This is a genomic window from Chryseobacterium sp. Mn2064 (assembly GCF_049319685.1).
GTDB lineage: Bacteria > Bacteroidota > Bacteroidia > Flavobacteriales > Weeksellaceae > Chryseobacterium.
In genome coordinates this window covers 576714-634384 of the sequence record NZ_JBMOUE010000001.1, presented here as the reverse complement: position 1 = coordinate 634384, position 57671 = coordinate 576714, and the positions used below count along the sequence as shown (strand labels likewise).

Genomic DNA, 57671 nt, shown 5'->3' with positions numbered 1-57671 from the left:
AGATCTTCCTCAAGACCTGTAAAAATTAAGATTTTTATATTGGGATTGATAGCTTTCATTTGTGGCAGAATATGCAGACTGTTCCCTTCCGGAAAGTGAGCATCCATCACGGCCATTTCTATTCCTTTAGACTCCACCAGTTCTATAGCCTGCTGCAGTGAGGAAGTTTGATAAATTTTAGCATTTGGAGCAATATCATTGATGACGATCTCCATTCCCTGTCGCACAATACTGTGATCATCCGCTAAAAGAAATATAATTTCTTTATTTTCAATTGGTATTTCCATTATTATTAATATTTAAATTGATCCTGAATGTTATTTTGGTTCCTTTGTGAAGTTTACTTTCAATCGATATTTCTCCATTGAAAAGTTCTACGATTTCTTTCACCAGATTCAATCCCAGCCCTGCTCCCAGATTATCCACTTCATCAGATACAATCCCCTGATAGTAAGGGTCAAAGATTTTAGCAAGGTCAGATTCTGAGATTCCTACCCCGGTATCGGCTACGGTCGTAATAAGTGATATGGTATTTTTATCAATAGATTCTGTTACCAGCGTGAGATCAATTTGTCCGTTTTCTGTAAACTTATTGGCATTTCCAAGGATATTCATAAAGATCTGATTGATTCTGATATTATCCGAAAACACGTTCATCTCTTCAGGAATCCTGTCTGTAATCACAAACTTATTATTTCTCGTCTCCAGATAAGGAGTGATTACTTTTACAATGGAGCCAATTTCATTTTTAAGATTGAACTCACTTTGTATCAATTTCTTTTCAGCATCCTGATTCTTAGTATATTCCAGAATCTGGTTAGACTGAAGCAATAATGTGCTGTTAGTAAATTTTATTGATTTAAGATAATCTTTTATGGTTTCATCCTCTGTAGATCTGTAGATCTTGTCAATAAAGATATTGATGATCTTAAGCGGCGATCTCAGATCATGGCTCAGCATTCCTAAAATTCTGTTTTTGAAGTTGAGATTCTTTTTGATCTCTCCATTCGCTTCATTCAGTTTATGTTCATAAATAAAGGCCATTCTGGTAAAATACATAATCAGAATAGAGACAATGAACATTAGAACCATTAATCCCAGTACAAGATACGTTCGGATTTTATTATTGTCTGAACTTTGCTGGTTGTATTCTTTTTCAAGCTCAGATTTAAAGTCTTTGATGGCGCTTTCATACACTTCTATCAAACTATTACTGTATACCAGAAGTTTACTGAAATTACTATAAAACTGAAGATTATCTTTTTGTTTCTGAGCCGCGTACATCTGTACTTTCTTTACTTCTGCTGCATAATGTTTATCCATAGATTTGATGGTGTTATCCATTTTAGTTTTCACCTGGGAAATATCTATGGTCTTATTATTCGTTAAGGTAATCACCGTACTTTCTTTCTGAACATCCACTTTTCCTGTAACGGCATCTTTCAATCGACCGAAAAACCCTTTTTTCTTCACCGTATCTGCATACTTATGAGTTTCTATCTTGATATCATCAAAATCATTTTTATATTTTGCTGGCTCGTATTCTTTGTCCTGTTCTTTTGTCGGCGGGTTCAGGGAAGACTGGTACACTGAATCTATCAGTTTCTTCAGTTTTGTTGTCTGTTCTGTATCTTTTACGTGTTGAGAAAGGTTCTTTTTCAGTCTTGGGCTTGTATTCTCATAATCATTGATCTTATCAAAATTAATCTTGAGCTTCGTAAGAGACTGAAAATATGCCTGAAGATCTTTATCATCCTGGCTTACCATATACTTCTGAAGATGTTCCTGTGCATCCAGAAAATCTTTTCTCGAGTTATCGGTCAGCTTTCCAAGCGCACGGCTGTCTTCCAGTTGGTTTTTGATAAACTGAAGCTTCTTCCCGTTGACAAATTCGTTATAAAAAAAGATGGCAATAATTACCTGTATCAATAAAATACATATGATGAGTGAGTAATGGACAACCTTCCTCAATCTAAAATTTAAGAATTTATTTTTCATATTTATTCGTCATCTAATTTAATTTCCTGATAATCTTAGCTTTACCTGTTATTAGTTTTCAATAATATATTGTTATTATCAAAAATATAACAACACGTATATATTATACAATTTACAAAGTTAAAGTAAATTTTTGCTTCTTTATAATACTAATTATCAGGTAAAATCAAAGAAATTCAAGACTACTTTATATCAAAATGCTTTTACCGTTTACAAATTCCTTCCTGTCTATGTAAATCTTCAGGATTGAATGCAAAAATCGGGGTTCAACAAAATACTTGAGACTTTCTTTAATATTCATTATCAGAAGCTTTATCCCGCTATCCACTCATACTCCTCACGCCAGTTGTTTCCACCGCGAAAGCCCTGCTGTTTCCAGCCTATGTTGCGGGGTAACCGTTTCTATCGGGGCTAAGATAACTACCAATCAATATCTACAAAAATTGCTTTCAACAGCATATTTTAATTTAAATAATAAACCAATCACTTTTAATTTTAAGAATTTATCAACCATATTCAGTATTTATACTCAAAACAACAATTGGTAATTTACACTATACAATACCTCCCGCCTTCTTTGTTACTTTGAAATGCTGAGTAAGCAGACTTTACCATTCTGCTGTAATACGATCTATACGTACCGTCAGAAATCTATCGGATATAAAAGAACCTAATGACCAACCCAAAATCCGGTTCCGATATAACCATGAAAACTAATACTACATAACACATGATTACAGAAAACTACGACGTAATTGTCATTGGCGGAGGGGCAATAGGCCTGGCTACAGCCTACCATCTGGGTAAAAAAAATGCAAAAACTCTGGTATTGGAGCAGTTTACCTTCCTGAACCAATCTGGAAGTTCCGCAGGCGTATCCCGACAATTCAGGATTCCTTATCCTGATGAGTACATGGTGAAAATGGCTTTGGAAGCAATACCCTATTGGGATGAACTGCAAAAAGAGACCGATGTTCAGCTTCTGGATAAAGTAGGAACTCTTTGGTTCGGAGATCCCGAAGTACGATCTACCGAAGGCAATATTGCGGATGCTGAAAAATCTCTGAAAGCACTAGGTATTCCCTACTCTACACTTACTTCAAAAGAAATTGAAGAACAGTTTCATTTCAGAAATTTACCGGATAATTATACGGGATTATTTCAGCCAGGTGGAGCCAGTATCAATTTTAAAGCAACGATAGAAACTCTTTTAAATCTTTGTCAGAAAGATGATACCATACAGCTGGAAGAAAATTCGCCCGTACTTAAGATCACCCCAAAAGGCAAACTCTTCGAAATTACAACCCCTCACGGAACTTATATTACAAAGAAACTGGCTATTATCCCGGGACCTTACATCAATAGTGTGATCAACTTACTCGATTTCAAAATTGAAGCTACTTACTGGAATATGGCTTCGGCTTATTTCAGAAAAACAGATCCCAATATACAATATCCTACATGGTTCGTATTCCAGAACCGTATAGAGCAGAACGGAAATCAGTTTTACGGATTCCCTTCTGTAGATTGGGATCATCCTGAATATATTCGTGTGGCTCCGGATTTCGTCATTACTCCTTTGGAAGAACCCAACGACAGAACCTTTATTCCCAATCCGCAGGAACTGCAGTATACTTCAGACTGGATAAATGATCATATGACAGGCCTGAATACTCAACCGGAATATACATCCACATGTCTGATTGCCCTGAGCACCATTCAGGATAAAGAGCTGTTAATTGATTTTGCACCTCCATATGTTCCCAACCATAAAAACATTGTGGTATATGCCACCGGATGGGCCGCCAAATTCACTCCTTTTTTAGGAAAAATAATGTCTGACCTCGTATTAGACGGAAAAACAGACTTTGACATCAGCCCTTTCAAATTAGGACACAAATATTTCTTAGCACTATAAAAAATTTAAAACCATGAATAAAAATACACCTCTGGATTCGGGAATGCATCCTGATCTAAAAGTAGAAGTAGCCATTATCGGAGCCGGAACTTCCGGATTATACTCCGCTTACCGTCTGGTAGCAGATAAAAAGTTTAAAGCTCATGAAGTTCAAATTTTTGATATGAGCAATAAACTGGGTGGTAGACTGGAATCTGTGATCATGCCGGGAATGAATTTCTGGGGAGAACTTGGAGGAATGCGCTATCTTACTTCTCAGGAAATTGTTACGACATTAATAGAAGGCTATCCATTATCTGAAAAAGATCTCAGCAAAAGAACACCGGTTCTGAAAGGTAAAATGACTCCTATTCCGTTTCATATGGGTAAGGAAGATAAATTGTTGATGTATATCAGAAAGGAACGCTTCAAACAGAATGCCTGGGAGGTAGAACAGAAACAAAACAAAAAACTGAAAACACGCTACTATCTGAATCATGATGATGAAGGATTCAGTTCTGATCAGTTATTCAACAAAATTATTTACAATGTATTAATGGCAGATCCATGGGTTGCTAAAACCTATAAGAAAAAGATCATTGCAGGACATCATGCTTATGATTTTAAATTTAAGCTGGACAGCAGAGACTGGGATGCCATAAAGCCAAGGCTTGTTTACCACTTTCCGGGATCTCCTTACGACCAGCGTAAAGTAAATGATATCGGTTTCTGGAACCTCATAAAAGATCAGGTTTCACAGGAAGGATATGAATTTCTTGCCAACGCAGGCGGATATTATTCCAACACCATCAACTGGAATTCTGCTGAAGCATTTCCTTATATGGTAGGCGATTTTTCGGCAAATACGACCTATAAAACCATTGAAGAAGGTTATGACAGCATCGCCTATGCAGTAGCCAATACATATATGGCCAATAAGGGCGCAAAAATATGGTCCGAAAACAAGCTGCTTACCTTTAGCAAAGAGCATCCGTTTAAACAAACCCATCGATATGAACTGGTTTTTCTGAACCTGAAAACGAATAAAGAATGGAAAGTCTACGCCAATTCTCTTGTGCTGGCAATGCCTAGAAAATCTTTGGAACTGCTGGATCAGAACAACTTCTTTTTCAATGTGAATAAACATGCCAAATTGAATGAAAACATCCGTTCTATCATTATGGAGCCTGCTTTTAAAATCCTGATGGGTTTTGAACGTCCTTGGTGGCATGATCTTGATATAAAGTCAGGACATTCGATTACGGATCTTCCCATGAGACAATGTTACTATTTCGGGACTGATCCTAAGACCAACAACTCGATGCTTTTGGGAAGTTACGGTGATATGGAAACGGAAACGTTCTGGAAAGCACTTTCCGACGACAAAGTTCTGTTCAAAGTAAAAGCCGCTAAATCGGCCTCATTGAAAGAACTTCATCAGCTGGATGACGTACAGGCAACACAACTGATGGTTGGTGAACTTATGAATCAACTTCATGAGCTTCATGGCAAGGATGTAAAAATTCCGGAACCTTATGTTACTTACTTTAAAGACTGGACAGACGATCCTTACGGCGCAGGATATCACGCCTGGAAGGCAGGATTTTCTGTGAAAGATATAATGCCTTACATGAGAAAACCGGTTGCTGACGAAAAAATACACATCATTGGAGAGGCGTATTCCGATCAGCAAGGCTGGGTAGAAGGAGCCTTCTGTGAAGCCGAAAAAATGCTGCAGGAACATTTTGACCTACACCGCCCTGACTGGCTAAGTCCAGATTATTATTTAGGATGGTAAGTATATCATAAAAAAGTGTTTACCCTTACTCCGGAGCTATCCGGAGTTTTTTGTTTTGTACACCCATTCAATATAAAGGAATAAAGCGTATCACCTTTGTTCATATTTTGGGTTCATTAAAAGATCTGTGCATTTATTGTAATTACCATAATATTCTCTTTTCATATCGCCATCATTAGTATTTTCTATTTTTCGTAAGAAGTCTTGCCATTATATTTTGCTAACTTGTCTCTTTAAAAAAGAAGAAACAAAACCTTGTACAGATCAACCGATTGAATTGAAAAATAGACATTCAAAACAGTCGGGATATTATTCTAAAAAGGTTTAACAGCAAAACAGCTTCATCATCTTATGACCAATAAAGATTTTAATTCTCAGCGAGGTTTTACATTCAGTAAACATATCCCGGAAGAATTATCGAATTTTGACAGGGTCTTTGATATCTTCAAAGATCTGCTCACCCATACGTCCGGTGATATTGAAGAAGCCTTCGAATGGCTCGATATGCTAGACAAGGAATATGAAATTTTCACCGATGAATATACGCTTCAGGATTTTGAGGAAGACTTAAAAAAACGGGGCTACATCAAAGAAGAAGAACCGGAAGATGGCAATTCAGGGCCGGGAAAAGGTAAAAATATATTAACGCCTAAACTGGAAGCAGCCTTACGGGAATATGCTTTAGACCAGATTTTCGGAAACCTTAAAAAAAGTGGCACAGGAAGTCACCGTACAACAAAAACAGGAATTGGTGACGAACGGGACGGAGAAAACCGATCTTATCAATATGGCGACGATCTTTCTGCCGTCAATATGACTGAAAGTCTAAAAAATGCACAGATCAACAACGGAATTTCAAACCTGCACCTTACAGAAGATGACCTTATTGTAGAAGAAACCAAACATAAGGCTCAGATGAGTACCGTATTGATGATTGACATCAGCCATTCCATGATCTTATATGGCGAAGACCGTATCACTCCTGCCAAAAAAGTAGCAATGGCCCTCGTAGAGCTTATTAAAAGGAAATATCCTAAAGATTCCATCGATATTATTGTCTTTGGAAACGAGGCATGGCCCATCAAAATAAAAGATCTTCCCTATTTAAAGGTAGGTCCTTATCATACCAATACGGTGGCGGGATTGGAGCTTGCTATGGATATTCTGCGCAGAAAAAGAAATACCAACAAACAGATCTTTATGATCACTGATGGTAAACCTAGCTGTATTCAGCTTCCTACGGGAGAATTTTATACCAATAGTTACGGACTGGATGAAATGATTGTCAACCAATGTCTCAACAGAGCAGCCCAGGCCCGAAAACTGAAAATTCCTATTACAACCTTCATGATTGCACAGGATCCTTATCTGCGTCAGTTTGTGGAAGCATTTACCGCTCAAAATAAAGGAAAAGCTTTCCTGACCGGCTTATCAGGCTTAGGACAGATGATTTTTGAAGATTATGAAAAAAACAGAATAAAGAGAATTTAATACAACATCTGAAATAAGATCGATCTTACAGACGTTACTTTTAAAACATCTCACCAAATAATTATTTTTACTTAGAAGAAAATGAAAAACGATATTACATTCAAAGAATTAAAAGACTCCGGTTATACCCATAAAACGATCAATGAAGAAATCCAGGCCAATTTAATCTCAAGAATTAAAGATAAAAAGCCTGTATTCGAAGGACTTTGGGGATATGAAGACACTGTAATTCCGCAGCTGAAAAAAGCAATACTCGCCGGACACCATATCAACCTTCTTGGTTTAAGAGGTCAGGCCAAAACCAGAATCGCCCGAAGCATGGTAGATCTTCTTGATGAATATATGCCTATTGTAAAAGGCTCCGAAATCAACGACAGTCCCTTCCACCCTATTTCAAAATATGCTAAAGATCTTATTGAAGAATTGGGCGACAACACTCCTATTTCATGGGTACACCGTTCCAGCCGATTTTTTGAGAAACTGGCGACTCCAGATGTAAACGTTGCCGATCTTATCGGAGATATAGACCCTATCAAAGCTGCAACTTTAAAACTTCCTTATTCTGACGAGCGCGTCCTTCATTACGGAATGATTCCCCGCGCCAACCGATCTATTTTTGTTTTGAATGAACTCCCTGATTTACAGGCTAGAATTCAGGTTTCCCTGTTTAATATTTTGCAGGAAGGTGATGTTCAGATCCGTGGATTTCAATTGAGAATGCCGCTGGATATTCAATTTGTATTTACAGCCAATCCGGAAGACTATACCAACAGAGGAAGCATCGTAACGCCACTAAAAGACAGAATTGGCTCTCAGATTTTCACCCATTATCCAAAAACCATTGCCCTGGCCCGCCAAATTACGGAACAGGAAGCAATCATCTCTGCAGAAGATAAGTCACAGATACAAATTTCTGATTTGGCAAGAAATCTTTTGGAAGAAGTTGCCTTTGCAGCCCGCGACAGTGAGTATGTAGATGCTAAAAGCGGAGTAAGTGCCCGTTTAACCATCAGTGCGATGGAAAACCTGGTAGCTGCGGCAAAACTAAGATTAATAGAATCCGGTGTTGAGAAAACGACAGTACGTTTGCTGGATTTTATGTCTATTATTCCATCTATCACAGGGAAAATTGAACTGGTATATGAAGGGGAGCAGGAAGGAGCCGATTATGTAGCCAAAATACTGATCGACAAAGCTGTGATGAGACAGTTTGAAAGTCTTTTCCCACGCATTCCCAAACTGGAAAAAGAAGATATCAAAACACCATATACCGATCTTATCAGATGGTTTAATAAAAATCATCTTGAACTTAATTATAATGATTCGGATGAGGAATTTTATGCAAAACTCAACAAGATAACACCTTTGGTAACAGTTGTAGAAGAAAATGCTTCAGATCTGAGCACTGAAGACAAAAATTTCTGTAAAGAACTCGTATTGTGGGCACTGACAATAAGCAGTAAAATCGATAAGTCTGAAAATCAGTCTGCATTCACTTTTGATTCTGCAGGAATCGGACAGTTTTTGCGCAATTAAAAAGGATTTGTAGTAAAAAATAAAAGAGTCAGCTTCATTTTGAAGCTGACTCTTTTTATAGGGATTGCTCTATTTCCACTCGAGTTCAATCGTTTTAACTAATTCCTCATTATGAAAGCCTATGTCTTCATATTCAAAATCAAATGTTAACGAAATCTCTACGGTTAACGTTTCGTTATCCAACTGTAAAAACTTTAACCGGGTAAGATCTGCAGGATTGTGGCAGCTTCTCAGGTAAATAGAACCATCAACGTAGCCTTCCTCGGGATTTACAGGAAATTCAACCGTTTTTCCTACATAACTTATCGGGGGCTCTGCCAAATGAATAAAATCCAGTCGAACAGATGTCTTTACAACCTCGCCATCCAAGATAAAACTCGATACAGGAATATCTATCGTATACGAGCTTTCTTCCTGCAACCACAAACTTCCCTTCTGGAATTCAAGCTTTTCTACTGAGAAATCTTCCGTTAAATCTATTAAGTCAGATAAGTTGATTTCCTCATCCTGATCATTTGAATAAAAATTCGCTACACCTGTATAACTTTCACCGTTTTCAAACTTACTGATGATTTCTTCTGTCATAGGAGTAATGGCCTGCCCTCCATATCTCCATAAGATTTCCATCATTCTGTAGTCATTAGAATAGGAACACCACTCCATCGCAGTTTTACCCTGCTCTAAAGGCGTATTAGGATCAAATCCTTCTTTTAAAGCATTTTCAACGTCTTCATAATGGCAAAATAAAAGGAGGTCTGAAAATTTTTGTGCATTCATATTGATGTATTGAATCTGTTTAAACTTAGTTACAAAAGATTTTTAAACACTGAAGCTGCGTTGAAAATTAAAGACTTTGATCTTATCTGAACTTAATTGTGCAGTAGCTTATTATACTTTCTAAAGTGTACTAAAGTGTTAAAGAAATAAAAACTTCTTTATAATTGTTTTCTGATCAGTTAAAATGGTAAGGATAGCCGATTTCATCCAGATCGGCTTCAAGCTTTTTCCAGTCTTCAATGTCTTCTACCATTGACAGTACCATTTGTTTGGTTAAAATCTGTCCATTATAAATCTCAGTGACAGTCTTCAAAGGTATACCACTTTCTTTGTAACTTTCTTCAAAATATTCTGTGGCCCAATTAACGTAGGTTTGTGGATTTCCGTCAAAAATATTCAGCATTTCTCCGGAATTGTCATCAAAACTTCCAATTTCTCCTACTTTCCAATTTCCAGCTTCCGTGCTCCAAAGGCAAAAAGTTGTTCCTATTGACTGTACTGGTTCACCAAACATAAATTCATGGAATATGGGTGGCAAATCTCTGGTAAGCTTCTGTTTGTCTTGCTGTTTATACTCACGGGCAAAACCATTGATTGCACAACCTTCGTCTCTGAAAAGAATCAACATCTGATCTCCGGAACCGTTTCTCATCTCAAAAACCTCTTCATGATCTGCCCATTTTCTGTCATAAGAATAATAACGGTATTCCCATTCCTGAGAGAGAATGGCATCCAATACTGAAACCGATTTACAAATAGTCTGTAATCTTTTTCTATCTGGTAATTTGCTAAAATCTTTTGTTGAAATCATTGATATTGCAGTTTTAGATTTTTGAGTTTTCGTGTTTACTTTTCTGGGATTCTTCTTGTTCTGACCAAATAAGCTTATTGCCATCAGCGAAAATAAAATCGTAGTAAATATTCTTTTTTTCATATTTATGGAAACAATTATTGTGGCAAATTTTAAGATTTTTTAAACTTTATCATCTTCTTTACAATTAAAAAGAGAATTGCCAAAAATAATATAAGGATCACAACGACAGGAAGGTTTAAGGAATATTCTGAATTTGTAGTTACAAAAATAAAGTCAGTTTCCTTTTCTGGTACAAATTTTCCCTCACTTGTATCATTAGCAAAAGTTCCGGCAGATTTACTCACCATTGAATATTGCTGTCTATATAAAAGGTAAGCCATGGTAGCAATACATAAAGATAATACTACATAAAGCGATGTTCTTTTTGCCATATTTTTAATTGATGAATTCAGGTTTAGTTTTTCAATATATTTTTGAAATTTAAATTACAAAAAGCAATTATAATAAAATATTCTAAAAATGAATACAGGAAAAATCCCATAATATCAAAGTAGTATTCAATTATGGCTAAAATAGATCAGATTCTCAAGAGAATATTTGCTGTTAATAGATATTCTCTGATTTTTCATCAATAAAAAAAGTATAGAAGGCAAGCTTAAAAAACAAGACTTATCAAACATAAAGATATTAATTAAAAATATTTTTAAAATAATTCCAATTTGATTGATAAAAAATTACTAATTTCGGATAAAACTAAACGTAAATTTATTATGAAAAATTTAAAGAAAATCGAAAGACAGGAGATGAAGGCCATTAATGGCGGCATCAACTGTACAGGAGGTCAATTATGTCTAATCAGTGGAAAATGGGTATGCATGCCCTACGACGGATGCGGTGGCGGAAACCAACCTTAAGTTTTAATTTTAATCCAAATATTTTATTATGAAAAATTCTACAAAAATTTCAAGAGACCAACTGAAGACAATCAACGGTGGAGCAATAGGTTGCTCAGAAGCCTGCTGCCCTCCTCCGGGAATAAAAAGATGCCCATGGGTAATCTGTATTATAGCCTGTCCTGTAACAAGTTAAGATGAGTATTCATTGATACTCTATTGAAGATAGTATGAAAACCTGATATATTAGAAAACAAAAAAGCCTTAAGATCTTTGATTTTAAGGCTTTTCTTTGAAGATTAATTGCTATATGTATCCTCCTTCTCTTCATTTAGGTTGCGCGTATTAATCTGTTTTTTTAATTTTAATCCCTGATAATAACCTATATAAAAATACATTCAGTATTTAATCTAACCATGAAAAATGAGTACTATGATACTTTAAACCTTAAGTCTGACGAAAAGGTTTTAGAAATTTATAGAGATCGAAACCGATATGTTCAAGAAGCCCAAGAAGCATTAATTGAGATATTGAAAAACAGAAATCTGTATGAGCAAGCTATAGAGGAAGAAGAATCAGAATATATTGAGCAGGAAGAATTAGAACAGGAAACTATTCAGGATTTTGAAAGGAATCTGTTTGGAAAATATTTTTCAAATATTGAGTTTGCCCAAAATAGTTTAAACAAAGGTGAATATTTTAGCGCAGATTTTTCTGTTATACAGAAAAGATTTGTTCTCAGTAGAATTGCCATAGTTATAGGAATGCTTGCAGCGATAAGCTTTTTCATGTTTTTAATCACTCGGGAATACGAAAGCGATCTGATATTATTCTGGGCCATTCCATCCCTACTTTTATCTCTATTATTGATTGTTGGAATCAAGGGGCAAAAATCTACAAAATCTTCTCTTAGACTGGTGAGAAAAAACAATCTCGACATTGATCTGACCATACAGATGAAGGACAATCAAATTACCGTTAATTATCCTTTCAAATATGAATATTACTGGACTTACCGACAAAATGTTAAGCCCAGAATCAGGCAGGTAGAACTATTTATTTTTATCTATGAGCGTGATGAAATGATTATTTCTTTAAACGAAACATTAGACGCTTCTAAAACGCCACCGCCTCATTGGGATTTTATTTCGGATGAAAAAATGGTAACAAAGTCCAAATTCTCGTTTACAAATTATGCTTTTAAAAGTCCCAATTTGTATAAACTACAAAAAATATTAGACGGTATAAAAGAGCAATCATAAAAATAAATACATCTTATTGATTATAAACAATTTGACACTAAAAACTATCTTAATGCTCTTCAAAAAAAAGGATTTAAAGAAATTATAACTTTTATAAATATAACGATTTGATTATTTTAGGATCTAAGATACTTTTCTTAGGGAGAACCAGAGACCATGCATGTCCGTTCGAGATCCAGGATATGGATTGATACTGAGGAAAGTTGATAAAACTGCAAATAATAGCGCCTTCCTGATGTTCTATATCTTCAATTTCATACAGGTGAAAAGGTGTCATAAGACCCGTTTTGAGGACTTTTGATAAAGCTTCTTTAATAGTCCATAAAATAGTAAGGCTTGTATGTCCATCGGAACAAATCCTGGAAAGCTTATTTTTTTCACCATCTGTAATAATTCCTTTGATGGTTTCCGCCTGTTCTGTATTCACTGCTTCAACGTCTACTCCCATTGGGTGCCCTTCCTGAAATACAACCGCGATGGCCATTTCTGTGGTATGGGAAATGCTCAATTGTATATTTCCGGCTCCGGCCAAATAAAGAACAGGCTGCTGAAATACTCCAGCACCTACTCTTGCTTCTGTTACCACGATATCATTCATAAATGTTTTTAATGCCATTTTAGCGGCATATCTACCCAACAAATAACTGTGCTGCACTTTTGGAAATTTCAATGTATCAAAAAATTCCAATTCTTTTTCGTGAAGAAATGACTGTCTGATTTCTCTTAATTGATCCAGAGAATTCCGTACTGCTGCTATAGCCGCAGGATGTAAACCATCAGCTCTCTGCAAGAATAATTTTTCAACCACAATTGTATTTTGTAAGGATAAATTCATAGCATTAAGGTCATCATCAATGAAGATATAAAAGTAATAATATTATTTGAAAGAAAAGGGATCTGGCTTATTCTTCCGCATTCTGAAATCGGTAAAAGCATCTCTTCTGTTCAACAGAAAATAGATATTGTTATGCAATAAAAAGCCTAATTCTTTCCCCGGTGTTTCTCCAAAAGAATGCCCTGGCCAAATTAAAGTCTGCTGAGGCAAATACTGCTTGATAAACTGTACAGAGTCATAAAGGGAATTGATTCCACTTTGATCACAGATTCCTACTCCTTCGATAAAAATGGTATCTCCGGTAAAGCAATGTCCATCAATCAGATAACAGACGCTTCCTTTGGTATGCCCTGGTGTCAGTAAAGCTGTTACGCTAACATTTCCTACCCTCACCTCCTGCAGATGTTGAATTGCAATAAGATTTGGACATTTAAAATCATAGTGCCGGATCTCGATGGCTGACATATACACCGGAACTCCGTAATATTCTGCAAAAGTTTCGGCAAGGTCTGTATGATCGTGGTGGGAATGCGTCAATAAAACCCCTGTTAATACAATATGGTTGTTTTTTAAAAAATGGCTGATGAGCTCATAATCCCAAGCCGGATCAATCAATATTCCGGAATGGTCATCATGAATCAGGTAACATTGATTTTTAATGCTCTGCCCTGAAACACGGAAAACTTCTACTTTCATCTGTTTATATTTTTTTTTTTTAACAGTCAAATGGAACCTCCATAATCACTTCCTTGTGCGTCAAAAAATTTTTGACATAGGTGTTTCATACTACTGTGTTTTTTATTCTGTCCTGTAATTTTTCTAACTGGCTCATTTCTCTTCTGTAAGGGCTCATAATCGTAAATGTTTCAGAGTGACTATCAGGCTTCAGATTGTATTTGACAAATGCTGAACTGGTTCCCGAAGGTCCCATATCTATATAAAGACAGGGACCTTTGGCTTCCAGAAGATCAATTATTTTCGTAAAATTAGTGTATCGGCTTACTGCCTGCCAGAAATAATCATCGGCAAGATCATTGATTTCTTTTGCTTCAAAACCTGATATCAATCCATCAACAGGAGCTTTCAAAGCGGTTGAGGAGCTGATGTACTGATCAAAATCTGCTTTTGCGGCCTTCATTAAGGGAGTATGAAAAGGAACGTTGACGGGTAAGCGAAAGAAATTAATTCCTTGCCCTGTCAATTCATTTTCAAATGCTTCTAAATGAGAAGTTATTCCTGACAAAGTAAAGTGTCCGTTAAAATTATGTGACGCGAGAAATAACTGATGTTTCCCATAAAGACTTTTCAACTTTTGTTCTTCGGCAAATACGACTAGCATTCCCCCTTCAATATCAGCACGAGATATTGATTTAGCTTGTTCTATGGCTGCTTCCACTGCTGTAGCAGCATCCCATACTCCACCGGCCACCCCGGCAGCAAATTCTCCCAGGCTGTTCCCCGATATAAAGTGTGGCCGAATTCCCATCTCCAAAACCGTTTCATACAGAGCAATCTCAACGGCAACAATCGCAGGATGGGTGATGAGCAATTCATCAAAAAATTCTTCTTCGCTGCTATACAACTCATCAATCAAAGAATAGTTCAGTTGCTTTTTTATCATTTGAGACAACGTTTCGAGACAGCTTTTAAATGTTGGATGCTGCTCATACAAATCCCGTCCCATTCCACGATAATGACTTCCCTGACCGGAAAATAAGAATACAATATTTTTAGATTTGCTTTCTGTCATTTAATTATTTACCATTAATGCTGTGTTTTCTAATAATTTTGCGGCACCTACCATGATATTGAGTCCAATTTCATCCACATGGCGATTTTTCCAGCTTTCCATCGGAGTTCCTTTCACCCATTGATTGAACGCTCCCAATGCAGAACCTGTATGGATCTGGAAATTGGCTTTGTTCTCAATATTACCTTCAAAAGCCAGCTTATTGGTGTAACCAAAATACCAGCGGAAGACCAATGCCATTTTAGTTTTGGGATTCTGTTCTGCTTTGGTAATCTCAGCTTCTGCTCCTACATTTTTGCAATACTCTCTGACTTCGTTCCAAATTTCGGCAATGCTTTTTTCGAAATAGGTTTTCTCCAGTTGTATGATTGTTTTTTCAGGAATTTCTTCTAGACTGTTGTATTGATTGTATAAAGCATACAGTTTATTGGCTCTTGCGGCAAATAAAACCCCTCTTCTGAGTACCTGTACCTTAGCTCCTATCTCAAACATATCTCCTGCAGGCGCATAATCGGTATCCTGTACATTAATATCCTGTAAAAGATCTTTTACTGCATCGCTGGTTCCTGCCTCTACTGTACACTGATTAACTGATCCCGTCACGATAAAGTCAGCACCCATGATATAGGCGCATGTTGCCGCCTGAGGGGTTCCAATTCCGCCTGCCAATCCAACACGGATTTCTTTCTCATAAGCATATTCTGCCATAATATCGGTTCTTAAACGCTGAATAGAAGGCAATAGAACCATGGCAATCCCACGATCGGTATGTCCGCCTGAATCTGCTTCCACACAGATATCGTAGCTCATTGGCACTTTTTTGGAAAGGGCTGCCTGTTCTGCTGTGATAAGGTTTTCTTCTAATAAATTTCTTACGATTTTATCGGGAGCAGGACGCATAAAAACTTCCGCCACTTCCGGTCTGGAAACTTTAGCAATAATATTATGCCTGCATATTACTTCACCGTTGGGGCCTTTCTGCAAACCTTTTAATCTGTAATATACCAAAGCGGGCATCATCTGCATATAGGCTGACGCTTCAATATTTGTTACTCCGTAAAGAAGTAAAAGTTCAACAGCTTTCATTTCCGAAGCCGGATCATTTAAATTATGCAGGAAATTGACTCCGTAAGGCTCTCCATTCGTTAGTTCTTCCTGAATTTTGATAATATTCTTTTCAATGTCTGCTAACGGCATTCCTCCGGTTCCCAAAAAGCCCATGAATCCTGCTTTTGCCAAACGTACTACCAGCTGTGGTGAGGCGATTCCTCTGTACATAGATCCTGCGGCATATGCATATTTAAGGCCATAATCTTTGCGGAATTCGTGGCTTCCCAGTTTGGTAGAAAGACATTCTTTTTTTGAAGCTTCCCCGTTTACTTTACCATTCACAGAACCGTTAACATGAGGTTTTGCGGTTTCGGTTATTATCGGTTCTTCGTGGATCAGCGGAGTGCAGGTATCTTTAATTTCATTCACCATTTTAGTCAAAATAACGCTTCCTGTTTCTTCATATTCGGTAACACCTTTCCCCATAAGCGTTCTGATCGTGTCTGTCCATTGTACAGAACTTTCTATCTGCCTGGCCAAAAGATCGATGATTTGTCCTTCAGGATAGGGCTTTGCAGTCACATTTGCAATCACAGGAGTCTGTAAGGCTGAGAAGCTGAAGTTTTGAAGAAAATCCTTAAATTCTGTCGCAGCCGGTTTCATATATCTTGAATGGAAAGGAGCGCTTACAAAAAGCGGGAATATTTTGATTTTACGTTCTTCAAATTCCTGTACAATTTTATCAATCGAATGTTGAGGCCCGGCAATGACAATCTGCGTTGGCGTATTGATGTTGGCAATATCTATATCTCCGTATCCTCCTTCTGACAACAATTTTTGTATGGCCTCCACTTTAAGCCCCAATACAGCAGCCATTCCTCCTCCGGATGCCGCCGCCATTAATGCACCTCTCTTCTGAACCAGTCTTAATCCCGTTTCAAAACTGAATGCTTCTGCTGCAAGCAAGGCATTATATTCACCTAAGCTGTGGCCGATGAAGAAATCCGGTTTGTCTCCTGAGTGGTTTACATAATGGGTAAATGCATTTACCGTATACAGCGCAGGCTGTGTGAATTGTGTTTTGCCTAACTGGCGTTCCGGATCTTTGATGCATAATTCTTCAAGGTCGTACCCTAAAATTTCTGATGCTAAGATTGTTTCTTTTCTGAACTGATCGAAAAGTCCTTTTCCCATTCCTTTATATTGGGATCCCTGGCCTGGGAACATTACTGCTTTCATATTGTTTATAGTGTGTTTAGTTTGTATTAAAGGGTTTGTTCTATATTTTCCTCTGTATTCATTTGGGTTAACCATTCTGTACAATAAGGGGTATTGACAATGGTAAAGTGATTGGCCTCTGTAGGAATGATCTGTACTTCGCTGAAGTATTGATCCCAACCTGCTGCGGACCCTGCATCGCCCCAGTTTTCTCCTGAAAGCTGCGTATTGTCTGCTTCTACAAAAATCAGGGTATGATCCAGCTTTTCTTTCATACGGTATTCTGCCGAAACTGAAGCACGGAATACTTCCCACATTCTGGCGACTGTTTTAGCAGGAAGTGTATTAACAGTATCGCAGATAAACTGCATATAGTGCTCTTCCGGAAGCTGCTGAACAAGATTTTCCACTGCGTCGTCATTCAGCCATGGCTGGCTGAATTGGATCAGTGATCTGAAATAAGTGCTCAGCTTTTCAGTTTCTCCTAAAGAATTGAAAGACGAAAGCGGATCTGTGAAGCAATCAAGGAAAATCACTTTTTCGATCTCCACAGCTGATTCTTTTGCCTGTTTTATCATTTCATAGATTACGATTCCCCCATAACTGTGTGCCAGTAAGGTGATTCCCCCTATGGCTCCTGTTTCTGTGATCTGTTTCAGGTTATAGGCTGCCATATCTTCGATACTGGTATTCGGAGCTTCGTCTGCAGCAATTCCTTTCATCTGCAATCCGTATACGGCTCCTTCTCCCGGCACGTTACCAGCCAGAGTAAAGTAGCCTTCTGTAGATCCCAATGCTCCAGGAATGATAAAAGTAGCGTCTTCCAAACTGCCTTCTCTCAAGGTTAAAACAGATTCTTCACCGGATTCCTCATTACCGCTGATCAGCGTTTTGATGCCTGCAATGGTGGGATTTTTCATGATATGAATCAATTGGATATCTTTATTAAATACGGTATTGATCTTATGGGCCAGCTGAATCATCGTCAGAGAGTTTCCGCCCACCTCAAAGAAATCATCATAGATTCCTACTCTATTCAGTTTTAACAGTTGAATCCATATTTCTGCAAGGCTGTGTTCTGTTTCATCGGATGGTGCTGTAAATTCTCTTTCAATCATATCATTGGGATCTACACCTGGCAGTGCTTTTCGATCAACTTTACCATTGGAAGACAATGGAATTTTATCAATCTCAATGAATATGGAAGGGACCATATATTCTGGTAAATGTACTCTGAGGTGCTTCTGAAGTTCTTCTTTATCAAACACATCATTAGCTACCACGTAGGCAACCAGTCTTTTATTTCTGTTATCATCTTCTACAGTCAGTACAAGTCCCTGTTTTACGAGTGGAGATAACTGCAAAATAGTTTCCACTTCTCCCAATTCTACTCTGAACCCATTGATCTTCACCTGCCCGTCCTGTCTTCCAAGAAATACGATAAATCCGTCAGGATGCTGGGAGCCGATGTCTCCGGTACGATACAACTGTTTCTGCATTCCGGGATGTTTGATGAAACTGGCAGCGGTTTTTTCAGGGTCCTGATGGTACCCTTTAGCCACGCCAATTCCTCCAATGTAGATGTCTCCGGGAACATTTACAGGGCAAGGAGAAAGATGGGCATCCAAGACATACATTTCCTGATTGCCTAAAGGATATCCATAAGGAATGCTCTTCCATGAAGGATCTATTTCACCGATTGGATAATGAATGGACCATATAGATCCTTCTGTTGCACCTCCAAGACTGATTACGCTGCTGTCAGGGTTTATCTTTTTGATTCTTTCCGGTACATCCAAAGGAATCCAGTCTCCGCTCATCCAGTACATTCTTAAGCTGGCAAGATGCATTTCTGAAGTTTCTTCCTGTCTTTCTATCAACAGATTGACAATCTGAGGTACTGAGTTCCAGACAGTCACCTGCTCTTCTTTAACGTAGCGAAGCCAGATATCCGGATTCAACCCTTCTGTTTCAAGAGGTAAAATAAGTGTTGCTCCACAAGCAAATGTTCCAAAAATATCGTAAACGGAAAGGTCGAAATTGAGGTCGGATATTCCAAATACTTTATCATCTGAGGTAATGCCGAATCTCGAATTCATATCATACAGGGTATTAACAGCCCCTCGGTGATCAATCATTACTCCTTTTGGCTTTCCGGTGGAACCTGAAGTAAAAATAATATATGCCAATTCTGTATCCGGAACTTTTACGGTTTCGAATTCTATTGGTTTGTCTGCAAATGTGCTTTCTTCCAAAAGGATAATTTTAACATCTTCAGAACAGTTTACTTTTTCGGTATAATCCGGCTGTACCAGAACGATCGTGGATTCGGTTTGTTTAATCAACTCATTCATCCTGTTTTCTGGCAAGCTGCCTTTAACAGGAATATAGTGTCCTCCTGCTTTTAGAATTCCCAGAACTCCCCAAACCTGCTCCAGACTTTTATGGGAAACCATTGCTATAGGAGCATTTGCCTGAAGACCAGATTGTACAAGAGCTCCTGCCAAACGATTGGCCATTTCATTCAGTTCTGCATAGGTAATTCGTCTTCCGTCGTGTACTACTGCAATCTGATCAGGGGTTTTAAGAACCTGTTCTTCGAAAAGGTCGGCTAATGTTTTATGTTGCGGATATTCAACAGCCGTATCATTTCTTTCGTGCAGGAAATAGTTGATTTCTTCTTTAGATAATACTTCATAAGCGCTTATCTTCTTTGCTGTATCTTCCATAACGCCATTCATTAATTCCATCAAATATCCCATATGCTGGCGAATGATCCCGGGACTGAATACGTCCTGATCATATTTCAGGCTTACAATGATTTCTTTTCTGAGATCCTGGATTTCCAATGAATAAACATGAGCCGTTTCCTGATATACTTCATCATAGATCTCAGCTCCCGATCCACCTCCTGCTAATATTTCATCAAAAATATTCTGATAAATAAATGATACTTTGAATGGTGTTTCTCTGTTTCCGGAACGGTCTAGGTTCAGATCTGATAATAATTTAGGCAAAGGATATGCTGCATGAGACATCCCATTGATCATTCCTTCCTGAATATGTTTTACCAACTCTGCAAAGCTCTGATCTCCTGACACTCTGCTTCGTAATATCATCATATTGACATAGTAACCGATACTGTTTTCGTATTCTTTTTTAGGACGGCCTGCGGTTGGCATCAAAATTAAAAGATCTTCTTCTGTGGTCAGCTTATGAAGCAACATTGCATACATTCCTGAGAATAATACAGAAAGATTTACTTTCAGTTTTCGGCCTAACTCTTTTAACTGCTCTACTTTCTCCTGACCGATTTTTATTCTTTCAATACCAATCGTGGTTGTTTTGGTACTGTTCTGTTTGTAAAGATCATAGGGTAAATTCAGGATTGGTAAGGTTCCGGAAAGATTATTTTTCCAGTAAGCCAGACTTTTTTCGCCCTGTTTGCTGAAAATATAATTCTTTTCCCATTCTACATAGCTGAAATAGGCCAAATCTGCTTCTTTAGCGGATACTTTTTCTCCGTTGGAAAGCCTGTGGTATTTTTCAAACAGAGAGGTTATAAACACGGAACTCGACATTCCATCAAAAATAATATGATGAAATACCAACAGAATATAATTTTTACCGGCACTAATATCTCTTCTGATATATAATCTTACGGGCAATTCGGTTTCCAGGTTAAACGGTATTCTTACCAGACTCCAGGAAACATCATTGATAATTTGATTTTCAGCAAGTTCCTGATCATCTATTTGAATCTGAACTGTAGTATTGATCTGATTATAAACTTCCCCTGTTATTTCATCGGTATGAAAACTGGATTTAAGAACCGGATATTCATCAAGCGTCAGCTGAAATGCCTGCTTAACGATATCATGATCAATCGTTCCCGGAATGATAAATGATACCGGAACATTGTAATTCACATTTTCAGGTTCCAGCTGCTGTATGAACCAAAGTCCTTTTTGGCCTTCTGAAAGCGGATATCTCGGAGATGTTTCTTCCTGAATTTCTTCCAACTTATTGGTATGGATATCCGATACTACTACCGTCAGGTGAACTGCTGCAATTTTCGAAGGATATTCTTCAAGAAGGAAATCTGCAAGATCATTGATGGTAGGATAATTATAGAAAACGGCTGGTGTAAGATCTGTATCGTAGAAATCATTCAGTTCATTGGAGTACTTGATCAGTAAAATAGAGTCAAAACCATAATCGCTCAGTTTTTCGTCTCTTTCGATGTCACTTTCTGATAATTTCAACAGCTGTGCTGTGATTTCCAATAATTTTGAAGCCACTTTATCCTGTAATTCAGCATTTTTAGGTATAGAGAGTTCCTGTACAGGTTTTTGTTTCAGGACCAACCTGTTCAGGAATTGAGATCGTATTTTATCTACCTTTCCGTAGGTTACAATTCCCTGTGTATAGCTGCTTCCCAATAGCTGATCGAAAATATTGATTCCCACTGCATTCGGTAAAGGAGACAATCCGTATTGTTTGTCTAAATATTCCTGACTTGTCTTATCCATTACCATTCCGCCTTCTTTCCAGAATGGCCAATTGATGCTGATGGTTTTTCCCTGTCGTTTTCCTTTACTGCGTTCAGTTTCTCTATAAACCGCGTAATTATCTAAATATACGTTGGCTGATGAATAGTCTGCCTGACCCGCATTTCCTGTGATCGCTGCCAGTCCTGAAAACAGAACCATAAAATCAAGGGCTTCATCTTTGGTAGCTTCATCAATATTCTTAACGCCATTTACTTTAGATGCAAAAACAGACTCTACTTCTTCAGGAATTTTATTGATGATCAAACTGTCTTGAGTAACTCCTGCACTATGGATAATTCCATCTATTCTATCGTGCTTTTCTTTGATCTGATCCACCAAATGAATCACTTCTTCTTTGCTGTTTACATCACAACTGAAATACGCTCCGTGCGTAAGACTTTTAATGAAAGTTTCTTTTTCCTGATCCAATTTTCCACGACCTGTTAAAATCACTTTCGTTTGTGGCACTTTGTTGATGTGGGTAGCGAATAATCTTCCTACTCCTCCGGCTCCGCCTACGATGAGATATACTCCGCCTTCTTTAATTTTTAACCCGTCATTATCGGAGATGGTGATCTCGTTCAGCTTTTTCACTTTTCTAAGCCCGGATTCGTAGCGAACCTCTGTATCTACGGTGGAAATTTCTCTCTGTAAGATTGAAGTAAGTTCTGGTGCATCTTTTACAGAAAGTCGATCTACGCTAATGATCTTCCCTGTGATTCCCTGATTTTCAAGACTGGCTGTTTTCAGTAGTCCTGAGATAAGACCATAATCAAGATAATCTGCGATACAGCAAACGATCAATATATGAGAGGCATTCTTCTCTGCCATTCTTTTTTTAATCACCGACATTACATCAATCAGATAATCTTCGGCAATCTGCCCGTCAATTGTTGTGGTTTCAATTCCCAACTCGGTTTTAAGATTCTCCGCTAATTGTGCCGGACTGTCTACCAATAAGACAATTGGAATCGCTTCATTTTCCTGTCCTGCAAGGTTTTCTGCTTCACATTCTTCCCAGTTTGTGGTAAATATGCAGGCATCCGTTGCAGTATCTGACGATTCTGTTTTCTCAGTTCCATCTACCGGAAGGGTAACAAAATCATGAAAACTCATCAATACTTTCCCATGATCATCCAGAATATCCACATCATAGGTAATCACAGTTCCATTTCCCTGGTTGGTTTTGCTTTTTCGGGCATAGCTCCAGATGCTTAAAGGTAATTCTTCATAGAATACTACTTCTTTAACGCTGAAAGGAAGCTGAGTAACCGGTTTTTTATCGATAAAGCCCATTCCCATACAGGTTTGTAATGCGCTGTCCAAAAGTCCAGGAGAAACGCTGAATCCTTCCAACTTTGGTAATGTGATCTTCGATAATGCTTCTGAAGATGAGTAATACATTTGCTCAATTCCCATGAAGCTGTCTCCGTAGTCCAGTCCCATCTGTCTGAAAATATCATAACAGGTCGTTCGATCCACATTTTCTGATAGATTGTTTTGAATCATTTTCAGTTCAAATGAATTATTCACCGGTAATGATTGCGTTGAGATACGTCCCTGACTGTGAATCTGTTCTTGTCCATTTATTGAATAAATCTCATAGCTAAGATCATCATGGATTCTTTTTAGACGGATATGCACTTCTTCAGATTTTCCATTGATCCTTACCGGACTCATCCAGGCTATATTTTTAAGAGTAGTTACCTGCTCAGACAGAAGTTCTTCACCAGCCAATCTAGCCATTTCAAGATAAGCTACTCCCGGTAATATAATCTGGTTTTGGATTGTATGATCTTTTAAAAATTCTTCATTTCCGGTAAAAGTACTGGAGAACTGGAACGATTTAACCGTTGAGGTATTGCGATGGATCAGCGAATGCAAAAAGCTCGTTTGTTTGCGGGCAGCAACCGTTTTTACCTCCGGAATCCAATAACTCTGACGAGCAAAAGCATAAGAAGGAAGGCTTATTTTATTCGGACGTTGCTTTGGATATAACAAATCCCAGCTGATAGCTACCCCTTTGGTCCATAACATGGCTAAAGATTTTATTTCACCATGAGCAATGGCATAGTCGATATAAGCTTTTCCAGCTCCTCCTTCCAGTAAAAAGTCGGCTTTATTCTTTTTGATATTTCCGGTCATCAGATGTTCTGTATTCCCTTTCAGGAAATCGTTCAGCTGAAGCATAAGATCATTCTGATCTGTTGGAAGTATGGCAAGACGTTCTTCCATAGGCTCTCTTCCGATTTGTAATGTATAGGCAACATCACGCATATTGGCTCCCGGATTTCTTTCTAACCATGATACCAGATTCTCAACCTGACTTTTTAATCTTTCTGTATTTTTTGCAGAAATAACGATCAGTACAGGTTCTGTGGAAAGTATTTTTACATTGTTTTCCTGATATTCTTCAATCACCATGTGTACATTTGTTCCACTAAAGCCAAAACTGCTGATAGCGGCTCTTCTTGGTGCATTATTTTCCGTCTTCCAGTCACTTAAAGTACTTCCTACATGGAAAGGGCTGTTGGCGAGATCAATTAAAGGGTTGCATTCCTCGAAGTTCAAAGTAGGTACCAATTGCTTATGTTTTAAAGAAAGCATAATCTTCAAAACGCCTGCTATTCCTGCGGCAACCAGTGTGTGTCCAATATTAGTTTTAACGCTCCCGATTCTGCAATACTGTGTTTTCTCTGTATATTTTCTGAATGCATTGGTAAGGGCATCCATTTCAATAGGGTCACCCAGACTGGTTCCTGTACCGTGTGCTTCTACGTAGCTGATGGTTTCAGGATTGATATTGAATTTTTGATAGACTTCTTTTTCAAGCTCCTGCTGTGCAAGAACACTTGGTGCTGTAATCCCGTTGGATGCTCCATCTTGATTGGTTAAGCTTCCTTTAATCACTCCATAAATCTGGTCCCCATCGCGTTCTGCATCGGCAAGACGTTTCATGATCACGACTCCAACCCCTTCACCTGGCACGAATCCGTCTGCTTTTTTATCAAAGGTATGACACTGCCCAGTGGAAGACATCATCCCTGCTCTACTGGCCAAAGAATAAAAGCCAGGTGTGGTCATGATATTGATTCCTCCCGCAATAATAAGGTCAGTTTCTCCTTTTTGTAAGCTGCTGCATCCCATATCCATCGCCAGAAGAGAACTTGAGCATGCTGTATCTACAGAAACGGCAGGTCCTTTAAGATCTAAGAAGTAGGAAATTCTTGCGGCTAATATCGCACTGGAATTTCCCCACATTACTGAAGCTTCTTCACATTCTCTGATGTTATAGTCACTTGGAGCAACTCCGGCATAAACGCCACATTTGCTTCCTTTTAAATTTTTCGGATTGATGGCTGCATCTTCAATGGCTTTCCAGCAGTGCTCAAGGAACAGACGCTGTTGTGGATCCATCATTTCGGCCTCGTTCCCTGATATTTTAAAGAATACGGGATCAAATTTATCGATATCCAACAGGAAACTACCCGTCCATTTTGCATTATCATTGTTCGTGTATCCTTTCCATCTGTCTGCCGGAACATCCCCAATCAGGCTTTTTCCGTCTTTCAGTACTTCCCAGAATGCATCCAGATTGTTAGCTGCTCCAAACTGCCCACTCATTCCGATGATGGCAATATCATTTTCATAGCGGTATTCCGGCTCCGGAGCTTTAGCTGCAGGGGTAAATCTTGTTTTCACAGGAGAAGTTGCCGTTTCAGGAAAATCATCCAATACAGGAGCTTCTGCAGAGACTTCAACCTGTAATGCTTCGCTGTGGTTCTGCATCAAATGTTCTGCGAGTTGCTGAACCGTTCCATAGCTGAAAATATCGGTGGATTTCAAATCTACTTTCAGTTTTTCATTGATGTTTTTGATGAGCTCCATGCTGAGAATGGAATCAAAGCCGTAATCCATAAACTGGCATTCTATATCAAAGTCGCCTGGTGGAAGTTTAATTAAATCTGCAGCTATTTTGGTAAGCTGGCTGATCAGGCTATTATTATCTATTGTTTTTTTCATAACAGGCATTTTCTGTTTGGGTGCCGTTGTATTTTGTTGATTAACTGGTGAAATGGTCTTGATTTCGGTTTGTTTTTCTGATTGTTTTAATCCGGAAATAATCTTTCCATTGCTGGTAGCACATATGATCTGTTGTGACAGATATTCTCCTTCAGGATAACTTACAGGCTTCTGATATCCTGTCTCTTTCAGAACATGCTGCCAGCTTTCTGATGACAGTCCCGGACTTCCTTTTAATCGAATTCCGCCGTCTTCGTAAAGCCACCATCCGTCTAATAATCCGAAGGTTAATGTGGTAAATATTTCTGTGCGTGCTATTTCATTCATGATCAGCAATCCATCCTTCTTTAATAGAGCTTTGATATTAGTAAGGGTTACCGCCATGTTTTTAGTGGCATGCACTACATTGGCACCAATCACAATATCATACGTTCCTGTTTCTATCTGTTGGCCGGAAGGGTCTGTTTCTATATTCAAAATTGCGGTTTCCAGATAGGGTGCCATTGTTTTATATTGCTGCTCTGCATAATGAAGGAAGCTGTGTGACAGGTCTGTGTACAGATAGAAAAGGTGTTCTTTATAAGGCTCGAGTGCTTTAAAGACAAACTGACTGGTTCCTCCGGTTCCTGCACCTACTTCTAATATTCTGATCTTTTCACCCGGTTTCAGAGAAGGAATACTGGCAATGACACTATTTTTGATAACCCCGGTCAACAGGTCATTAAAGTAATCTGATTGGGCATTTCCTTTGTAAATTCCGCTTACATAATCCATACTTCCTCCCGGAAACATCACTGAAGTGGCCTGCAGTTTTCCTGTAATGATTTCTGTAAAAGATTCCAGGCAGATCTGAAGCAGTGTTCCATGAGGGCGGTATTCCTGTTGCTGAATCACAAGTTCACTCATTTGCTGTTCAAAATCAAACTTAGAAAGTTCTTCTTTCATTTCAGCAGTTACCAGAATCTGAGCGTCTTTTATACTTATATATCCTTGTGATTCCAATATATCAATCAGAACAAAAAATAGCTGTTCGTACTTATCGTTAATGGAAAGCTGAGATCTTAAACTTCTGATCGTTTGTCCAGTAGTCTGCTTGTCTTCAAGCCCCAGTTGAAGTAATACTTTTAATATTCCTTTACAGCAAAGCATTTCAAATATCTGTTCCTCTTCTTCTGCATTGGGATACATAAGTGCATCTGCGCTTTCCCATTGCAATACTGAACTGAATTCAACTTGTGAACTCTCCTTGTCATGGCGCATAGTAGGCATCGCTGCGGCTGTTGCTACAGAGAGCTTCAAAGCCACTATCTGTTGTTCATCACTGTTTAATGCATTTTCCAGCAGGAGCATCCCTTCTTCGGTCTCAATACTTTCGATACCCGCCTGCTTCATTTTTTCTTTATAACCATCTGCTGACACAATACCGATCTCTCCCCAATATCCCCAATTAATGATTTTAACAGGAATGTTCAACAAATGGTTTACACTAAGGGCGTAACTATCTTTAAAAGAACATCCTGCCGCATAATTAGCCTGTCCCGGAGCATGAACCAACGATTGTGCTGAAGAATAGAAGCAGATAAAATCTAGAGGCTCATTTCTGAATGCCTGTACCAAATTCTGACTAGACAGAGACTTAGGCATGAATGCTTTTTTAAAATCATCCTCGGTCATGTTTTTAAGCAACATATCATGCAGTACAATTGCGGAATGGAAAATACCATTGATCTCGCCGTGATTTTCTTTAATTGCTCTGTAGATTTTCTCAACCTGGTCTGAATCTGTAGCATCACATTGGTAGTATTCAGGTTTTTGTCCGAATTTTGCAATTTCTTCCTGTGCCAGTACAATTACTTCATCTACGGCTCTTCTTCCCAACCAGATGATCTGCGCCTGATAATTCTTCACCAGGTATTCTGTAGTTGCTTTTCCTAATCCACCGGCTCCTCCTAATAATACATAAGTACCTCCTTTTCTAAATGTTGAAGTTTTTACCTCAGGTAATGCAACAGGGTATAAGTATTGTCTGTAGTAATGGCCATTTCTCAAAGCCGTAACTGCATTTTCTTTATTATCGAGACTTACTGCGAATAGATCTTCCCATTTAATTCCGGTAGGATTTTCTACAGAAGATAGATCCAGATCAATCCTATTAACCGACCATTGAGGTTGTTCTTTTACCAAAGCTCCTGTCATCCCTATAATGCCACTTCCTGCTGAGGTTACTTTATGGTTGGATAAAACCTTTTGCGTATTGGAAGTGAAGACTGTAAGTTTCAGATCCTGGGATTCGGTTTCTAATAATTGTTTTATGCTTGCAAATACGGCTAATTCTCTTGAAGAATGATTATCTTTTAATGGATTATCATCTTCTTTAGCTAACCCTTGCAGCAGATAAACAGCTTCCGTACCGTCTGGAATGATATCTAAAGTTTTTGTGATATCTACTTCTGCTCCATGGTTCATCAGCCATTTTCCAAGTTCTTCACTGAATAAAAGTTCTGAATCTCCAGTAACAAGAATGTGTTTTCCCTGAATTGCAGCTGATGTTTCCGATTGAGTAATCACTCTCTCCCATATTGGTTTATGAGCAATGGATGAAGTGTTACCTGAAGTATTATGAGGTGTCACCTGAGGAGACAAAATCAAATCTCTGAAATGCAGTAAAACAATTCCTTCATCATCCATAATATCCATCTGGCAGCAGAAAGTTCCGTTCTGCTTTTTATCGAACGTTGCCCGGCACCAGATCATTGAAGGTAATGTTCCAAAAATGGTTATTTCCGAGGCATCTGAAGGCTGATAAAGGGATTTTTCTCCTTGGGTCAGCAGCCAGCCTGTACCGGTTTGTACAATATTGTCCAATACGCCCGGGGAAAGGATAAACTCATCAGTAACCGGCAGTACAATTCTAGCCAGTGCGCCATTTTTATCAAAATACAGTTGTTCCACTCCCTGAAAATCAACCTCATAGCATTTCCCTGCTTTGGCAAACAGACTGTAAAGTGTTTCTTTTTCAAGGGAATACTGATATTGCTGAATCAGATTTTCAATATTTTTCCGATCATGCGGTTGCTGAAATTCTGTATTCAGTACTCCCTGACCGTTTAGCTGTGGTTTATTTTCTTTATGTTTTGTGTAAATCTCATAAGCGATTTCATTTCCAGCATTAAAAAGACTGATCTGAACGTTCGCAGGAACTCCGTTTACTCTGATCGGATCTACCCATGATACATTTTTCAGTTGGGTAATGCGTTGGCGTAAACTTCTTTCTCCAGCTTCTCTTGCAAGCTCCAGTAAGGCAGATGCAGGTAATTCTTTATAATTGGTGATCTCACATTTCGTTAAGAAATCCTCTTTTCCCGTGTAGGTACTGATAAATTTCTGCTCATTCAGGTCAGAATCGTTGCTGTGCAATAGCGGATGAAGATTGCTCTGTCCATTTTGAATGATCTCACTGTCTTTTATCGGGATCCAGTAGCGGTCTTTCATAAATGGATAGGACGGCAAACTGATTCTTGAAGGTAATCCTTTCGTATAAAGGGATTCCCAGTTTGTTACCACTCCATTTACCCAAGCCATTGCTATAGAAAGCAGGTCATTTTTATGCTGAATATAATTTTCATCCTTCTTGCGGATATTTCCTCTGATTGGATTTATGATTTTATGTTCCAGATAATCGTTCAACTGAATCATTAAATCTTCCTTATCCGCAGCGATGAATGCCAGCCTTTCCTCCATTTCTTCTCTACCAGTCTGCAAAGTATAGGCAAGGTCATACAGATCAGCCTGGTTATTTTTTTCTAAGAACTTTTTAAGATTCTCTACCTGAATGGCGATCCTACTTGTGTTCTTTGCTGATAATGCAATGATTACCGGCATTTCATACCTTAATTTTCGGGATGGCTGAGTCAGATATTCCTCAATGATGATGTGAGCGTTACTTCCTCCGGCACCAAATCCACTGATTCCTGCGATGCGAGGTTTTCCTTCAACGGTTGGCCATATTTCAAGTTGCTGCTGTACTTTGAAAGGGCTGTTTTCGAAATCAATATCCGGATTTAAAACTGCTGAGTGTAAAGAAGGAACCAACTGCTGATGCTTAAGCTGTAAAATCACTTTCGTTAATCCTGAAATTCCTGCTGCTGATTCACAGTGTCCAATATTTGACTTGACAGATCCGATACTGCAAAACTGTTTATGAGTGGTTTCAAACGCTCTGTTCAAGCCTGCTATTTCAATCGGATCTCCAAGACTGGTTCCTGTCCCGTGGGCTTCCACGTAGCTTATATCGGTTGCCTTAACTCCACTTTTTTCGATGGCATTTTTAATGACTGCTGCCTGAGCTTTCGGATTTGGAACTGTGTATCCATTGGTTTTACCTCCGTGATTCAACGCGGTTCCTTTGATCAACCCATAGATATGATCACCATCTTTGATGGCTTCACTTACACGCTTCAGTAATACGGCTCCCACACCTTCTCCAGGCACATATCCATCACCTCCCTGACCAAAACTCTCACAACGGCCTGCTCCGGAAACAAAACGTCCCTGGCTTAGCATCAGATATTTGTTAGGGTGAACGCTGATATTTACTCCTCCGGCAATGGCCATATCGGTGTTTCCTACAATCAGATCATTGCATGCTAAGTGAATAGCCGTTAATGAAGAAGAACACATGGTATCAACAGCCATACTTGGGCCATTGAAATTAAAGAAGTAAGAAACCCTGTTCGCAATACTGCTGGCAATACCAGCCGGTGTCACAAAATTCCCTTTCATTCTTTCTTCAGCCCCGAATAATTGATATTCTTCATACATTACCCCTGCGTATACGCCTATTTTTCTAGCTGTTCCTGTTTCAGCATCTTCTGAACAGATGCTTTCACGGGTATATCCTGCATCTTCGATGGTCTCCCAAACAGTTTGCAGAAAAAGACGTTCCTGAGGATCCATCAGTTCTGCTTCTCTTGGTGAGATGCTGAAGAATAAAGGGTCAAACTTATCAATATCATTCATAAATCCACCCCATTTGCTATAGCTTTTTCCCGGATGTCCTTTTTCTTCATGATACATTTCTTCCGCGTTCCAACGGTCTTTCGGCACCTGTGTAATGCAGTCTTTTCCTGTTTTAAGATTCTCCCAGAATTCTTCGAGATTATCAGCATTCGGATAGCGTCCGCTGATCCCGATAATCGCAATATCTTCGTTGGTATTTTGATTGTTCGGTTGATGCTGCACCATTGAAAAACGCTGACGTCTGTTTGGAAGATCAGCAGCTGGTCTTTCAGCCTGTATCATTTCCTTTTCTACAGGAGTTGAAGTTTTAACCGCCGCCAATCCTGTCAATTCTAACAGTAATGGGCGATGGCTTTCCATAAAGTATCCGCAAAGTTCTTGTAAGGTCAGATATTCGAAGAATAATGTACGGGGTAATTTACCAAACACATCCTGCAGACAGTTAGAAAGCCTGATGACCAATACAGAATCAATTCCGTACTGTTCAAAAGGAACCTCAGCCTTCAATTTTTCTTCCGGCATTCTCAGTTCTTTTGCGAGAAGATTACGCAGATAGATCATAGATGCGTCATACAGAGTTTCTTTGCTAGCAGAAGTTTCTACTGATGATATATTATACCCTTCTTCTGATTGCTGTGATATGGCTCTATCTTCATTAGTAACTCCAAACAATACCATTCCCTGAGTAATTCCACAGTTCATTAAGTTTTCAAATGCTTCAATTCCTGCATCCGTTGGCATCGGAGCCCAACCAAAATGTTGTTTCATAAAGATTTCAGCTTCAGCACTGATATGCATTCCTCCATCTTCCCAAAGTGGCCAGTTGATGCTTAAGGATTTTCCTTGACGTCTGCCGTTTACGCGTTCGCTTTCTCTGTAATGTGTATAATTATCCATCCAGACATTGGCTGAAGCATAATCAGACTGCCCTACATTTCCGTAAACTCCTGCTACTGAAGAGCAAGTGACCATGAATTCTAAAGGAAGATCTTTCGTTGCCATATCCAGATTTCTGGTTCCTTTTATTTTAGCAGCAAAAACTTCTTTTACCTCTTTTTTGGTCTTTTGAAGGACTATACTATCACGGATCACTCCTGCACTGTGAATGATACCATCAAGTTTTGCATATTTTTCAATAATATGTTGAATAAGATCATTAACTGCTGATCCATCACTGATATCACAAGGATAGTACGAAACATTATTCAGTTGATCTACAGTACTTTGTTGAGAAGAATTCAACTGTGAACTTCTGCCTGTCAGAATGATAGTAGCTCCGGCTGTCCGGTTAAGATATTGTGCAAAAATTAACCCTAATCCGCCAGCACCGCCAGTAATAAGATAAACTCCGTCTGATTTGATCTGTACAGGAGTTGAGGAAGCATCCACTACAAGGCTTTCCATTGTTCTTACCTCACGTTTTCCTGCTGAATATCGTATTTCATGATCTTTATTATGCTGTTCCTTGATCAGAATATTGCCGAGCTCTTCAAGATCCTGAAATGCGTCCTCTTCAATACTGATCAATTTCCCTGTAATTCTCGGATTTTCCTGAGTTAATGTTTTCAGCAATCCTGTGATAAATCCATACTGATAATACTGATCTCTGCTACAAGCAACGATAATATGGGTTGCTTTTTTATGAGGCATTACCGTTTTGGCCAGCGAAAGTATTTCCATAAAGAAATCTTCTTCTTTAGCCGTATTAATGGCTGTAGCCGTTAATGAAAAATGATTGTAAAGATCATCCGCCATGGTTCCGGATCCCCCTGCCAATATGATGATAGGAGTTGTTTCTCTAAGAGACTGTGTAAATTCCGGTTCCGATTTCCACTGATCCACCAACAGGCTAAGACCTTTTGGAGCCATTTCAGTATCATTAAACGTAACAGTATTATCACTTACAAAGCCGTTTACAGGCAATAGTACCAACTCTTTGAAACGAAGAACAATTTTTCCTTCATTATTCAAAAGATCAATATCATAGCTGCTGATTCTCTTTCCAGCTTTGTTTTTCGTTACATGGCACCATAATTCAGCGGTTAAATTCTGATGGAGCTCTATTTCAGTTACACTAAATGGTAATAATATTTCCTTGTTGCTTTTTGCCAGTTGTGTTCCTATACAGGTCTGCAATGCACTGTCCAGAACTCCGGGTGTTAAACCGAAAGTATAATCTGCAGGTAAAGAAATTTTGGATAGCACTTCATTTTCACTGTAATACATTTCGCGGATGCCACGGAAGCTGTTGCCATACTCCAATCCTGCTTCACTGAATAACGTATAACAGTTTTCTCCACTTACTGTATGAGCCAGTCTTGCTTTAATCGTTTTGATATCTTTCTGTTCCGGAGCGATGAGTTCTTCAACTGATACAATACCTCTGCAATGGATTTGCTCTTCATTTTCATGGGTATAAATTTCAAATTCTATTTCATTGTCTGAAGTAAAAAGACTGGTAAAAACAGCCTGGTCTTTATCTTTTATCTGAATTGGATGTAGCCAGCTTACTTCTTTCAATTTTGTAATTTTTTCCTGTACAGACTGTTCACCAGCTTCTCTTGCCAATTCAAGATAAGCGACTCCCGGCAATGTTTTCACATTATGTACCTGATGATCGGTTAAAAAAGATTCTTTACCGGTGAAAATACTGGTGAACTGCTGTTCTTTAAGGCTGGAAGTATTGCTATGCAGTAAAGGATGAAGTTTTGATCCGGTTTTTAATGATAATTCTCCTTCTGCCTGTGGAAACCAATATCGTTCATTTGCGAAAGGGTAAGATGGCAGGCTAATCAGCGAGGGTTTTTCATCATTATAGATCAGATTCCAGTCGATATTCACACCTTTCACCCACAACTGAGCTAAGGAATGACTTTCTTTTTCCCTGATGATGCTTTCCAGATAAGCCATCCCTGATTTTCCTTCAAGAGAGATTCCCAGATGGTCGTTGTGAATATTTCCAAGGTATAAATTCTGTGTATTCTTTTCCAGATAAGAAGACAATTGTGAAAGCAAATCTTCTCTATCTTCAGCAATAAAAGCCAACCTTTCTTCCATTGCTTCTCTTCCGGTTTGAAGGGTGTATGCAAGATCATTAAGATTGATTTCCAGATGATTCTCAAGATGTGTTCTGAGATTATCAACAACGATTCTGAGTCTTTCTTCCTCCTTAGCTGATACTACAATCACCAAAGGCATGTGCTGGCTGTAATAAGTGCTTCCCCCTACATATTCTTCTATAATCAGGTGGGCATTGCTTCCTCCTGCTCCAAATCCACTGATGCCGGCAATTCTAGGTTTATTGTTTGCCACCGTCCATTCTTCAAGTTCCTGCTGAACTTTGAAGGGCGTATTTTCAAATTTTATATTAGGATTCAGTATTGCTGAATGCAGAGAAGGTACCAATTGACGATGCTGCATTTGCAGTAAAACCTTGGTTAATCCTGATATTCCCGCTGCCGATTCGCAATGTCCGATATTGGATTTTACGGAACCAATGCTGCAGAACTGTTTATTTTTAGATTCAAAAGCTTTATTTAAACCTGCGATTTCAATAGGATCTCCAAGGCTTGTTCCGGTACCGTGAGCTTCGATGTAACTAAAATCCTCAGCCTTTACTCCTGCTTTTTTCATGGCTGCTTTGATGACGGAAGCCTGTGCTTTCGGATTGGGAACGGTATATCCGTTGGTTTTTCCTCCATGGTTCAGTGCAGTTCCTTTAATTAAACCATAAATACGGTCTCCATCAGCTAATGCCTGGCTGTAAGATTTCAGCAATACAGCTCCTACTCCTTCTCCAGGAACATAGCCTTCTCCTCCTTCTCCAAAACTTTCACATTTACCCTTACTTGAAACGAACATTCCCTGGCTCAACATCAGGTATTTATTGGGATGTACACTTACATTTACGCCTCCGGCCAGTGCCATTGTGCAGCTTCCATTCTGAATACTTTCACAGGCAAGGTGTATTGCCGTGAGAGAGGATGAACACATGGTATCTACAGCCATACTTGGTCCGTTCAGATTGAAGAAGTAAGAAACCCGGTTCGCAATACTGCTGATGCTTCCTCCTGGGTTTACAAAATTTCCTTTTGCATTTTCTTCGGCTCCAAACAGGGGGTATTCTTCATACATTACGCCTACATAAACCCCTATCTGTGGCTGGGTTTCGTTCTTATCTCTTCCGCCTTCCAGCTTCTTTCTGGTATATCCTGCATCTTCGAATGTTTCCCAGGCGGTCTGAAGAAAAAGACGGGCCTGTGGATCCATCAATTCGGCTTCGCGAGCGGATATATTAAAAAACAATGGGTCAAAATGGTCGATCTGATCCATAAATCCGCCCCATTTGCTGTAGCTTTTTCCTGCTTTTCCTTTTTCTTCATCGTAAAAATCGGTAAGGTCCCAACGATCTGCCGGAATTTCTGTGATGCTGTCTTTTCCGGATTTGAGATTCTCCCAAAATTCTGCAATGTTTTTAGCCTGAGGATATCTTCCTGAAAGACCAATAATAGCGATAGGTTCGCCAGCCTGTGAGCTTTTTATTGTTATAGGCTTTTCTACCGACTGAGAAACAGATTTTACATCATTTTTAAAGCTTTGAACAACGGGTTTAGAAGTAAAAGACGGTTCTTCAGGTAATGATTTTTTTACTCCTGTAAGCTCGATTAACTTTTCAGAATAACCATCCACAAAAAATGCGGTTACTTCAGCCAATGTCTGACATTCAAAAAATAAAGTCCTCGGTATGTTATTGAAAATGCTTTCCAGGCGATTGGTGAGTTTCGTGATCATGATAGAATCAATTCCGTACTGCTCAAAAGGAGTATCAGGATCCAATTTATGATTCTTCATTTTGAGTTCTTTTGTCATTACATCCCCCAAATAAATCATAGACGCAGCATACAACGCCTTATCATTCACAACCGTTTTCTTTTGGCTGGTTTTAGGAGATGAAGATCCATTCATCCAGGTATTTAATTGATTTTCTTCGCCATATATCACAACGCCTTGTGATGAGATATTGTTCAACAGCATCTCAAACGCGGAAATCCCATCAGAAGTGGGCATAGGCCACAATCCAAAATGATTGGCCATATATTTTTCTTGTTCAGCATCGATGTGCATTCCGCCATCTTTCCATAAAGGCCAATTGATGCTCAATGTTTTTCCGGTTCTTTTTCCCTGCTTGCGCTCTTTCTCACGATGGTCTGCAAAATGATCCAGCCATGCGTTGGCTGCGGCATAATCTGCCTGTCCTGTATTTCCAAATACTCCTGCTACTGATGAGCAGAACATGAGAAAATCAAGTTCTTCATCTTTTGTAGCCAAGTCTATGTTCTGAGCGCCGATAATTTTAGCCGAAAAAACCTCATGAATTTCTCCTGCTTTTTTATTGATGATTAAGCTGTCGCGGGTAATTCCTGCACTGTGGATGATTCCATTCAGAGGGCCATAATTGTTTTTTATTTTTTGAATTAAATCTGTCACAGACTTTAAATCCGTTACATCACAACGTTCATAGCTTGTATGGGTAAATCTTTTGATTTTTTCCTGTTGTACTGTATTCAGCTCACTTCGTCCTGTAAGAATTACTTTTGTTCCGGAAATTGTATTCAGATAATCTGCGAAAATCAGTCCCAAGCCGCCTGCACCGCCTGTGATCAGATACACTCCATTTTCTTTGATTTCCGTTTTTAATCCTGGATTTTCATCAGAAATTCCTGTTAAGCTTCGAATTTCTCTTCTCCCTGAATGATACCGCACTTCTGGTTCCTGGCTTCTTTGCTCTTCCAGTAAAGTTTCTGACAATGCTTCCAATTCATTGATTGAAAAGCTTTCTACTCCTATTGTTTTTCCTTTCAAAAGCTGTTTTTCCTGCACCGCTGTTTTTAGCATCGCTGAAATGAAACCATACTCAAGTTCGTCTGCTACAGGATAAACAAAGTGAATTTTCAGCTGAACTGTTTTCTTATTTTGTATTTCTTCTAAAACCTGGATAAAAACAGATTCCGGGGTTCCTTCGGCAATTGTTTTTACTTCACATTCCAATCTTTCACTTAATTTCTCTGCCAGTACAGCAGATCCGCCAGCCAATAAAACCAACGGAGCATCATTTGTTTCATTCTTCGATAATTCTCCAGCCTTATCTAAATCCTCAGATTTCCAACTGTAATGATAGAGATGGAGTTGAGGAATTCCGTTTGAATTATTATTATCTGAATCATTGATGGTATTTTTTTCCAGAGGAACCACAACAAATTCAGTAAAGCGGATGATGATTTCTCCGGCATTGTTTACTAATTCGATATCATAGCTATTAGCGAGCTTACCTGATCTGTTTTGGGTCACATAGCACCATATTTCTTCAGGAAGTGGCTGATAGATATTCATTTCCCGAACACTGAAAGGAAGCATAAGCTGTTGATTCTGATCTGCGAGGCTTATTCCCAGGCACGTCTGTAATGCACTATCCATCGTCCCGGGAGACCATACAAAGCCTTCTGTCGCTGGTAAAACTATTCTTGATAAAGCGGCTTTTTCATCATAGTAAATTTCCTGAATTCCCTGAAAGGTTTTCCCATATTCAAGCCCTATGGAATTCATGATCTGGTAATAATCCGATCCTTTTTTATAGTCTCCTGAATCTTTAAAAAGATCAATAAGACTGCCGATATTTTTTATTTCAGGAATTTGCTGCTCAGCTGTACTCAAAATTCCATCGGCATGCAATTGTACCTGTATATCTGCCTCACTGGTAAAAATTTCATAGGCAAATCCATCTTCCATTTCTGTAACATTCATATGAAGCTGAACGGGTGAATCACCGATTGTGACAGGCTGCAACCAATTGATTTCTCTGAGTTGAGTGATACTTTTTCCGGCAACATATTCGCCTGCCGCGCGGGCCATTTCAAGATAGGTAACCCCGGGCAGCACTTTTATCCCGAGAACTTTATGGTCCGTTAAAAAAAATTCTTTTCCGTTATATACACTGTTGAATTGGTGTTGTTTCATCTGTTTATATTAATTTTTTGGTGGTCTGATGGAACATCCATACTTGTTTCCTTGTGTTGTAAAGAATTTGTGGTATGGGTGTTTCATAATATCTTTTAAAATGTAGGTTCTTTTTTATAGGTGTGTAAAAGAGGATGCAGCTTTTGCTCTTCCCGAACTTGTATCACAGGTTGTACATGAATAGTCTGATGTACAGAACTTTCCTCCTTTTTGGCAAACCAGTAACTTTCCCTTGCAAAAGGATAAGATGGTAAACCAATAATGGATGGTTGAGTATCCGGATACAACAGATTCCAATCGATAACGGCTCCTTTTATCCATAATTGAATCAGAGAGTAGCTTTCTTTTTCCTGAAGTGCACTTTCCAGATAAGCTTTTCCTGCTTTTCCTTCCAGCATGATTCCGGCATCATCTTTACGCACATTTCCTGTAAGCAATTCTTCACGATGGTGTTTGAGATAGTTATTCAGCTGTGTGATCAGATCTGTTGTACTTCCTGCTAAAAATGCTAAACGCTCTTCCATAGCCTCTCTTCCTGTCTGCAAAGTATAAGCAAGATCATAAAGGTTAATTTCTGACTGTTTTTCAACAAAATCTTTCAGTTCTGCCACTTTCTCTCTCAATCTGTGAGAATTTTTAGCGGACAGGAGAATGATCGCCGGTTCGGAAATGCTTTGAGTTTCTGACTGAGGGCTCATATATTCCTGAATAATGATGTGGGCATTACTTCCTCCCGCGCCGAAACTGCTGATTCCGGCTATTCTTGGTTTGTTATCCTGGGTCTGCCATTCTTCCAGAGACTGTTGTACTCTGAATGGGCTGTTTTCAAAATCGATATTCGGATTAAGCACTTCAGAATGCAGGGAAGGAACCAACTGCTTGTGCTGCATTTGGAGCAAGACTTTTGTTAACCCAGATATTCCTGCTGCTGATTCACAGTGTCCGATATTTGATTTTACGGAACCTACACTGCAAAATTGTTTTGTTTCAGAATCGAATGCATTGTTTAGCCCAGTCAGTTCAATAGGGTCTCCTAAACTTGTTCCTGTTCCGTGTGCTTCAATATAGCTGAAATCTTCAGGTTTTACTCCTGCTTTCTTCATGGCTGCTGTAATGACTGCTGTTTGAGCTTTTGGATTCGGTACGGTATAGCCATTGGTTTTACCGCCATGGTTTACTGCTGTACCTTTAATGACTCCATAGATACGATCACCATCTGCAATGGCACGGCTGAGAGGTTTTAATAATACCGCTCCTACTCCTTCGCCAGGTACATAGCCTTCTCCGCCTTCACCAAAACTTTCGCATCGCCCTTTACTGGAGGCAAATCCGCCTTCACTTAAAATTAAAAATTTGTTCTGATGAAGACTCAGATTGACTCCTCCGGCTACTGCCATCTCTATTTCTCCTGACTGTAAATCTTTACAAGCCATGTGAATCGCTGTTAAAGAAGAAGAACACATGGTATCTACCGCCATACTAGGTCCATGGAAATTGAAGAAATAGGAAACGCGGTTGGCAATACCACTTGGATTCCCCAATAAAGCGGTAGGATTTCCTTTTGCGGTTTCTTCTGCTCCAAATAACTGATATTCTTCGTACATGACTCCCACGTACACTCCAACCTGTCCTGACATACCACTTACTTCATTCACTTTTCCCTGAAGTTTGGTTTTTGTATACCCTGCATCTTCCATGGTTTCCCATACTGTTTGCAGAAAAAGTCTTTCCTGAGGATCCATGATTTCTGCTTCTCTTGGAGAGATATTAAAGAATAAAGGATCAAAAAGATCAATATCTTCCATAAATCCGCCCCATTTGCTATAGGTTTTACCTTCTTTTCCTTTTACAGGATCATAAAAATCGCTGATCTTCCATCGATCTACAGGGATTTCCCGTATGCTGTCTTTTCCTGCTTTGAGATTCTCCCAAAATTCATCCAGATTCTTAGCATCGGGATATTTTCCACTCAGTCCGATAATGGCTATATCTTCTGATAATACAGTTGATGCAGCATTTTGCTTTTCTCTATTTTGTTTCTGTTGATCTAAAGAAGTATCTGCTACTGCAGGGTGTATATTTTTCACCTGATCTGCGAACGCTACCTGCTTATGCTCGACAGTTATTAATGATCCTGTCAGCTTCAGAAGTTCATTGCGATGGGTTTTCAGGAAATAAGAAACCAATTCCCCCAACGTCTGGCATTCAAAGAATACTGTTCTTGATACTTTCCCCAGCTTCTCTTCCAGGAGATTGGTTAATCTTACTACAATGGTAGAATCGATTCCGAACTCTTCAAACGGAATATCCTGCTGTAATTTAGCTACAGGAATTTTTAAAGTTCCGGCTATTAATTTTCCGATATATTCAACAGAGGCTTCATACAGATCGTCATCTGACTGGGAAATTGGAGTTTCCTTTACCATTTCTTTTTGAGGTAATGAATTTTCTTTTTCTAGCCCAAGTTTTTCAGGATCACCATAAATGACAATTCCCTGGTTGATATTACTATTCAATAAAGTTTCAAAGGCATGGATTCCTTCGGCTGTTGGCATAGAGCACAAGCCAAAATGATGCGCCATATATTTCTCCTGTTCTGCGGTGATCTGCATTCCTCCTTCTTTCCATAATGGCCAGTTGATGCTAATTGTTTTTCCTGTTCTTTTTCCGCGAAGACGTTCCGTTTCACGATGGTCAGCAAAATGATCCAGCCATACGTTAGCTGATGCATAATCCGCCTGTCCTGTATTCCCAAATATTCCAGCTAATGATGAAAAATATACGGTGAAATCAAGACTCTCATTTTTGGTAGCCTGATCAATGTTTTTAGCTCCTTTTACTTTGGCAGAGAAAACTTCCTTAACCTCAGCAGCTGTTTTATGGATCATCAGACTATCTCTGGTCACCCCTGCGCTATGAATGATTCCATTAATCTGGCCGTATTGATTTTTGATATTACCCATTAACGCAATTACGCTCTCCAAATCAGTAATATCGCATTGTTCGTAAGCTGTGTTGGATAGTTGTTTTAATCTTCCTTTTTGTGAAACATTAAGCTCGCTTCTGCCTACCAATATTACTTTTGTTGCTGTATTCTGATTGAAGTATTCTGCAAATAATAACCCTAATCCTCCCGCTCCTCCGGTAATAAGGTAAACTCCATTTTCTTTAATGGTTGCTTTTACTTCCTGATTTTTGGTTATGTTTAAAGCTTTTAGCGTCTTTATTTCTCTTTTTCCAAGGTGATAGCGGACTTCGGCATCTGTATTTTCCTGTTCAGTCTGTAAGATTCTCACTAATTCATCCAGCCCGTTAATGGACAGACTGTCTACTTCAATCAATTTTGCTGCTGATATTAAGCTTTCCTGTACAGCTGTTTTCAATATTCCTGAAATAAAGCTATACTCCATTCTTTCTGCACCAGGATAAACCAATTGAATCATCTTCCCGACAGGTTTTCTTTGCTGTATTTCCTCCAGAATCTGAATACATATTTCTTCAGGAGCATTTTCGTGAATGATCTTTACTTCACATTCCAGGTTTTCTTCCAACTTTTCTGCTAATATTGCAGAACCGCCCGCAAGAAAAACCAAAGGATCAGCTGTTGTATTCGTTCTTTTTGGGTTTAATTCATTTACAACAGTTTCCTGCCATTCATGAGTGTATATATGTAACCCAATCCCGTTTCCTAAAGTTTCTGTATTCTGAGATTTATTTTCAGAAGATGGATGATGGCCGTTTTCCAAGGTTAGCATCACCAACTCCATAAAACTGATCAGAACTTCTCCATGCTGGTTCAGCATTTCAATTTCATAGCTGCTGGATTGCTTACCTGAGCTATTTTTTCTTACATAGCACCATATTTCTTCTGGTAAAACTTTATAGATATTAATTTCTCGTACACTGAATGGCAACATCAGCTGCTGAGTCTGGTCGAAAAGACTGATTGCCATACAGGTTTGTAATGCTCCATCCATCATTCCCGGGGACAGGATAAATCCGGTTTCAGGAGTAAGCGCAATTCTTGATAATGCAGAGTCTTCATTATACCAGACTTCCTGAACGCCCTGGAAGGTTGTACCATAATCCAATCCAATGGATCTAAACACTTCATAATAGCCTTCTTTATTCATTTTTTTGATAAAGCTGCTTTGTAATCTATGAATATCTTTAGGATGAGGAACTTCACTATGAGAGGTTCCCATTATTCCCTGTCCGTGCAATTGTTTTTCGCCCTGACCTGAGTAGATTTTATACGTCCACTCATTGTGTAATGCTTCAATCGCAACGTTAAGCCTCAGCTGTTCACCATTACTCTTTACAGGTTGTAACCAGTTCACTTCTCTCAACTGAGCTATTGAAACCTCGGTACCTAACTCGCCTGCTACACGAGCCATTTCAAGATAAGTAACGCCTGGCAGAACCTGTTCTCCATATACTTTATGATCTCTTAAAAAAGATTCATTTCCATTCAATACACTCGTAAACAAACAATTATTCAGATTTGAATTATTCTGGTGTAATAAAGGATGTGCGATTGCAGAATCACTGCTGATCTTCTGTTCAGATTTCAGCCAATACCTTTCTCTGGCAAAAGGATAATGTGGTAAAGAAATTTTGGTATACCTGTTTTCCTCATACAATAGTTCCCATTTTACCGGGAATCCTTTTACCCAATATTCTCCTAAGGTGGTCCAGGATTCATTGGCCAGGGCATTCTGAATTGCAGATGCTTCAGAAGATCTGTTGACATCTTTTTTATGCTGTCTGATGTTTCCTGTAAAATAAAATCCTCCTTTTCCCGCTGTAAAATCCGTAAGACGATTGATTAAATCTTCCATCGTTTTTGCAGGAATAGCCAGTCTTTCTTCCATTTCTGATCTTCCGATCTGAAGCGTATAGGCAACATCATGTAAGCTAATCAACGGTTCGTTTTTGAGATGCTCCACAAGCTGTACAGCCTGCATGATCAATTGTTCTCTGCTCTTGGCAGACAATACGATTAGTACTTCTCCACTCTTAAAATTTTCCTTTTCCTGAGGAATATATTCTTCAATCACCATATGGGCATTGGTTCCACTAAAGCCAAAATTGCTGATGGCTGCTCTTCTTTTTGTATGGGCCGGGGTATTCCAGGCAGTTAATGTATCCTGTATCTTAAATGGGCTTCCTTTAAAATTGATTAATGGATTAGGGTTTTCATAATTAATGCTTGGAGGCAGTTGTTTATGTTTCATGGCCAAAAGCACTTTTAATACACTCGCCACTCCGGCAGCTTCCAATGCATGCCCGATATTGGTTTTTACACTTCCCAGACTGCAGAAATTCTGTTGGTGGGTATAGGCTCTGAATGAAGCGTTTAAAGCTTCAAATTCTATAGGATCACCCAACCCGGTTCCTGTACCGTGAGCTTCCACATAGGTGATGGTTTCAGGATTAATATTGAATTTTTCATACACCTCTTTCTCAAGTTCTTGCTGAGATAAGACGCTTGGTGCGGTAATTCCGTTGGTTGTACCATCCTGGTTGGTCAAACTTCCTTTGATCACTCCATAAATACGGTCGTTATCACGTTCAGCATCTGCCAATCTTTTCAATACAACAACGCCAACGCCTTCTCCCATTACAAAACCATTGGCTCTGCTATCAAAGGTATAGCATCGTCCGTCTTCAGATAACATCCCTGCCCGTACCGCCATATCATGAGCGTGGGCAGAATTGATGATATTGACTCCTCCTGCTAACACAAGATCGGTATCTCCTCTCTGAAGACTGTTAAACCCAAGATCCATAGCTACCAATGAACTTGAACATGCCGTATTCACTGCTATTGCAGGGCCTTTTAAATTAAGGAAATAAGAAATTCTTGATGCTAAGATGGCACTTGAATTTCCCCAAAGCGCTGAAGGCAATGTTCCTTCTGTTCCGGCAATATAATCGCTGTGTCCGGCCCCTGCATATACTCCACATTTTAGGGATGAAAGGGAATCCGGGTTGATTCCTGCATCTTCAATTGCTTTCCAGCTATGTTCAAGGAATAAACGCTGCATAGGATCCATCATTTCTGCTTCAGATCCTGAAAGCTTAAAGAATAAAGGATCAAAATAGTCTGGATTTTCTAGACAACTGGCCCATCTTTTCTGTCCTTCAAAGCTTCCCTGATCTTCTGTCCATTTCTCCTGCTTTACTTCATTGACAAGACATTGCCCTTCCGCCAATACTTTCCAGTAGGCATCCAGGTCATTGGCTGTTCCAAATTGTCCGCTTATTCCTATAATGGCAATTTCTGCAGAAGTATTCGTATAAGCTGAAACTTTACTTTCTACTGTTTGACTTTTCTTTTCAGTAAATAGGATTTTATCTGTAACAGAATATTCATTAATCTTCACCGAAGGCTGCAATTCTTCAGAAAAATTCTTTACCAGATAATCGGCCATTAAAGTGATGTTAGGATAACTGTATAAATCAGTGGCTTTGATGGTAATATTTAATTCAGAATTGATATTATTTACCAGTTCTACGGCCATAATTGAATCAAAACCATAGTCTTTAAACTGAATGGTGACATCAAAATCTTCTTCTGGCAAGGCAATGGTTGCTGCTGCGATCTGAATTAATTTTGCAGTCAGCCAACTGTTATCCTGAACTGTTTCTTTATTTACATTAGTAGTACTAACCTTTTCTTCAACGGTTATTACGTTGTTTTCTGAAACATTTTCCAATAATTCATAATCAGATGCTTTAACAGAGACAGTAACAGTCTTTTTCCCTTCCGGAATCCAGTAACGGTTGCGCGCAAACGGATAAACCGGTAAACTTATTTTCGCTGGTTTTTGCCCTGAATAAAAAGCGGTCCAATCTTTTAATGTGCCACTTAACCAGCTTTCTGCCATTGAAATTAAACCTGTATTATTTTCTTCCGATTTGTAAACAGGGACATTCAAGTCTCTATTTTCGGAAAGAAGATGGATAAGATTCTTGATATCAGCTGCTATAAATACCGCTTTTTCCTTCATCTTTTCGCGTCCGTTTTGCAAAGTATAAGCAACATCATGTACATTAAGCTGAGGATTCAACTCCAGATAGTTCTTAAGATTAACGATCTGCTGTTGAAGCTGCTCCTTCGTTTTTGCGGACAATGGAATAATAGCACTTCCTTCTATGTTATGAACCAATTTTGATGACTGATATTCTTCAATAATGATGTGTGCATTGGCACCTCCAAATCCAAAGCTGCTGATTCCGGCAATTCTTAGTTTATTTCCTTCTGTAATCCATTCTGTAGTTTCTTTTTGCAAACGGAATGGAGTATTTTCCATCTGCAAATACGCATTTGGATTTTGCAGGTGTGGATTACCCGGTAACATTTTATGTTTCATGGCCATCAGTACTTTTGCGAGTCCGGCCATTCCGGCTGCAGATTCAAGATGTCCTGCATTTGTTTTAACACTTCCAATGCTGCAATACGCTTTTTGCGTCGGCTGAAGCCCTTTGTCTTCGTATAATGTATTGAATGTTAGCTTCAATCCTTCAATTTCTATGGGATCTCCCAATGCTGTTCCTGTTCCATGGGCTTCTATATAACTGATATCCCGTGGGTCTATATCTGAATTTCGGTATGCTTTTACCAGCAGATCTCTTTGTGCATTGGGATTCGGGGAAGTTAATGTATTGGCTCTTCCACCATGGTTTTCAGCTGTTCCGCGAATGACTCCGTAAATGTGATCACCATCTGCTTCGGCTTTGCTTAAAGATTTCAGAATCACAATTCCTACTCCTTCTCCACGAACGTAGCCATTAGCACGCTGATCGAAGGTTTTGCACCTTCCATCTTCACTCAACATTCCTGCACTGCTGAAGGAAAGTGTCAGTTCAGGAGATAGTATAGCGTTCACTCCTCCTGCAATGGCCATATCACAATTTCCGTTTCTAATCTGCTCTACTCCGCGGTGAATGGCAATTAATGCACTTGAACATGCGGTGTCCACAGGCTCACTTGGCCCGTGAATATCCAACAGATAAGAAATTCTGTTCACCAGTATAGAATGAGCTGCTCCGGTAGAAAACTGTGCCAGGCTTGTCAAATCGGTTCCGTTATTCAAAAGCAGAGAATAATCCACCGCAGATACTCCTATAAATGTTCCGGTATTGGTTCCTCTCAATGCTGAAGTAGCAATTCCTGCATCTTCTAGTGCGTGGTATACGGCTTCAAGGGTAATCCTTTGTTGAGGATCCATTAAAGCAGCTTCTTTAGGTGAAATATTGAAAAATAAAGGATCAAATTTATCGATATCACTGATAAATCCGCCCCATTTTGCTTTGGTTTTACGGCTTTCTTTTTGAGGATCTCCGTAATATTCCTGCCAATTCCAACGGTCTGAGGGAATTTCGGTAATCAAATCCTCATTGTTTTTAATTCTTTCCCAGAAAGTATTGATGTCTGGTGATCCCGGAAAACGCCCGCTGATTCCTATAATAGCAATTCCTTCTTCAGATGATTTCTGCGAGGCTGTTACTGGTGAACTGTTGTTTTGTAAAGCATGTTGTCTGCTTTTACGCCCGATAAACTGTTCAGATTGAGTTGAATCTTGGGCTGAAATAACAACTTTTGAAACACTCTCGCTTTCTATTGCCAGATTCGGATATTCTTTGATCAGGAATTCTGCGAACAATCCAATAGCTGGATAGTTGTAGAATACTGTCGGCATTAATTTCAGATTGTAGAAATTATTCAAAGCACTGGTAAACTGAGTCATTAAAAGAGAATCAAAGCCATATTCGCCAAATTCTGTTTCCTGATCAACGGTAGCAACATCCATTTTGAGCAGTTGTGCTACAATTTTACTCACCTCCCTGATGATCTTATCTTGAGCCGCTTTTGAATCACCAGTCTTTTCTGCAGAAGATACTGAAATAGCTTTTTGAGCAGCACCTGCAGTGAATGTATTTCCTGTTGTTCTGGAAATTCCTTCTTCTTTACCGAAATAAACAGCATACTGTCCTGCTTTGGCTTTTAGAATCAGGTCAAACATTTCAAGGCCTGTTTCTGTAGCCATTGGGACCATTCCAAACTGACTTTCAAGATATTTTTCTCCTGCCGCGCTTACCTGCATTCCACCGGATTTCCATAATGGCCAGTTCAGACTAATCGTTTTTCCTGATCTCTGTCCTCTGGTAACTGCATCATTTCGATATTCAACATAATGATCCAGATAAGTGTTGGCTGATGCATAGTCTGCCTGTCCGGCATTTCCTGTCACTGCCGCAACGGATGAAAAGAACATCATAAAGTCAAGAGCTTCATTTTTGGTTACCTCATCCAATACCTGAGCTCCTAAAATTTTAGGGTTCAGTACCTGCTGAATATGTTCCTGAGTCTTATTCTGAATAAAACTATCTCTAAGTGTTCCTGCACTGTGAATAATTCCGTTCAGCTTCTGATGGTTCTCTTTAATAGCTGTAAGCAATCGCTCTGTATCCTGATAATCTGTAATATCGCATGGATAATACGTTGTTCCCGGAATTTCAGACAGCAATTTCTCGATCTCCTGATCTGCATTTCTTCTGCCTGTCAGGATAATTTTGACATTTTTAGTTTGGCTTAAATACTTGGCAAAAATACGTCCCAAGCCACCGGATCCACCTGTAATAAGGTATACTCCATTTTCACGGATTGCCATTTGATCTACCGTTATATTTTCTTTCACAACCGGCCTGAACTGTTTTGTTTTGAAAACATTCTGATCAAAGCGGATTTCTGCATTTTTTCCCAATCCATTTTTCAGGAATCCTGTCAGGAAATCTAAGTCTAAGTTATTCACACCGATGGTCTGCCCAGTGATTCCTGGGTTTTCCTGAACTACTGTTTTCAACAGACCGGTAATAAATCCTGCCTGTGGATACTGATGATTTGGGTATACCACTGTGATATGCATTGAAGTGTTTTTCTTCAAATAACTTTTAAGTTGTTCAAGTATCGTAGTAAAATATTCCACTGGCTGATCGATTGTAATAGCCTGTACCTGGAATCCTAATCTTTCTTTTAATGCTTCTGCCAATGAATCTGTACCTCCTGCAAGCCAAATGAATTGTTTTTCAGTCTCTCTTACCTGAGTACTTTCTACAGTCATTTCTTCCCAAACGGGCTGGTAAATAAATGTATCTGTATCTTTTTTAACAGATTTAGTTGGCTTAAAACCATCTAACGGAAGGGCTACGAAGTTTCGGAAACTCAACAAAACAACACCATTATCGTTGATCAAGTCAATATCATATGCTGCTAATTTATCATCCGCTTTGGTTTGTTCATTTTTACGTGCATATGCCCATAACGACTGTTCTTCAAGCGTTTTGTAACAGCTCATTTCTCCCATAAAATAAGGAAGCGCCAATGCATATGATTCGTCTGCGAGTTGCTGGAAACCATAAATGGTATGGAGCATACTATCGAGAATTCCTGGCGTATACATAAAGCCATCAAGACTGTCAAGATTTATTTTAGCCAGGCAGCCATGGGCATCTGCATACATCTTCTGAACACCCTGGTAAGTGGTACCCAGATCAAGGCCTGCTGCCAAGAATTCGGTATACATTCCTTTTCCGTCCAGTACTTTATTAGCTTTAGCCTTCAAAGTATTGATATCTATATTTTCCGGCTGAATCAGTTGATCTGTCAATATCTGGCCGTTACCATGAACTGTTTCTTCACCGCTGTAGACTTCATAATAAAGCAGATCATCTTCTCTATAAATTTCGGTTGAAATACTGGCATAATCTCCTACCACTGTAATAGGATTCACCCAGCTGATATTTCTTAGCTGTGTTACTTTTTGTCCGGTACTCAATGTTCCGGCAATTCTTGCCAGTTCTAGATAAGCAACTCCCGGAAGCACTTTTTCATTTCTTACTTTATGGTCGCTCAGAAAAACTTCTTCACCTGAGAAAATACTGGTATATTTCTGTTCGTTTAAATTTGATTCATTGCTATGCAATAATGGATGAATCCTGGTATTGGTCATCGTTTTTAGCAGGAATGAACTCGCAGGGATCCAATATCTGTTTTTGGTAAACGGATAAACTGGCAAGTTGATTTTTGAAGGATGTCCGTTAGTATATAACAGGTTCCAATTTACAGACGCTCCTTTTACCCATAAAGCAGCCAGTGAAGTGATATCTTTATTTTCAATAGCATGACTGATGTAGGTATTTCCTGAGCCTGTTTTATCCTGTTTTATATTTCCTGTAAATGTATGTTCTGAGTTCCCTGAAATATAGTCGGTCAGTTTATTTATCAATTCAAATCTATCAGGAACCACCATAGCCAGCCTTTCTTCCATTTCATCTCTTCCTACCTGAAGGGTATAAGCGATATCAAAGAGATTCGTTTCCGGTTTTTTCTGAATAAAATCTAAAAGATTATGTACCTGTTGCTTAAGATTATCTTTTGTTTTTGCTGAAAGAGCAATGATCGCCTGTGAGTTTTCCTGATAAACGTTGTTATGTTCCGGTCGGTATTCTTCGATGACAATATGCGAATTGGCTCCTCCAAATCCAAAACTACTGATTCCGGCAATTTTCGGACGGTCATCGGATGTGATCCACGGACCGGTTTCTGTTCGTAACTGGAAGATGCTTCCGTTTAACTTCAGGTATTCATTAGGGGTTTTCAAATGTGGATTTCCTGGTAATGTATTGTGCTTCATGCATAGCAATACTTTGATTGTACTTGCAATACCTGCCGCAGATTCCAGGTGCCCAATATTGGTTTTTACGCTTCCAATACTGCAATGAGGTGTTGCAGGCTGTTGAAGTCCTTTATCCTTATATAAATCTTTAAAAGCAAGCTTAAGTCCTTCTGCTTCTATTGGATCTCCGAGAGGCGTTCCGGTACCGTGAGCTTCAATATAGCTCACATCACGCGGATCGATTCCTGCGCTGCGGTAGGCATGTAATAAAAGATCTCTCTGTGCAATCGGATTCGGTGAGGTTAACGTATTCGCTCTTCCCCCGTGGTTTTCTGCCGTGCTTCTGATCACCGCATGAATAGGGTCTCCATCTGCAATGGCCTGTTTCAAGGATTTTAGGATGATAATTCCAACTCCTTCTCCTCTCACATATCCATTGGCACTTTGATCGAAGGTTTTACATCGTCCATCTTTGCTCAACATTCCTGACTGGCTGAAAGAAAGGGTCAGTTCGGGAGAAAGTAATGCATTTACCCCTCCAGCAATGGCCATATTACACATTCCGTTTCTGATATTTTCAACGGCTCTGTGAATGGCAATCAATGAACTTGAACAAGCAGTATCTACCGGTTCACTGGGTCCATTGATATCCAGTAAATAGGATATTCTATTCACCATCATGGAATGTACGGAGCCTGTAGTGGTATGCATTTGTCCTGCTAAATCTGTTTCATGACGAAGACGTATCAGGTAGTCGGAAGCAGATACTCCTATGAATATTCCGGTATTGGTTCCTTTGATGGTTTCTGTGGCAATTCCACCATCTTCCAACGCTTCGTATACTGCTTCCATGAGAATACGCTGCTGCGGATCCATCAGTTCGGCTTCCATTGGAGAGATGCTGAAAAACGCAGGATCAAACTTATCGATATCTGTAAGGAAACCTCCCCATCTGGAACGGGTCTTATTTTTTTCTGTTAAAGGATCTCCATCGTATTTTTTCCAGTCCCATCGGTCTGCGGGAACTTCTGTGATCAGATCTTTATTTTCGCTGATATTTTTCCAGAAAGTATCCAGATCCGGAGATCCCGGAAAACGACCACTCATCCCAACGATGGCAATAGGTTCGCTTGCAGAGTGTAATTTTGGAGTGTAAGGATTGATCTTCTTTACCGGTGTTGCCACAATTGTTGAAAAAGCAGTCTTTTTTGCAGTTACTTTTTCAGTGGCAACGGGTTCAGGTTCTGGTGTAGCTGCTACCTCCCCATGCAATGCACTAAGGGATTTCGCATATTCTTCTGTCATAAACGCAACCAACTTATTAACTGTTGCATAATTATAGAATACGGTTGGCATCAAATCCAGATCGTAGTAACCGTTCAATTCATTGTTGAATCGTGTTAACAAGATAGAATCAAATCCATAGTCTCCGAATTTTTTATCGTTTTCAATTTCGGATGGTTCCATTCTGACTAATTCAGCAACGATGCTGACTATTTTATCAGTCACTTTTCCTTTCAACAGGTTAGCTTCAAGAGGTGCTGCTATTTTTTCTACAAAAGATTCTTCAGCAACTTCTTCGATCGTATTTTCCTTAGAAATTGTTTCAGGCCCGTCCAGTGGAAGTGCTACAAAATCTCTAAACCCGATCAGTACATCTCCCTCATCATTCAATAGATCCAGGTCGTATGTAATGACCTGATCACCTTCTTTATAGTTTTCGCTTTTTCTTGCATACCCCCATAATGCTGCAGGATTTGTTATAGGCTGATAGAAATTGACTTCTCTTACAAAATAAGGGAGCTCCAGTGAATAGGCTTCTCCTCTGGAAATAACCAACCCGTAAATTGTATGTAAGAGACTATCCATGATTCCGGGTGTATACATACAACCTTCAAGCTCTTCAAGACTGATTGCTGATAAAGCAATACCCTCTCCTACGTGAATCTGAGTAACCCCTCTGAAGCTTTTCCCGAGATTCAATCCGGTTTCTTTGAAGTTCTGATAGATTTCTGCTCCCGGGATTACTTTTGTACAGGCTTTTTTCATTAGCTCCAGATCGTATCTTCCCAGAGGTTCTACATCACCGGTAATGATTACACCGTTTCCATACAGAAGCTGGTTATTGTTCTTGTTATATATTTTATAATGAATTCCTGTCGGTTCTGGTTCCAATGCAACGGCAATAGAAACGGTTCCATTTTCCAGTTTTAATGGGTTCAGCCAACTTACATTTCTCAATTTTACCACTTGCTTTTGAGAACTCAAAGCGCCTGCGACTCTTGCTATTTCCAGATAGGCTACTCCTGGCAATATTTTCTCACCTCTTACGATGTGATCGTCAAGGAAAGATTCACTTCCGTTATATATTGCAGCGTATTGCTGTCGCTGACCATTGGATTCGTTGGTATGTAACAGAGGATGCAGATGTTTGTCTGCTGCTTGTGTATAAATCATTCTTTTCTGAGAATCTGGAATCCAGTAACGTTGTCTTGCGAATGGATAAACAGGAAGGCTGATTCGTTTTGGTAAAATATCGGTGTATAATAGTTTCCAATCGACATCAATTCCTTTTACCCATAGCTGAGCAAGGCTTTTGATTTCATTATTTTTGAATGCTGTTTCTACATAGGCTTTTCCTGCTGCCCCCTCAAGAAGGAAGCCAATTTGCTCCTGATTGGTATTTCCCTGATAGAATCCAAAACTGTCACCGTTGGTATAATTTTCCAATTGAACCAATAAATCTTCCTTAGTTTCTGCAATCCAGGCAAGACGCTCTTCCATGGCTTCACGTCCTGACTGTAATGTATAGGCAAGTTCATGTAAGTCGGTTTCAGGGTGTTCTTGCAGGAATATTTTCAGCTGTGATGCTTTGGCTTTTAAGCGATCTCCATTTTTTGCAGATAATAAAATAACGGCAGGCTGTCCTTCTACAATTTCATTTCTAGTGGTAGGAATATATTCTTCTATAATTAAGTGGGCATTGGCTCCTCCAAAACCAAAGCTGCTGATTCCAGCAATTCTTGGTTTATTGTCAGAGACTTTCCAGTCGGTTGTATTTTGCTGTAATCTGAATGGACTTCCTTCCAGCTTTAAGTATGGATTGGTCTGAATCAGGTGAGGATTTCCCGGCAATGTTTTATGCTTCATCGCCAGAATCACCTTCATCACTCCTGCAATTCCTGCAGCGGCTTCCAAGTGACCGATATTTGTTTTAACACTTCCTATACTGCAATAGGCAGCTTCTGCAAAGGTTTGATTTCTTTGTTTGTATAAAGTATTGAAGGCAAGTTTTAATCCTTCTATTTCAATAGGATCTCCCAGCGGTGTTCCTGTTCCGTGGGCTTCTATATAGCTTACATCTTCGGGGTTGATTCCTGCTGAAGTATACGCTTTCACCAAAAGCTCTTTTTGGGCATTCGGATTGGGAGAAGTCAGTGTATTGGCTTTTCCACCATGATTTTCTGCGCTTCCACGGATAATTCCGTAAATATGATCCCCGTCTGCTTCTGCCTGTTCCAATGATTTTAAAATAACCACTCCTACTCCTTCACCACGAACATAGCCGTTCGCACTCTCATCAAATGTTTTACAGCGTCCGTCCGTACTCAGCATTCCTGATTCGCTGAATGAAAGAGTCAATTCCGGAGAAAGAAGGGCATTTACCCCTCCGGCAATGGCCATGGTACTGTCTCCGTTTCTGATATGCGCTACTGCTCGGTGAATGGCAATCAGTGAGCTTGAACAAGCTGTATCTACCGGTTCACTTGCGCCACGAATATCCAGCAAATAAGATATTCTGTTAACTAGAATAGAATGTACTGATCCTGTGGCATAATGTCCTTGTCCTGTTAAATCGGAATAATTATTCACCAACATAGAATAGTCAGAAGTGGAAACCCCGATAAAGATGCTGGTATCTGTTCCTTTGATCTTATCCGGTGCAATGGCGGCATCTTCCAAAGCCTGGTAGACAGCTTCCAAGGTGATCCTTTGCTGTGGATCCATCAATTCTGCTTCACGAGGAGAAATATTAAAGAATAAAGGATCGAATTTATCAATATCAGATATCAAACCACCCCATTTGGCTTTGGTTTTATTTTTCTCTTTTAACGGATCCCCATAATAGGCTTTCCAATCCCATCGATCTGGAGTAATTTCGGTAATCAGGTCTTTATTCTGGCTGATGTTTTTCCAGAAGGCATCTAGGTTTTCAGATCCAGGGAAACGTCCGCTGATTCCAATAATAGCAACTGCCTTTTGCTTTGTATTGATACTGTTGCTAGTAGAATTAACACCTATTTTTGGTACAACAGAACGTTCTTCATTATTGAATGCCGTTCTTTTATGAGCCATTCTTACGGGTTGAGTCTCTTCTGATTTTACCTGTACTGATGTACCATGCTTCTGAGCTACTGACGTATAATGTTCTTCCACTAAGAAATCTCTCAGCTCATTGATGGTTGGATAATTGTAAAAAACAGTAGGCAATACTTTAAGCTCATAAAATGTATTTAACTGACGGGCAAATCTGGTTAATGACACAGATTCAAAACCGTAATCACCAAATGCTTTATCTTTTTTAATGGCTCCCGGATTTAATTTCAGCAATGCTGCTACTGTTTCAATAATTTTGGCGGAGACTTTTTCAGCTATTTCAGATTGATCAATCCCTATTTGAGCCTTTGAAGGAGATTCTCTCTTAACTATAGAAACCGGTATCTCTTCATGAATATTTTCATAAGTCACCAGAATTTCTCCTTTTCCATGTTTGAGTAGCGTGTCAAAAGCTTTAAGACCTTCTGAAGATGGAAGTGATAGAGAGCCCAATTGCTTCTCCAGATCCTGTACGTCTTCTTCATTTACCTTCATTCCTCCTTCCTGCCACAGAGGCCAGCAGATGCTGATCGTTTTACCGTTTGTCTTTTTACCTGATCTTTCGGCATTTCTGTAGGCCGCATAGGTATTCATATAAGTATTGGCGGCTGCGTAATCAGATTGTCCGGCATTTCCTTTACTACTTGTGATGGATGAGAAGAATACCATAAAATCTAAAGGCTGATCTTTGGTGGCTTCATCAATATTTCGGGTTCCTTCAACTTTTGCGGCAAAAACTTCGTCTACCTGTAAAGGAGTTTTGTTAATAATATAACTGTCTCTGAGAACCCCTGCACCATGAATGACTCCATTTACCGGTCCGTATTCCTGATTGATAAGGTGTATCAGCTTCTGGGTTTCTTCAAAATTACCAAGATCACAATGATGATAAACAGCACCCGGGATTGGAGACAATGAATTTTTTATGGTTTCAGACCAAGGGCTTCTGCCAGTCAATACAAAAGTAATATTGTTCTGGGTACAGATATGTTCTGCAATCTTTACACCTAATCTTCCCGCACCACCAGTTAAAAGATAAACTCCTCCCTTTTTAAAGGTAATATTTTCTGTATTTTGTGCATCGAAATTTACCGGAACTGATTTTTTCACGGTTCTTTTACCTTCAGTATAGGCAACCTCAATGTCTTTATTATTTTGTTCGGCTTCAATAATTGTGGTCAGTTCTTCAAGGTTTTTCACTGATAACTGATCTACAGCAATTACTTTTCCTGTCATCTCAGGATGTTCAAGATGTGCTGTTTTAAGCAATCCGGCTATAAAACCATATTCCGGATAATCGTTATTCTGACAGATAATCGTGATTTGATTACGGCCTTTTTCCTTTATTTTCTCTTTGATGATAGATAGAACAGAATTGAAAAAAGCTGACTGCTTTTCCTGGTTTATGGCTATAACCTCCTGCCCCAATTCTTCCTGCAGTTTATCGCATAGATCAATAGCGCCACCTGCAATAAGGATTGTTTGGTTGATGGTTTCAAGCTGATCTGAACTTAAAGCTTCTTCTTTCCATTCCTGTTGATAATAAACAACTTTTGCTTTTTCATTGAAAGCAATCTTCTCTCCTGATTGATTAGAGTCTTTACTTCCTAAAGGCAGAAATATAAAGTCTTTAAAAGATAATAGCACTTCTCCGTTTTCATTTAGCAGATAAAAATCAGCGGTTACTGTTCGATTATTATCCTTACCATCTTTTCTTACAGCATAGCCCCAAAGTTCCTGAGCTTCTTCAATTCCTTTATAGAAATTAACTTCTCCGGCATAGAAAGGCAATACCAATGTGTAAGGATCCATTAATCCATATACAGCATGAAGAAGACTATCCATGATGCAAGGCGGATAAGCACAACCTTCATTATGAACACGATTTATTTTCGATAAGGCATATTCTTTTGCAATATATAAGGTCTCTACCTGTTGGAAACTTCTCTTCAGATTCAATCCTGCTGAATCAAAAGCTTTGTATAGCTCTGCGCCTGCAATTTCATTCACACAGTCTTTTTTAAGCTGCTGAATTTTCATTCTTGCAGGAGCTTCCGCTAAAATCTGGGAAATTCTACCATTATTATGAGTAATAAGAGTATCTTCACTTCCGCTGTATATTTCATAGGCTACTTCTCCCTGATCACGATATAATCCGACATGAAGTGTTTCTGATTGATTCACCCAGAAAGGATTGATCCAGCTCACCTCTTTAAGCTGCGTAACCTGCTGATGGGTACTGAATTCTCCTGCTGCTCTTGCCAGTTCCAAATAAGCTACTCCCGGTAGGATCTTCTGATAGCGTACCTGATGATCTGCCAAAAATGATTCTTCCCCGCTAAAAATACTGCTGAATTTTTGTTGATCCAGATCCGAAGTATTCTGGTGCACCAGCGGATGTAACGTTCTGTTGATGATTTTTTCTGTAGGGATCAGTTTTTCCTCTGCTGCAGGAATCCAATAGCGTTCTCTTGCAAAAGGATAAGTAGGCAGGCTGATCTTACGAGGTTGTTTTCCAGCGTAAAGCAGATTCCAGTTGAAGGTAGATCCCTGTATCCAAAGACCGGCAATTCCGGCCCAATCTCCAGTGTTGATTTTATTCTGAACTTCTACGGATTTTTCATCTGCTTTAGTTCCTATTTTACAGGTTCCTGTTGTATATATTGTACTTATTTCTTTTTGAGCAGCATTATCTTTTAAAAACTCATTCAAAGCATTTATTAATGATGGAATATCCTTTACCACAAAAGCAACTCTGCTTTCCATAGCTTCTCTACCTGTCTGTAAGGTATAAGCGGTATCCAACAACGACAGGCTGCTATCCTTTTCTAAGCTATATTTTAAGTTATAGACCTGTTCCTGAAGTCGTTCTTCATTTTTCGCTGACAACACGATGATAGCAGGATCTAATGTCAATTCATTTTCAGCCATCTGCTCTGATGTTCTGAATTCTTCAATAATCAGGTGAGCATTGCTTCCTCCGGCACCAAAAGAGCTTAGCATTGCTCTTAACGGTAATTCTTCCTGTTGTCCGTTATGACTAGTGATCACAGGTCTTTTCCATGGAGCCAGATTTTGAGGAACATAGAAAGGCGTATCCTCAAAGCTGATATTAGGATTCAGTGTTGCTGAGTGAATGGAAGGTACAAGAAGATTATGCTTAAACTGTAACAGTATTTTTGTCAATCCGGCAATACCTGCTGCAGCTTCCAAATGTCCGATATTGGATTTCACAGAACCGATGGCACAGAATTGTTTGTCTTCGGTATATTCATCAAAAGCTTTACAAAGACCTGTCATTTCAATAGGATCTCCTAAAGAAGTTCCTGTTCCGTGGGCTTCTACATAAGAGATGGTGCGCGGATCGATTCCTGTTTTCTGCAGAGCGGTTTGGATCAGCTCTCCCTGTAAATTAGGACTTGGCACGGTATATCCATTGGTTCTTCCGTTATGATTCACGGTAGATCCTTTAATAACGCCATAAATCTGGTCACCATCAGCAATTGCTTTTTCCAGAGGTTTAAGTAAAACGGCTCCGATTCCCTCACCAGGCACATAGCCATCTCCAATTCCAAAGCTTCTGCAGCGTCCGTCACTGGCTAAGAAATTATTCTGACTCAGGAATAAATATTTACTCAATGAAAGAGATAGGTTCACTCCTCCTGCAATACAGCTGTCGGAT

General features: G+C 39.2%; 18 protein-coding genes (2 of these 18 cut by a window edge). 7 read left to right on the top strand and 11 right to left on the bottom strand.

Translation table 11 applies throughout. The features are described 5' to 3' along the window. Positions 1–287, bottom strand: the 5' portion of a protein-coding gene (locus tag ACL9RH_RS02660) for a response regulator transcription factor (RefSeq protein WP_422691784.1). Its footprint begins 367 nt before the window's first position; the window shows 287 of its 654 coding nt (coding positions 1–287); it begins with the start codon at positions 285–287; its stop codon lies off the left edge, out of view. Beyond that, a complete protein-coding gene (locus ACL9RH_RS02655) occupies positions 271–1929 on the bottom strand; it encodes a sensor histidine kinase (RefSeq protein ID WP_422691782.1) in 1659 nt (552 codons plus the stop codon). Before ACL9RH_RS02655 ends, ACL9RH_RS02660 begins: the two co-directional genes overlap by 17 nt. A gap of 799 nt (positions 1930–2728) precedes the next feature. Between ACL9RH_RS02655 and ACL9RH_RS02650 the strand changes: the two genes are divergently transcribed. The 4 genes from ACL9RH_RS02650 to ACL9RH_RS02635 all read left to right on the top strand — a co-directional run bounded on the left by ACL9RH_RS02650 (position 2729) and on the right by ACL9RH_RS02635 (position 8720). Beyond that, positions 2729–3916, top strand: coding sequence for an FAD-dependent oxidoreductase (locus ACL9RH_RS02650; RefSeq protein WP_422691781.1), 1188 nt, complete (start codon positions 2729–2731; stop codon positions 3914–3916). A gap of 13 nt (positions 3917–3929) precedes the next feature. Beyond that, on the top strand, positions 3930–5693 hold the full coding sequence (locus ACL9RH_RS02645; RefSeq protein ID WP_422691780.1) for a flavin monoamine oxidase family protein: 1764 nt from the start codon (positions 3930–3932) through the stop codon (positions 5691–5693). Positions 5694–6044: 351 nt separating this feature from the next. Then, on the top strand, positions 6045–7184 hold the full coding sequence (locus ACL9RH_RS02640; protein WP_422691779.1) for a vWA domain-containing protein: 1140 nt from the start codon (positions 6045–6047) through the stop codon (positions 7182–7184). 81 nt (positions 7185–7265) lie between these two features. Next, positions 7266–8720, top strand: a complete 1455-nt coding sequence (locus ACL9RH_RS02635) for a sigma 54-interacting transcriptional regulator (protein WP_422691778.1) — start codon at positions 7266–7268, stop codon at positions 8718–8720. A 69-nt stretch (positions 8721–8789) separates the two neighbouring features. Here the strand turns inward: ACL9RH_RS02635 and ACL9RH_RS02630 are convergent, their stop codons facing one another. The 3 genes from ACL9RH_RS02630 to ACL9RH_RS02620 form a co-directional block, all read right to left on the bottom strand. Beyond that, positions 8790–9497, bottom strand: coding sequence for a hypothetical protein (locus ACL9RH_RS02630; RefSeq protein ID WP_422691777.1), 708 nt, complete (start codon positions 9495–9497; stop codon positions 8790–8792). 175 nt (positions 9498–9672) lie between these two features. Then, positions 9673–10431 (bottom strand): hypothetical protein, encoded by a 759-nt coding sequence (locus tag ACL9RH_RS02625; RefSeq protein ID WP_422691776.1) that lies wholly within the window; start codon positions 10429–10431, stop codon positions 9673–9675. Between the two features lie 29 nt (positions 10432–10460). Next, a complete protein-coding gene (locus ACL9RH_RS02620; protein WP_422691774.1) occupies positions 10461–10742 on the bottom strand; it encodes a hypothetical protein in 282 nt (93 codons plus the stop codon). A 339-nt stretch (positions 10743–11081) separates the two neighbouring features. On the opposite strand from ACL9RH_RS02620, the gene ACL9RH_RS02615 reads away from it, so the two are divergent. The 3 genes from ACL9RH_RS02615 to ACL9RH_RS02605 all read left to right on the top strand — a co-directional run bounded on the left by ACL9RH_RS02615 (position 11082) and on the right by ACL9RH_RS02605 (position 12466). Continuing rightward, positions 11082–11225: a bacteriocin-like protein gene (locus tag ACL9RH_RS02615; protein WP_422691773.1), complete on the top strand. Its 144-nt coding sequence runs from the start codon at positions 11082–11084 to the stop codon at positions 11223–11225. 28 nt (positions 11226–11253) lie between these two features. Then, positions 11254–11400, top strand: coding sequence for a bacteriocin-like protein (locus tag ACL9RH_RS02610; protein ID WP_422691772.1), 147 nt, complete (start codon positions 11254–11256; stop codon positions 11398–11400). Between the two features lie 220 nt (positions 11401–11620). Then, positions 11621–12466 (top strand): hypothetical protein, encoded by an 846-nt coding sequence (locus ACL9RH_RS02605; protein ID WP_422691771.1) that lies wholly within the window; start codon positions 11621–11623, stop codon positions 12464–12466. Between the two features lie 91 nt (positions 12467–12557). On the opposite strand, the gene ACL9RH_RS02600 is transcribed toward ACL9RH_RS02605, so the two are convergent. From ACL9RH_RS02600 to ACL9RH_RS02575, 6 genes are all read right to left on the bottom strand, one after another. Further along, positions 12558–13301 carry a 4'-phosphopantetheinyl transferase family protein gene (locus tag ACL9RH_RS02600; protein ID WP_422691770.1) on the bottom strand — a complete coding sequence of 248 codons (744 nt, stop codon included), beginning with the start codon at positions 13299–13301 and terminating at the stop codon, positions 12558–12560. A 42-nt stretch (positions 13302–13343) separates the two neighbouring features. Then, positions 13344–13997 (bottom strand): MBL fold metallo-hydrolase, encoded by a 654-nt coding sequence (locus tag ACL9RH_RS02595; protein ID WP_422691769.1) that lies wholly within the window; start codon positions 13995–13997, stop codon positions 13344–13346. A gap of 85 nt (positions 13998–14082) precedes the next feature. After that, the gene (locus ACL9RH_RS02590) at positions 14083–15051 is read right to left on the bottom strand and encodes an acyltransferase domain-containing protein (RefSeq protein WP_422691767.1); all 969 of its coding nucleotides are present in this window, start codon (positions 15049–15051) and stop codon (positions 14083–14085) included. Further along, the gene (gene fabD, locus ACL9RH_RS02585; protein WP_422691766.1) at positions 15052–17340 is read right to left on the bottom strand and encodes an ACP S-malonyltransferase; all 2289 of its coding nucleotides are present in this window, start codon (positions 17338–17340) and stop codon (positions 15052–15054) included. Positions 17341–17366: 26 nt separating this feature from the next. Then, the gene (locus tag ACL9RH_RS02580) at positions 17367–37928 is read right to left on the bottom strand and encodes an amino acid adenylation domain-containing protein (RefSeq protein WP_422691765.1); all 20562 of its coding nucleotides are present in this window, start codon (positions 37926–37928) and stop codon (positions 17367–17369) included. Positions 37929–38023: 95 nt separating this feature from the next. Further along, a protein-coding gene (locus ACL9RH_RS02575; RefSeq protein WP_422691764.1) for an SDR family NAD(P)-dependent oxidoreductase crosses the window boundary here: on the bottom strand, positions 38024–57671 show its 3' portion. Its footprint extends 6176 nt past the window's final position; 19648 of the gene's 25824 nt are visible here — the last part of the coding sequence; its start codon lies beyond the right edge, outside the window; its stop codon occupies positions 38024–38026.

Coding starts and splice junctions, on each gene's coding strand:
- ACL9RH_RS02650 (WP_422691781.1), top strand. CDS start 2,729: ATGATTACAGAAAACTACGACGTAATTGTCATTGGCGGAGGGGCAATA.
- ACL9RH_RS02645 (WP_422691780.1), top strand. CDS start 3,930: ATGAATAAAAATACACCTCTGGATTCGGGAATGCATCCTGATCTAAAA.
- ACL9RH_RS02640 (WP_422691779.1), top strand. CDS start 6,045: ATGACCAATAAAGATTTTAATTCTCAGCGAGGTTTTACATTCAGTAAA.
- ACL9RH_RS02635 (WP_422691778.1), top strand. CDS start 7,266: ATGAAAAACGATATTACATTCAAAGAATTAAAAGACTCCGGTTATACC.
- ACL9RH_RS02630 (WP_422691777.1), bottom strand. CDS start 9,497: ATGAATGCACAAAAATTTTCAGACCTCCTTTTATTTTGCCATTATGAA.
- ACL9RH_RS02625 (WP_422691776.1), bottom strand. CDS start 10,431: ATGAAAAAAAGAATATTTACTACGATTTTATTTTCGCTGATGGCAATA.
- ACL9RH_RS02620 (WP_422691774.1), bottom strand. CDS start 10,742: ATGGCAAAAAGAACATCGCTTTATGTAGTATTATCTTTATGTATTGCT.
- ACL9RH_RS02615 (WP_422691773.1), top strand. CDS start 11,082: ATGAAAAATTTAAAGAAAATCGAAAGACAGGAGATGAAGGCCATTAAT.
- ACL9RH_RS02610 (WP_422691772.1), top strand. CDS start 11,254: ATGAAAAATTCTACAAAAATTTCAAGAGACCAACTGAAGACAATCAAC.
- ACL9RH_RS02605 (WP_422691771.1), top strand. CDS start 11,621: ATGAAAAATGAGTACTATGATACTTTAAACCTTAAGTCTGACGAAAAG.
- ACL9RH_RS02600 (WP_422691770.1), bottom strand. CDS start 13,301: ATGAATTTATCCTTACAAAATACAATTGTGGTTGAAAAATTATTCTTG.
- ACL9RH_RS02595 (WP_422691769.1), bottom strand. CDS start 13,997: ATGAAAGTAGAAGTTTTCCGTGTTTCAGGGCAGAGCATTAAAAATCAA.
- ACL9RH_RS02590 (WP_422691767.1), bottom strand. CDS start 15,051: ATGACAGAAAGCAAATCTAAAAATATTGTATTCTTATTTTCCGGTCAG.
- fabD (WP_422691766.1), bottom strand. CDS start 17,340: ATGAAAGCAGTAATGTTCCCAGGCCAGGGATCCCAATATAAAGGAATG.
- ACL9RH_RS02580 (WP_422691765.1), bottom strand. CDS start 37,928: ATGAAACAACACCAATTCAACAGTGTATATAACGGAAAAGAATTTTTT.